The following is a 57671-nucleotide window of genomic DNA, read 5'->3' on the forward strand; positions in this document are numbered from 1 at the left end:
TTGCGGGGGAAGGAAAAAACCAGATTGCGGGGAAGGATTCTTCCGCACGCTGAATGTCGACTCCACCTAGGGGCGGTGCCGCGTTTCGTCGAAGAAGACGTCGCCCCCTGGGGGACGCGGGCGTCAGCGGGCGGCGTCGCGATACCGCGCCATCGCCGCGCGCAGGACGGCCTGCGCCTCGGCGGCGTCGCCATAGCCGGACAGGACGATCCGGCCGCCGTCGCCGGGCAGGTCCTTGTAGACGCGGAAGAACGCCTCGATGCGGCGCAGCTCCATCGCCGGCAGGTCGTCGAGTGCGCGCACCCCAGCGTAGGTGGGATCGACGTCGTCGGCCGGCACGCCGATCAGCTTCTCGTCGGCCTCGCCGCCGTCGCTCATGCGCAGCACGCCGAGCGGGCGAAAGCGCACCAGGGCGCCGGGCTGCAGCGGCGCGCGGGTCAGTACCAGCGCATCGAGCGGGTCGCCGTCGCCGCCCAGGGTGGACGGCAGCGCGCCGTAGTTGGCCGGGTACGCCACCGCCATCGAGAGGAAGCGGTCCACCCGCAGCAGGCCGTCGGCGCCGAACTCGTACTTGACCTGGCCGCCGGCCGGGATCTCCACCGCCAGCAGCGCCTCGGCCGGCGCCGCGCCCGGCTGCGCGACCCGCAGCGGATGCGCCGGCGGTTCGGCGGCGGCGATGCCGGTCAGCAGGGCCAGCGCGAGCGCGGCGGCGCGGATCATTCCCAGCACCGGTCGGTGCGGCCCTTCGGCGTGGCCTCGCGCGGGCAGTCGCGCTGCGGGATGCGGCCCTCGGTGTGCTCGATCAGCGCCACCGCGTCGCCGCGCCGCTGCAGGACGAAGGCGTCGTACAGCCGCCCGGTCGCGGTGCGCGCCTCGTAGGCGAGCCGGTCGCCGTCGATGCGCAGCACCTGGAACAGCTGCGTGTCCTCGGCCACCGGCGCCATGTCGCGGCGCGCCTGCGCCGACAGCCGGTACTGCTTGGCGCCGGCCACCGACACCACGTATTGCGGGGTCGGCCGCGCCTGCTCGCCGCCGCGGCGGCCGTAGACGTGGTCGTGGCCCTGCAGCACCAGGTCCACGGCATGGCGCTCCAGGACCGGCAGCACGTGCTCGCGCAGCAGCGCGTTGTCGCGGTCCTGCCGCGGCGAGTACATCGGCTGGTGGACCATCGCCACCGTCCAGCGGCGCGGATTGTCGGCTAGCACCCCGTCCAGCCAGCGCGCCTGCGCCTGCGCGGTGCCCAGGTCCAGCGCCGAGGTGCCGTCCAGGACCACGAAGCGCACGTCCTGGGCGTCGAACCAGTAGGTGCCGGCTTCGGCGCCCGGCGCGCCGTTGCCGGGCAGGGCGAAGGTCAGCGGCCAGTGCGCGCCCATGACCCGGCGCTCCTGCGGCGTGTCCTCGAATTCCTCGGCGTATTCGTGGTTGCCCATCGCGGGCGCCACCGTCATCGTCGCGGCGACCGGGGCGACGGCGTCGAACCACTCGCCCCACTCGTTGTCGTCCTCGCCGTCGCCGCCGCTGACCAGGTCGCCGGCGAACAGCGCCAGCCGCGCGTCCGGCGCGTGCCGCATCGCTTCCAGCATCACCCGCGAGACCAGGCTCGCGTTCTGGTTCTGGGTGTCGCCGAAGTACAGCAGGGTCATCGGCTGCGCGGGCGCGGGCGCGGTGCGCATCTGCCGCCACGGGCTCCAGGTGCCCTCGCCCTGCACCCGCCACGCGTACAGGGTGTCGGGCTCGAGGCCATCCAGCAGCGCCTTGTGGTGGTGCGCCGGGCCGTTCTCGGTCGTCAGCGGCGCGGTCCGTGCGCGCACGCGGCGCACCGGGCCGGGGTCCGGGGAATCTCCGGCCAGCGCGATCTCCACCCAGGGCGCATCGACGCCGGCGCCGGTGCGCCAGGCGACCGAGAAGCCGCGCGCGGCATCCTCGAGCGGCGTGGCGACGATGCGGTCGGGCAGCGCGCTGGCGGCGTAGTGGATCGTGCCGGCCGGCACCAGGGTGTTGGGCTCGGGCGCGCGCGCGCCGGCGTCGCGCGCGGCCAGCGGCGCGGCGAGGACGGCGCCGACCGCGATGGCGATCGCGGCCTGGGCGAGCCGGCGACGCGGGCTCATGCGCCGGCCCCGCAGGCGGGCAGATCCAGCGCGCGCGCGATGTCGCGCCAGTCGAACGCCACCATGCCCTGGTCGTCGTGGACCGCGTACAGGACGCCCTCGGGGAAGGCCCGGGTCGCGTCCTGCAGCCAGATGCCGTCGGTGTTGGCGACCTTCGCGCCGGCCACGCCGCCAACGTAGTCGAGCGTTTCGCGATCGAACAGGTGGAACACGGTGCGCCCGGTGCCCTGCTCGGTGGTCAGCCACCAGCCGCTGCCGTCGTCGCAGCTGCGCAGCGCGATGCCCTCGGCCTGGGCCTTGAACACGTCGCGGCCGAGCGTGCGCCCGGCATAGCGGCCGGACAGGTCGTAGACCTTGAGCTCGTTGGCGTAGGTCTCGTCCTCCTCGGCGATCAAGAGCCGGTCGTGCGCGGGATCGCCCCAGATCGACTCCACCACGCGCAGCGCGCCCTCCGGCGTGGTGTCGCCGAAGGCGCCCAGGTCGCGCGCGGCCACCCGGCCGTCGGCGAGGGTCACAGCGAAGCGGCGCACGCGGCGGTCGAGCTGGTCGAGCGGCGGCAGGATGTCCTCGCCCTCGGCGTCCTCGCCGGCCATGTAGGCGTCGGTGACGTAGACCACGATGCCCTCGTCGCCGCGATCGGCCCACACGCCGTAGGGCAGCGCCAGGCTGTCTTCACCGAAGCTGCCCAGCGGCGCCAGCTCCGGCAGCGAGAACGCCTGCACCCGGCGGTTGTCGCGCTCGACCACCAGCAGCACGTCGTCGACCACGGCCACGCCGTTGGGGCGCCGGAACTGGCCGGGGCCGGTGCCGCTCTCGCCGAGATGGCGCAGGGTGGCGCCGGTGTCGCCGTCGTAGACGATGACGCGGTCGGTGGACTTGGCGGTGGCGAACACCCAGGTCGCGCCGTCGGGCGCGGTCCAGGCCGCCGGCGAGTCGACGTTGTCGTCCGGGGTCATCTCGGTGAGGAAGGCTTCCTCGACGACCCGGGCGTCGGTCGCGGACGGCGCCCGCGCGGCCTCGCGGACGCGGTCCTGGCGATCCTCGGCGTCCTCGTCCGCCGCCGGCGCGGTCCCCGGCTGCGGCTGCGGCGCCGGGCTGCACGCGGCCAGGGCCACGGCCAGGCAGGCCAGCGCCGGCCAGCGTCGGATCGGATGAAGCTGATGCATGCGGTGGTTCCTCGGCTTGCAGATGGATCAGAAGTTGAAGCGCGCGCCGATCACGTAGGTGCGGCCGTACAGCTCGTTCTGGATGGTATGACTGCGCGAGCCCTGGTAGAGCTCGAGCGGCTCGTCGAGCAGGTTGGCGGCCTCGAAGTAGAGACCCCACAGGTCGCTGACGCGATAGTCGAGGGTGAGGTCGAGCTGGGTGTTGGGCGCGACCCAGATGTCGGATTCGGGACCGTCGCCGATCTCCTCCAGGTACTCGCTGCGGTGCACCGCGGCCAGCCGCGCGCTCAGGCCGCCGTGCTCGTAGCCCAGGTGCGCGCTGTACAGGCGCTCGGAGGACATCGGCAGGGAGAAGGTCTCGCCCGCGCGATCGGCCACCGCCGCGGTGAACTCGGTGTCCAGCCAGGTTCCGCTCAGGCCGACCAGCAAGCCGCCCCAGGCGCCGGGCAGGAAGTCCAGCCGCTGCTGCCAGTTGAATTCCACGCCCAGGACCTTGGCGTCGTCGCCATTGATCGCCTGGCTCACCTCGAAGCCGGGGTAGTCGGGATGCGAGTCGGTCACGGTATCGACGATGTAGCCGTCGATCGACTTGTGGAACGCGCCCAGCGAGACGATGCCGCTCTCGCCGATGTAGCGCTCGAACGACACGTCGAGGTTGGTGGACTTGTAGGGATCAAGATCCGGGTTGCCCAGATCGACCTCCTCGTCGCCGCGGTTGACGCTCACCCGCGGCGAGACCGCGCCGAAGCTCGGCCGGGCCAGGGTCTGGGTGACCGCGCCGCGCAGCACCCAGTCGCCGTCGGTGTCGTAGCGCAGGTGCAGGCCGGGCAGCACGTCGGTGTAGCGCTTGCCGGCGCTGCGCCGGGAGACCGAGGCGATGTCGCCCTCGTCGTCCAGCACGACCTCGTTGCCGACCGCGCTGAAATCGGTGCGCTCGGCGCGCGCGCCGGCGATCACCCGCAGGTTGCCGAAGTCCATCGTCGCCATCAGGTAGCCGGCCAGCACGTCCTCGCTGGCGGTGTAGTCCTCGACCAGCGAGATGAGCCGGTTCTCGGCCACGTCCTGCGGGCGCTCGGAGTAAGCACCGAGCATCCGCGCCAGGTAGTCGCGCATCGCCGCCGAGCCGATGCCGTCGCCCATGTCGGCCTGCCGGTGCGACGGCGATGCCGAGGTCCAGTTGCCCAGTCCCGGGTCCGGGCCGACCCGCAGCTCGGCCTCGTCGACGTTGACGTCGCGGTCGCGCCAGCGGCCCAGCAGGCCGGCCTTCCAGCGCACCCGGTCGGTGTCGTAGCGGAAGTCGAACTGCGCGCTGACGGCCTCGTCGTCGACCTGCTTGGGCGACAGCACCAGGCGATCGAACTCGTAGTTTTCGTTGCGCAGCCAGCCGCCGGCGGGATTGTCGGCGATCTCGTAGCGCGGGATGCGGCCGGTCTGGTCGAGCACCAGCGAGACGTCGTCCTCGGCGGCGTAGGAGAAGCGCGCCTCCACTTCGTCGTCGACGCGCTCGCGGGTCTTGGTGTAGCCGACCTTGTACTCGATGGCCGCCGCGCCGAAGCGGTTCTCGCCGCCGGCGCTGGCGGTGAAGGTGTCCTCTTCCTTGGTCCGCCAGCGCAGGCGGCGGTCGAAATCGCCCGGGTCGATGCCGTCGACCTGGTAGCGGCCGCCGCCGAGCGCCGAGATGTCGCCCTCGCCGACGGGCAGGACGCTGTTCTGCCGGGTCTCGGCGTCGGTGAAGTCGGTGTAGAGGGTGCGCAGGAAGTAGCGGTTGTCGTTGTCCGGCCGCCAGTCGAGGTTGAGGTTGAGGCCGGTGCGCTCGCGCTCGACGAAGTACTTGCGCTGCTGCACCTCCACCGCGACCGGCTCGTCCTCGAACGCGTCGTACTCGGCTTCGATGTTGTCCGACTCGTAGCGGCGGTCTTGGTGGCTGACGCCGAAGGCCACGCCGAAGGCGCCGCCGAAGACCTCGCTGTAGTTGAACGCGCCCTTCGGGCTGGTCTCGCCGCTCAGCGGCTGGTGGCTCAGCTCCGCCTTGGCGCGCACGCTGCGGCCGTCGCGGTCGAACGCGGAGGCCGATTCCACCAGGATGGTGCCGCCCAGCGAGTCGCCCGGCATGTCCGGCGTCGGCGCCTTGATGACGGTCAACCGCTCGGTCGAGTCCGAGGGAATCACGTCCATCGGCGCCGCGCGGCTGCTGTCCTCGGGCGTGCCGAGGGCGATGCCGTCCACCGCCACCGAGTTCTGCGCCGCGTCCAGGCCGCGCACGACCACGTAGCGGCCCTCGCCCTGGTCGCGGGTGACGCTGATGCCCGGCAGGCGCTGCAGGGACTCGCCGACGTTCTTGTCGGGGTACTGGCCCATCGAGTCGGAGGACACGGTGTCCTGGATCGCATCGGATGCGCGCTTGAAGTCGATGGCGCGCATCTGCGCCTCGTACTGGGCCTGGACCACCACGCGGTCGAGTTCGATGGCCTCGGTGCCCGGCGCGGGCGGGGCGAGCGACTGCGCGAGGGCGGCGGGCACGGCGGAGCATGCGGCCAGGGCGATGGCGATCGCGGCCGGAAGCGGATGTCTGGAAAGCACGGAAGATCCCCGGGAGTGGCGGGTGGACGATGGGTGAGGAGGCTATGTCCGCGCGATGACGGCGACATGACAGGCGGCCGGGGGACATGCGGCCGCGCTCTTGCCCGCCGCGCGATTTGCGCCACACTGCGTCGGTCGCGTTGTCCCGGAGCCGTCATGAAGATCGTCGAAGTCCGTCATCCCCTGGTGCAGCACAAGATCGGCCTGCTGCGCGACGCCGGCCTGCCGACCAAGGGCTTCCGCGAGCTGGTCACCGAGCTGGGTACGCTGCTCGCCTACGAGGCGACCGCCGACCTGGAGACCGAGGCGGCGCTACAGCGCGGCTGGGCCGGCGAAGTGCAGGTGCGCCGCATCGCCGGCGCCAAGATCACCCTGGTGCCGATCCTGCGCGCGGGGCTGGGCATGCTCGAGGGGGTGCTGTCGCTGATTCCGGCCGCCAAGGTCAGCGTGGTCGGCCTGCAGCGCGACGAACGCACGCTGCAGCCGGTGCCCTACTTCGAGCGCCTGACCGGGCGCCTGGACGAGCGCGACGCGCTGATCCTCGATCCCATGCTCGCCACCGGCGGCACCCTCATCGCCACCGTCGACATGCTCAAGCGCGCCGGCGCCCGGCGCATCAAGGGCATCTTCCTGGTCGCCGCGCCGGAAGGCCTGCGCGCGCTCGAGGCCGCGCACCCCGACGTCGAGGTCTACACCGCCGCCATCGACGAGCGGCTCGACGACAAGGGCTACATCCTGCCCGGCCTGGGCGACGCCGGCGACCGCATCTTCGGTACCCGGCTGGGCTGAGCGTCGGCCGCTCCCGGCTGCACCGGCGCGTCCACGCGAGCGCGAGCGCCGTGCCGGCGATTGCCGCCCGCGCCGGATCGACCCGGTCGATCGGGGCAAGGACCGCTCAACGCCGGCCGATCAGCTTGCCCAGCCACCCTCCGAAACCGCCCCTGCGCCTGCCGCGTCCGCGCCTCGCCCGAGCGCGTCGCCGAACTCGTCGCGGAAGGGGTGGTCGGCGACGAGGTCGCGCAATCGGCGCAAGCGCTCGATGCCCTCCTGGACCCGCACGCCGATGTTGGGGGTTCCGGCATCGCCGAAGACGCGTTGATCGGCGATGGCCCCCGTCGGCCGCGCCCCGGCCAGCAGCACCTGCCAGAGCGGCGGAAGCGCATGGGCCGCGGCGGCCACCTCGATCGATGGCGCGCCCTCGCTCGGCCCCGCTGTCAGGTAAAGGAAGATCCGATTGCTCATGAGCCCGATGCGGTCAGCGCCGCGAAACGAAGCCCCCGAGTCTAACCAGCCGACGACGATGGCGATTCCGACCGCCTTCTCGGCCACCGGCCGGGCCGAGCGGCGCGCTCGGTCCCGCGATCGCCTCCGGGCCCGACGCGTCCCGCCGCCATTCGAGCCGCGATCGACACGATGGCCGCGCATCTTGCGTTCGGACGCATGCCCGAAGACAATGAACAAGTAACGCGAATCGTTCGCATTATCAGTATTGCGAGTCGGACGCGCGGGCCGCGAGGCGGTCGCGCTGGTCGCCGTGCAGCTGTTTCCGGCCCCCGTTTTCGGAGTTCCCATGCCCTGTCCCCTTCCCGTCTTCCCGTCCGGGCGGCGCCCGCGCGTCCGCGCTGCGCGCCGCCCCCTCGCCCTCGCCCTGGCCGCCCTGCTCGCCCCCGGCGCGCTCCCGGCGTGGGCGCAGACCGCCGCCGGCGCGGATACCGCCCGGACGCTCGACACCCTGGTCGTCCAGGCGCAGCGCGACGCCGCCACCGAAGGTTCCGGCAACTACGGCGGCAAGGAGACCACGCTGTTCAAGGGCATCCGCAGCGTCCGCGAGACGCCGCAGCCGGTCACCGTGATCTCGCGCCAGCTGATCGACGACCGCGTGCTGCCCGACCTGCACGACGTGCTGCAGAACACGCCGGGCGTCACCGTCGACTACGTCGACAGCGAGCGCGTCAACTATTTCTCGCGCGGGTTCTCGATCGATTCGCTGCAGATCGACGGGCTGTCGATCGACCAGGCGGGCTCGACCTTCATCCAGCCGGACACCTCGGTGCTCGATCGCATCGAGATCCTGCGCGGCGCGGCCGGCCTGCTGCGCGGCGCCGGCAATCCCTCGGCGACCGTGAACCTAGTCCGCAAGCGGCCGACCAGCGAATTCCAGGGCGCCGCCGGCCTGACCCTGGGCACGTGGGACCGCCGCCGCCTGGAGGCGGACCTGTCCTCGCCGCTCAACGCCAGCGGCAGCGTACGCGGCCGCATCGTCGCCGCCTACGACGACAAGGACTTCTTCCAGGACGCGCGCGAGGAGGAGCGGCGCACGATCTACGGCGTGCTTGAAGCCGATCTGAGCGCCGGCACGCTGCTCACGTTCAGCCTGCAGCACACCGACCTGTACGCGACCGGGTCCTGGGGCGGCCTGCCGGCGGGCCTCGACGGCCGTCAGCTCGACCTGCCGCGCAGCACCTACCTGGGCGCCGACTGGAACACCTGGGACCGCTACAACCAGCAGGTCTTCCTGGGCCTGGAGCATCGCTTCGGCAACGGCTGGAACGTGCGCCTGAACGCCGCGCACACCCGCTTCGGCTACATCAACGACTTCAAGCAGACCTCGTTCTCGCGCCCAGCCGCCGCCACCGACCCCTACCGGGTCGACGTCTCGACGGCGATCTACGGCGCGGCCGGCAGCCACCAGAACGCGATCGGCATGGTCGCCGACGGCCCGTTCGAACTGCTCGGGCGCCGCCATCACCTGACCGTGGGCGCGGAGGGCCGCAACGTGGCGACCGCCAATTCCTCGGGCTACTGGAACATCGCGCCCATGACCGGCGTGGACATCCGCGAATGGAATCCGTGGACGAGCTATCCCGAGCCGTTCGACACCAGCGCCGCCACCTACTACCGGGGCATCGACAACGCGACCCGGCAGGAGGGCGCGTTCGCGCTCGCCAAGCTGTCGCTGACCGACCCGCTGACCGCCCTGGTCGGCGCGCGCGCGAACTGGTGGTCGTACAGCGTGCCGACCAATCGCGCCAGCGACTACTCGGTGGATCGCGAGATCACCCCGTACGCGGGCCTGGTGTACGACATCGACCGGCATTTCAGCCTGTACGCCAGCTACAGCGAGATCTTCGTGCCGCAGAACGCCTACGGCGCCGACGGCGACTTGATCGCGCCGGTCGTGGGCAAGGACTACGAGGCCGGGCTCAAGGGCGAGTTCCTGCGCGGTCGCCTCAACGCCGCGCTGTCGCTGTTCCGCATCGACAACGTCGGCCGCGCGGTCGACGACGCCGGATCGCCGGACCCGTGCCTGCCGTTCTACGCCAGCGGCCACTGCAAGGTCGCCGACGGCAAGGTCCGCAGCGAGGGCTGGGAGCTGGAGGTGGCCGGCGAGCCGCTGCCGGGCTGGCAGCTGATGGCCGGCTACACCCACACCCGCACCGAGACCCTGCGCGACAACAACGCCGCCAGCCTCGGCCAGCCGATCCGCAGCGCCGATCCGCGTCACCTGCTGCGCGTGTCCACCAGCTACCGGCTGCCCGGCGCGTGGCAGGCGCTGCGCGTCGGCGCCGGCGTGCAGGCGCAGAGCGACGCCTACGTGCGCAGCGGCAGCCTGGTCGCGCGCCAGGGCGGCTACGCGGTCTACAGCCTGATGGGCAGCTACGACCTCAGCGACGCGGTGCGCCTGCAGCTCAACGTCAACAACCTGTTCGACAAGGTCTACTACCGCAAGATCGGCGCCAGCGGCTTCAACACCTACTACGCCGAGCCGCGCAACGTGATGCTGACGGTGCGCACGCGCTTCTAGCCGAGGACACGCCCTCCCCTCCCGGACGACGCCGTTGCGCGCGCCGTCGCCGGCGCGGCCCGGCCCCGCCGACGGCTACGCGCGCGCGCGGCGCCGCCAGGCCAGGCCGGCGACGAGGGCCAGCAGCAGCACCGCCGCCAGCCCGTAGCGCCAGCGCACCGGGCCGGCGGGCGCTTCGGCGGATGCGGAGGGCGCTCGCGTCTCGATGGCGGCCTCCTGCGACACCGCGACCCAGCCACCGGGCCCGGGCACGAAGCCCGCCTCCGGCGGCAGCACCAGTTCGGCCCAGCGGATCCGCAGGTCGCCGGCCCGCGGCCGCTGCGGATCGGCGGCGGTGGTGAGCACGTCGCCGCTGACCTGGAAGGTCGCGGCGAGATTGGGCGGCAGCAGGTCCGGATCGGGATGCAGCAGCCGCCACTCGCCCGCGCGCTCCAGCAGTTCGGGGACGAGATCGCGGCCGTCCGGCATGCGCGCCGGGGTGCGCCACGCGGCGGCGGCGACGGGCAGGTCGGCCGGGTTGCGATGGCCCGCCTCCAGGCCGTCGGCGGGGACCGGCAGCTCGCGCCAGGCCAGCCGGTCGCCCTGCGCGCCCGGCACCCACTGCACCATCTGCACTTCGCGACGCAGCGCGTAGCCGTCGCTGGCGATGCCGAACTCCGGGTCCTGCAGCCGCTCCAGCGGCCGCGGCCGCGCCGGCGCCTCGCCGACCGGGCCTTGCGCCGGCGCCGGCAACGCGAGCGCCAGCAGCAAGGCCGCGAACGCCGCGCGCATCAGCCGCCCAGCGCCCGCGCGCGCAGCGCCGGGGTCTCGTGCACGGGCGCGTAGCGGCCGTTCTCGCCGCGCGTCACCCGCGCCAGTGCGATCTCGGGATCGTGGGTGAAGAACAGGGACACCTCGCGCGCCAGCGCGTCGGCCAGCAGCGCCGCCTTCTCGTCCACCAGCAGTTCCGGATTGCGGTCGTAGCCCATGCTGATCGGACCGTGCATCCAGGCCCGGCCGGGCACCAGGTCGGCGCAGAACACCACCCCGCCGTGCGGCCGGCCGTCGACCGTCGCCGGGCCGAGGATCTCGGCCAGCATCATGCCCGGCGTATGGCCGTCGCTGTAGCGGAAGCGCACCGCCTCGCCCAGCAGCGGCGAGCGGTCGCCCTCGACGAAGCGCAGCCGCCCGCTGGCCTCCAGCAGGCCCGGCAGCTCGGGGATGAAACTGGCGCGGTCGCGCGCATGGGGACGCGTCGCGCGCTCCCAGTGCGGGCGGCTGGTGAGGAACAGCGCGTTGGGGAACAGCAGCTCGGGCGCGGCGCCCTCGCGCCAGGCCGAGAGCAGGCCGCCGGCGTGGTCGAAGTGCAGGTGCGAGAGCACCACCACGTCGATGTCCTCGTGCGAGAAGCCGGCCTCGGCCAGCGAGTCGAGCAGCACGTGGCGATCCTCGACCACGCCGTAGCGGTCGCGCATCGCCGGATCGAAGAACGCGCCCACGCCGGTCTCGAACAGCACCGTGCGCCCGGCGATCGGCGTGGCCAGCAGCGCGCGCGTGGCCAGCGGAATGCGGTTGCGCTCGTCGGGCTGCGCCCAGCGCGTCCACAGCGCGCGCGGCGCGTTGCCGAACATCGCGCCGCCGTCGAGGCGCTGCGCGTTGCCTTGGATGGACCAGAGTTTCATCTGCAGGGGCCGGGGGTCAGGGGTCAGGGGTCAGGGAAAGGCAGGAACTCGATGTCTTGGCTTCTCCCTGGCCTCTGGCCCCTGGTCCCCGGCCCCTGCACTCTGGCCCCTGGCCCCTGGCCTCTGGCCCCCGGCTCCCGACAGCGCCACCGCGCCCTTGCCGACCGGGTTGCGGGGGTCGCTGCCGGCTTCCAGGGTGCCCTCGGCGCGGTTCCAGAGCACCGTCTGCAGGTTGCCCCAGACGTGGCTGGAGCCGCGGCCGCCTTCGGCCTCGTCGGGCGGCAGGTCCAGGGTGTGGCCCATCGCCCGCAACGCCTGCGCGGTGGCGGCATCGAACGTGCCGCGCTCGGCGGACACCACGTCGGGCAGCCACTGGTGGTGGAAGCGCGGCAGCGCCGCGACCGCCTGCGCGTCCAGGCCGTCGTCGTAGCCCAGCATGCCCAGCAGCACCATTGTGATGATGCGCGAGCCGCCGGGGGTGCCCAGCACGGCGATGCGGTCGGGCGCGACCATGAAGCTCGGCGTCATCGAGCTCAGCATGCGCTTGCCGGGCTTCGGCGCGTTGGCCTCGAAGCCCATCACCCCGAACGCGTTGGGCGTGCCGGGCCGCAGCGCGAAATCGTCCATCTCGTTGTTGAGCAGCACGCCGGTGCCGGGCGGGATCAGGCCGGAGCCGTACAGCAGGTTGACCGTCTGCGTGGCGGCGACACGGTTGCCTTCGGCGTCGATGATCGAGAAGTGGGTGGTCTCCTCGTCCTCCAGCGGGGTCGGCTCGCCGGACAGCAGTTCGCTGGGCGTGGCCTTCTGCGGATGGATGGTGGCGCGCAGGCCGGCGGCGTAGTCGCGGCTGGTCAGGGTGCGCACCGGCACCTCGACGAAGTCCGGATCGCCCAGGTAGAAGGTGCGGTCGCGGAAGGCGCGCCGCATCGCCTCGATGGTCAGGTGGGCGCGCTCGGCCGGGGCCAGCGCCTTCAGCGCGTAGGGCTCCAGGATCTGCAGCATCTGCGCGATCGCCACCCCGCCCGAGGACGGCGGCGGCGCGGTCACGATCTCCCACTCGCGGTATCGGAAACGGATCGGCTCGCGCTCGACCACGCGGTAGCCGGCCAGCTCCTGCGCGGTCCACTCGCCGCCCTCGGCGCGCACGCCCGCCAGCAGCAGGCGCGCGGTCTCGCCGCGGTAGAAGCCGTCGAAACCTTCTCGCGCCAGCCGCTCCAGGGTGCGCGCCAGATCGGGCTGGCGGAACAGGTCGCCTTCGCGCAGCGGGCGGCCGCCGGCCAGGAACACCTCGCGGGTGCCGGGATAGCGTTCCATCACCGAGCGCCGGCGCTCGTAGCCGCGGGTCATGCGCGCGTAGGCGGGAAAACCCTCCCTGGCGATGCGGATGGCCGGCGCCAGCGAGCGCCGCAACGGCAGCTTGCCGTAGCGCTCGGCCAGGTGCACGAAGGCCGCCGGCAGGCCCGGGATGCCGGCCGCCCAGGGACCGTTCTCGGCGCGGTCGCGGTCGAACTCGCCGTCCACGGTCAGGTAGCGCTCCGGTGTGGCCGCAGCCGGCGCGGTCTCGCGCGCGTCGACGAAGACGTCGCGTCCGCTGGCCGCGTCGTGCAGCAGGAAGAAGCCGCCGCCGCCGAGGCCGGAGCTGATCGGCTCCACCACCGCCAGCGCGGCCGAGACCGCGATCGCCGCGTCGAAGGCGTTGCCGCCCTGGCCCAGGATCTCGAAGCCGGCATCGGTGGCCAGCGCGTGCGCGGAGGCGATCGCTGCGCCGGGCGGGGCCTGCGCCGGGTCCGCGCGCGTGCCGTCGGCGGCATGCAGCGGCAGGTGGACGCACAGGGCCAGCAGCAGCCAGCCCGCCAAACGCAGGGCGCGGGTCATGCGGAATCCTCCAGCCGGCGCAGCTTGGCCAGCAGTTCCTCTTGGGTCTCGGGGAAGGCGGGGTCGGGGTCGATGCACTCGACCGGGCACACCATCACGCACTGCGGCTCGTCGTAGTGGCCCACGCATTCGGTGCACAGGGCCGGATCGATCACGTAGATCGCCTCGCCCATCGAGATCGCCTGGTTCGGGCACGCCGGCTCGCAGACGTCGCAGTTGACGCAGAGCGCGTTGATCTTCAGCGCCATGCCGGCGCCTCCGCGGACCCGCGGCCTCCGCGGGCCCGCCCGGCCGGGGCCGGACGGGTCGCGGGGGGCGCGGGGTAATCGCGAAGCCGTTCTTCGGTCACTTCGCCTCGACGAACACGTACTCGACGCCGGCCGGCTCGACCGCCGCCTTGACGCGCTCGTTCTCCGCGGCCGAGCCGATGTACAGCACGCGCACGCCCTGCATCGAGCCGGCCGGCACCTTCTCGAACGCGGTCGTCACCAGGTCCGCCACCCGGCTCGGGTTGGGGCCGGCATAGGCCAGCAGGTTGCCGCGGATGATGCCGCGCTGCAGGTCGGTGGTGGCCTTGTCCAGCAGGCGGTCGTAGTTGCCCTGGAAGTCGTCGGTGCTCTCGCCGGGGACCAGGTAGATGTAGGGCTGGTTGGTGATGCCCTCCATGTGCCGGGGCACCAGGTCCTGCAGGTAGGCGCGCCAGTCGGCGCTGGCCTCGGTGGTCGGCACCGCGACCGGCGCGCGCTCGACCTGCTGCGGGGCCTCGTCCTTCTGGCAGGCGGCGATCGGCAGGGCGAGGCAGGCGGCCAGCAGCAGGCGGTTGACGGTCTTCATGGTGGAGTTCCTCCCCGTGGATGGATGATTCGGCATGGTTGGTGTCTGTCTACTTCTCGTTGCGCCGCCATTCGGCCTGCAGCGCGTCGGCCACCGCCGCCGGCACGAAACCCGAGACGTCGCCGCCCAGGCGGGAGATCTCGCGGACCAGCGAAGAGGATATGAAGCCGTACTGTTCGGCCGGGGTCAGGAACAGGGTTTCCATCTCCGGGATCAGGTGGCGGTTCATGCTCGCCATCTGGAACTCGTACTCGAAGTCCGAAACCGCGCGCAGCCCGCGCAGCAGCACGCCGGCGCCGATCTCGCGCACGAAGTGCGCCAGCAGCGAATTGAAGCCGCGCACCTCCACGTTCGAAAACTGCGCCAGCGCCCGCCGCGCCAGGTCCACCCGCAGCGCCAGCGGCAGCGTCGGCCCCTTGGTCGGGCTCTCGGCCACGCCGACCACGATGCGCTCGAACAGCGGCGCCGCGCGGCTCACCAGATCGATATGGCCGTTGGTGACCGGGTCGAAGGTGCCGGGATAGACCGCGATGCGGCTGCGGTTCGCGCTCATGGTCGGGCTGCCGCCTCAGGCGGTCCGGAAACGGGCCGCAAGTGTATCAGCGTCGCCGCGACGGGCGCGCGCCGGTCAGGCCCCTTCGTGGCGGTACAGTGCGTGCCGCGCCTCGCGGCTGCGGCCCTCGCGATGCAGCCGCCAGCCCGGCCCCGGCGCCGGCCCGCCGGCGGCGGGCGCCTCCAGGTACAGCCAGGCCGCGTCGGCCAGCCACGGCGGCAGCCGCTCCAGCGCGCCGGCCCACAGGCCGGCATCGAACGGCGGATCGAGGAAGACCGCATCGAAGCGCCCCATGAGCGGCGCGCGCAGGAACTCGAGGGCGTCGGCGCGCACCACCCGCACCGCCTCGCCCGCGTCCAGGCGCCGGACGCTGGCCTCGATCGCCGCCGCCAGCGCCGGATCGCGCTCCACCAGCACCGCCTCGCGCGCCCCGCGCGACACCGCCTCCAGCCCCAGCGCGCCGGTGCCGGCGAACAGGTCCAGCACGCGGGCGCCGGGCAATTGCGTCTGCAGCCAGTTGAACAGCGTCTCGCGGGCGCGATCCGAGGTCGGCCGCAGGCCCGGCGCGTCGGCCACCGGCAGCCGCGTGCCGCGCCAGCGGCCGCCGACGATGCGCACGCTGCCGCCCGCGAGCGCTCGCGTCATCGCGCGCCCCCGGTGCGGCGCGCGGGCATCGGCCCGGCGACGGGCGGCGCGGTGGACGGGCGTGGCATCGTGCATGCGGGCATCGCGCAGATGATAGACGCAGCGCGCGCCGGCGGCGCCCGGCCGGTTGATTCGGGCCGGCGCGCCCACATCTGCCGCCCTGCCGCCGACGATGCCGGCGGCGGCGCCGACCTGACCGATCCGGAGACCGCACCGACGATGAGCACGGACACCCGCAAGGAGACCCTGGGCTTCCAGACCGAGGTGAAGCAGTTGCTGCACCTCATGATCCACTCGCTCTATTCCAACAAGGAGATCTTCCTGCGCGAGCTGGTCTCCAACGCCGCCGACGCCGCCGACAAGCTGCGCTTCGAGGCGATCGCCAATCCGGCCCTGCTGGAGGAAGACCCCAACTTGCGCATCCGCATCGGCTTCGACGCCGACGCGCGCACCGTGACCATCGACGACAACGGCATCGGCATGAGCCGCGACGAGGCGATCGCCCACCTCGGCACCATCGCCAAGTCGGGCACCGGCGACTTCCTCAAGGCGCTGTCGGGCGACCAGAAGAAGGACGCCAACCTGATCGGCCAGTTCGGCGTGGGCTTCTACAGCGCCTTCATCGTCGCCGACCGCGTGGACGTCTACAGCCGCCGCGCGGGCCTGCCCGCGGCCGAGGGCGTGCGCTGGTCGTCGGCGGGCGAAGGCGAGTTCGAGGTCGAGACCGTCGAGAAGCCCGATCGCGGCACCCGCATCGTGCTGCACCTGAAGGACGGCGAGGAAGGCTTCGCCGACGGCTGGCGCCTGCGCGGCATCGTCAAGAAATACTCCGACCACATCGGCCTGCCGATCGAGATGCCGCGCGAACGCGGCGGCGAGGACGACGCCGGCCCGGAGTGGGAGGCCGTCAACCAGGCCAGCGCGCTGTGGACCCGGCCCAAGACCGAACTGAAGGACGAGGACTACCGCGCCTTCTACCAGCACCTCACCCACGACTTCGCCGACCCGCTGGCCTGGAGCCACAACAAGGTCGAAGGCAAGCTGGAGTACACCTCCCTGCTCTACCTGCCCTCGCGCGCGCCGTTCGACCTGTACCACCGCGACGGCGCCAAGGGCCTGAAGCTGTACGTGCAGCGCGTCTTCATCATGGACCAGGCCGAGCAGTTCCTGCCGCTGTACCTGCGCTTCGTGCGCGGCGTGGTGGACTCGGCCGACCTGTCGCTCAACGTCTCGCGCGAGATCCTGCAGTCCGGCCCGGTGATCGACTCGATGAAGGCGGCGCTGACCAAGCGCACCCTCGACCTGCTGGAGAAGCTCGCCCGCGAGCGGCCCGAGGACTACGCGACCTTCTGGCGCGAGTTCGGCCAGGTGCTGAAGGAAGGCCCGGCCGAGGACCACGGCAACCGCGAGCGTATCGCCGGCCTGCTGCGCTTCGCCTCCACCCACGACGCCTCCGGCGCGCAGAGCGTCTCGCTGGCCGACTACGTCGGCCGGATGAAGGACGGCCAGGACAAGCTGTACTACCTCACCGGCGAGAGCTGGGCGCAGGTCAAGGACAGCCCGCACCTGGAGGTCTTCCGCAAGAAGGGCATCGAGGTGCTGCTGCTGACCGACCGCATCGACGAATGGCTGATGGGCTACCTGACCGAGTTCGACGGCAAGCCGTTCGTCGACGTGGCCCGCGGCGACCTCGACCTCGGCGCGCTCGACTCCGAGGAGGAGAAGCGCGCGATGGAGAGCGCCGCCAAGGACAAGCAGGCCCTGGCCGAACGTCTCAAGACCGCGCTGGGCGACGACGTGGCCGAAGTGCGCGTCTCGCACCGGCTCACCGACTCCCCCGCCATCCTCGCCATCGGCCCCGGCGACATCGGCCCGCAGATGCGCCAGATCCTGGAGGCCAGCGGCCAGAAGGTGCCCGAGAGCAAGCCGGTGTTCGAGTTCAATCCCGCCCACCCGCTGATCGCCAAGCTGGACGCGGAGACCGACGCCGCCCGCTTCGAGGATCTCGCGCGGGTGCTGTTCGACCAGGCCGCGCTGGCCGTGGGCGACGGACTGCGCGATCCCGCCGCTTACGTGAAGCGGCTCAACCGGCTGTTGCTGGAACTGGCGGGGTAAGGGCGAGCGCGCGCCTGGGCGCTACCGCCTGGGCCGGACCGGCGTTCGATCTCGGCGCCGAAGTCGCGCCGCGCCCATAGCGGGCCCATGCCGTCCCTTCTCCCGCAAGCGGGGGCATGTCGTCCCTTCTTCCGCAAGCGGGGGCATGTCGTCCCTTCTTCCGCAAGCGGGCGCATCTCGTCCCTTCTCCCGCAAGCCGCGCAGCGCCGGATGAGGGCTGCTTTTGCACGCCTGCGGCGTGCCCCCATCCGCCTTCGGCACCTTCCCCCGCTTGCGGGGGAAGGGAAAAAGAGCATGCTCCCCGCTTGCGGGGGAAGGAAAAAGAGAGCGTGGCCCCCGCTCGCGGAGGACGGAGGTGCTTCGCGCGCTACGGCGATGGGCCAGGTCGGTCGCGCGCGGTCAGGACACACCGCGAACGGACTCGGGCGAAACGGTCAGGGCCGCGCCTCGGGCGCGCGATCCCGGGCCCAGAACTCGACCAGGATCGTCATCATCGTCCACACCAGCAGGGTGGGACGGATCTGCCCGGGGACGAGGCCCTCCCCTTTCAGCATCATGTCGACGGCTTCCGGGAAGCAGGCGGCGTAGGCCAGGGCCAGGACCGCGTAGGCGACGCGATTGCGGCTCGAGGAGATGAAGAGGATGGTGATCACCGCGCCGGCCAGGAAGAACAGGACGAGCCCGAACTGAAGGCTGCTCAACCGCTCCGTGCCGGCCAGGACGAAGCCGAGGACGGCGCCGAAGAACATGTTCAGGCCGTTGAGATTGGCCCGGTACTCGCCGACGGACATCCGTCCGAGCCCGACCCTGCCCAACGCCGTCGCGAGCTTGCTCACCTGTCCTGCTCCCCTGTCGCAGCGCCCGCATCCGGCGCGCATGCGGCATCTTGTGGGCACGGCGAGGGTGCGTCAATCGGGACGTTCCGCCTCGCATGCGACGTGGCCGCCGGGTCGCGGCCGGCGGGCCTGGGTGGACCCGAAACCCGGTTGCGCGGGCGCGCCTACGGCAGCAGCCAGGCCCCGAACACGGGGCCGGCGGAATAGCCGTCCTCGGGCTCGATGCGGATGCGCAGGCCGTCGGGCCGCGGGGTGCGCAGGGCGTCGGGCAGCGGGTAGTCGACGTCGACGAAGTCGTCGCCGCGGCCGCCGTCGAGCGCCTCGTCGGCCAGCCGCTCGCCGTCGGCGAGGATGGCGAAGCGGCGACGGTGCTCCTCGCCCCAGTAGCGCAGCCGCAGCCGGGCGGGCGCGGCGGCGGGGCGCAGCACGAACTCGAAGGCGCCGCCGCTGCGCGCGTCGCGGCCGCGCAGGCGGCGGTAGACCACGGCATGCGAGGCGCCTTCGGTGCGCAGGTCGTGGGCGCGCTCGCTGTCCTCGTCGCCCGGGGCCAGCCGGTCCAGGCTCCGCCGCGCGAGCGCGTCGTCGCGCTCGCGCGCGGCGTCCAGCGCCGCCTGGTAGGCGCGCCGGCCGTCGGCGTCGAGGCGACGGAAATAGACGGCGTAGCGGCGCTCGTGCAGCGCGTGGAACGGGGCCAGGCGCAGGCCCTCGGGGTGCGAAGGCGGCCGCGCGCGGGCGCCGCCGCCGGCGTCCGGCTCGAACGCGGTATCCGGGTCCAGCAGCGGCTCTCGTCCGTCCCAGGGCGCATCCGCCGGGCCGAGGTCGGCGGCCAGCACGCAGGGCCCGCGCCGCAGCGAGACCAGGCTCGGGTCGTCGGCGCAGGGCTCCACGCGCACCGGCATGGCGAAGTCCGCCTCGATGCGGTCGCCCTCGGCCCAGTCGCGGGCCAGGCGCAGATAGCCGTCCTGCGGGCGCAGCTCGATCGCCGCGCCGTTGACCTTCAGCGCGTGGCCGCCGGCCCAGTCCGGCAGCCGCAGGGCGATCGTGCGCGGCGCGCCGGCGTCGGCGCGCAGCACGGTCGCGACTACGGTTCCGCGCGCGGGCAGTCCGCTCTCCAGACGCAGCGCGAGGCCGTGCGCGGGGTCGTCGAGGATGGACGGGATGTACAGGTTCACGTGCAGCGCGCCATCGCCGAAGCGGAAGATGGCGTCGGAGAACTGCGCGTGGCTTTCCATGCCGGTGCCCACGCAGCACCAGAACGGGCCTTCGGGCTCGGAATAGCGCCGCGCCTCGCCGGTCTGCAGCGGGGTCATGTAGGTGTAGCGGCCGCCGTCGGGGTGCTGCTGCGAGAGCACGTGGTTGTAGAGCGCGCGCTCGTGGAAGTCGAACTGCCGCGCCTCGCCGCTCCAGGCGTGCACGTGCTGGGTCAGGCGCAGCATGTTGAGCGTGTTGCAGTGCTCGCAGGTCTGTTCGGTGACGTAGCGCGACAGCGTGCCGGGGCGCTGGAAGTACTCGCGGTCGGAGTTGCCGCCGATGGCGTAGCTGTGCGCGCCGGTCACGCGCTCCCAGAAGAACAGCACGGCGGCCGCGTCGTCCTGCCGGCCGTCGAGCTCGAACTGGCGCGCGGCGCCCAGCAGCTTGGGGATCTGGGTGTTGGCGTGCAGCCGCGCCAGTTCGTCGCGCCCGGCCGCCAGCGGGTCGAGCACGCGGGCGTGGTGGAAGCGCCGCGACAGCGCCAGCCAGCGCGCATCGCCGCTGCGCGCCGACAGCTCGGCCAGCGACTCGGGCATGCCGCCGAACTCGCACTCCAGCAGTTCCTGCATCTGCGCCTCGTCCAGCGGCGCCAGCCGGCGCTCGACGTGCGCGGCCAGGGCCACGGCCACCTCCAGCGCGTCGTCGCGGCCGCGGTAGCGGTGCGCGTCGAGCAGGCCGGCGAAGAGCTTGTGCCAGGTGTAGAACGGCGCCCAGCTGCCGTTGAGGTCGAACGGCCGCGCGCGGATCTCGCCGCGCTCGATCTCGTCGAGCACGGCACGCCCGCCCTCGACGGTGCCGTCGTCGCGCTTGCGGGTGAAGCCGGCCACGTAGCCGTCGCCGCCGGCCGCCTGGCAGGCGCGCAGCTCGGCGACGATGTGGTCCACGCGCCGGCCGCAGTCGGCGTCGCCGCCGTGGCCGTGCAGCAGCGCCAGCGCGCTGAGGTAGTGGCCCAGGGTGTGGCCGGCGATGGTGTCGGCCTCCCAGCCGCCGTAGGGCTCGGCCCTGGGCGCCAGCCCGGCCTGCTGGCGGAAGTTGTGCAGCAGGCGGTCCGGCGACAGCCGCAGCAGGTAGCCGCGCGTGGCCGCCACCTGCTCGGCGAAGACCGAGGGCAAGAGGCGCACGCTGCCGTCGGCGGGGGCGATGCGGCGCGCCGGCGCGAGCGCGGCGGCGCGCGGCCCGAAGCCGGCGATGCCGGCCGCCGCGGCCAGCGCGCACCAGCCCAGGAAGCGGCGCCGGCCGGGATCGAGAGGAACGGGTTCGTGGGCGAACGGGCGTACGCGCATGGGGCCTCCGGGTTCGTCAGTGGTCGTCGGCCACCGGCATCGGGCCGTCCGGCAGGCCGCGCGCGGCCTTGGCCTCGCGCACCATCGCGCGCACGTCCTCGCGCAGCGCGCGTGCGTCGTAGACGATGCCGTCCTTGATGGTGTAGTCCACGCCGCCGACGCGGCGCACGCGGTCGCTGGCGTCGTCGAGCCGGATCGTGCCGGTGCCCGACAGCAGGCGGAGGTTCGCCAGCGGGTTGCCGCGCACCAGCACCAGGTCGGCCTTGCGCCCGACGCGCACGGTGCCGACCTCGTCGTCCACGCCGAGGATGCGCGCGCCGGCCCCGGTGGCGGCGTGGATCACCTCCAGCGGGCTGAAGCCGGCCTCGCGCAGCAGTTCCAGCTCCTGCACGTAGCCGAAGCCGTAGAGGTTGTAGATGTAGCCGCAGTCGCTGCCCACGCCGACCAGCCCGCCGCGGTTCTTGTACTCGTTGACGAAGGCCATCCACAGCCGGTAGTTCTCCTTCCAGTCGGTCTCCTGTTCGGTGGTCCAGTCGAACCAGTAGGAACCGTGGTGGCGGCGGCTCGGGCGGTAGAAGTCCCACAGCGCCGGCAGGGTGTACTCGGTATGCCAGGTCGCGTTGGTCATGCGCATCAGGTCGCGGCTGGCGAGGTAGGCGGTGAAGGTGGGGCTGAGCGCGAAGCCGCGCGCCAGCAGCGTGTCCATGACCTCGTTCCAGCGCGCGGAGCCGGGCTCGGCCGCCTGCCGCCACAGGCGGCCGGCCTGGGCGAAGCGCATCTGCTCGTCGGTGTTGACGAACTCCACCGGCCAGTCCTGCAGGCGGCGGCCGACGAACATCGCCTCCGGCAGGCCGTACCAGTGCTCCATCGTGTCCAGGCCGTGGGACGAGGTGCGCAGGACGTCGGCGTAGGCCACCACCTGCTGGGCGTGGTGCATGGTGGTGGGCATGCCCAGCCGCTCGGCCTCGTCGAGCGCGGCGTACAGCACGTCCTCGGGGATCGCGCCGATGAACTTGATGCCGTCGGCGCCGCGCCTGCGCGCCTGCGCCACCGCCTCGCGCGCGGCGTCCGCATCGTGGACGTCCTCGCCGATCGCGCCGAAGAAGGGGAACACCTGGATCCGCGGCGCGGCGATCTCGTTGCGCTCGCTGCGGCGCTTGACGTCGGCCAGCCATTCGATCGGCTTGCGGCTGCCGACCTCGCGCACGCTGGTCACGCCGTGCGCCAGCCACAGCTTGAGCACGTACTCCGGCGGCACGCCCTGCTCGTCCTGCAGCGTGTGCAGGTGGACGTGCGTATCGATGAAGCCGGGCATCACGGTGAAGCCGGTGGCGTCGATCTCGCGCTCGCCCGGGGCGGCGCGGCGGGATGCGTCGATCGCACCGGGCGCGCCGATCGCGCGCACCTCGGCGATGCGGTCGCCCTCGACCACGAGGTCGAAAGGGCCCTGCATCGGCGCGCCGGTGCCGTCGATCACCATGGCGTTGCGGATCACCAGGCGCGCGTAGGGGCCCTCGCCCTGGTCGCGCGCCGGGATGTCGGCCGCCGAGCCGGCCGCCCACGCCGCCGGCGCCAGCAGCGCCGCCGCGAGCCATGCCGCCGCGCGCCGGCGCACGCGGGCCCATGCCCTCCTCTGCGCGCCCACCTCAGAACCTCACCCGGGCGCCGAAGAAGTAGCGCCGCCCCAGCACGTCGTACAGCGAGACGTCGGTGTTGGCGTCGCCGGCCAGGGCGGTGCCCAGGATCGGCGGCTGGCGGTCGGCGATGTTGTCGACGCCGGCGAAGAGCTGCAGATGTTCGTTGAGGTCGTAGCTGGCGTTGGCGTCGAAGTACCAGACCCGCGGCGAGCGCTCCACCGCCGCGGTCACGCCCGGGGTCAGCTCGAACTCGCCGATCATCCGGCCCTGCAGGCGCAGCGCCAGCGGCCCCTTGCGGTAGCCGGCGGAGAGGTTGAACTTGAAGTCCGGGATCATGAAGTTGCCGGTGCCGCCGCCGCAGCCGCCGCCCATGGTGCCGGCGCAGTCCAGCTCGCCCTGGTCGGCGATCACCTGCATCGAGCGCTCGAACAGCCAGCTCGCCAGCGCGGTCAGCGAGACCTCGCCGCCGCCGCCGATCGCCCAGGCGTCGGGCAGCGCGAAGCGGTAGTCCGCCTGCAGGTCCAGGCCGCTGGCCTTGAGCAGGCCGATGTTCTGCAGGGTCGAGCGCACGTCGTCGATCTGGCCGTTGGGCAGGCGCACGATGGCCTGGCAGCTGGCTGAGTTCGGATCGAGCCGGGTGAAGCAGTCGGCCAGCATCTGGTTGGCGGTGATGCTGGTGATCGCGTCCTCCACCTCCACCTCGAAGTAGTCCACGGCGACATTCAGCCCTTCCACCGCCGGGACCGAGAACACCGCGCCCACGGTGAAGGTCTTGGACTGTTCCTCGGCCAGCTCCGGGTTGCCGCCGGTGGTGCGCTCGAAGCCTACCGAGCCCTGGGTGAAGTTGGGCAGGTCCGCCGCCGGCACGCCCTGCGCGACGCACAGCTGCTGCTGCGCCGGCGTGGGATTGGCCGCGGCGGTACAGGGATCGACGCCGGCGGTGAAGCCGCGGGTCTGCGGCGCGTAGAGCTCGTTGAGGCTGGGGGCGCGGATGGCGACGTTGTAGGCGCTGCGCAGGCGCAGCCAGTCGACCGGCGCCCACTCGGCGCCGAGCTTCCAGGTGTTGACCCCGCCGATGGTGGAGTAGTCGGAATAGCGCGCCGCGCCTTCCACCGCCAGTTCGTGGGCGAAGCGCGCGCCGGACAGCAGCGGCACCCGGAACTCGCCGAACAGCTCGCGCACGCTGTACTCGCCCGACATCGGCGACTGCGACACCGCGCCGTAGTCCCCGGACACGTCCATCGCGCTGGGCTGGAAGGCGTATTCGTCCTTGCGGTATTCCGCGCCGAAGGCCAGCGAGACCGAGCCTGCCGGCAGGTCGAACAGGGTGCCGCTCATCGAGGCGCCGCCGACGGTGCGGTCGAAGGTCTCGTAGCTGGCGCGCTGCGGGGTGAGGAAGGCGGCCGCGTCGGGACTGATGGCGCCCAGCCCGAAGATGCTGGCCGGCACGCAGCCGCTGCCCGGGTTGACGCAGACCAGCCGGCCGTTGGCGTCGATCGTGGCGTCCAGCGCCTGCGACAGCCGCGCCTGGTTGATCTGGTTGTTGTTGGCGGTGTCGGTGCGGGTGCGCTGCTCCTGGTAGAACGCGTCCCAGCGCCACCAGTGGCCGTCGCCGGCCTCGAACTCGCCGCGCAGGCCGCCGACCACGCTGTAGCTGGCGCGCTCGTAGGTGTAGAAGCGCGGCCCCAGCTCGTCGGCGCGGCGGCCGGCGCCGACGATCTCGGCCACGCCGTCGCCGTCGGGATCGAAGATCTGCGCGTTGTCGGCGAAGAACTGCCGCACCGCCGGCAGCAGCACCGGGTTGGTGGCGTAGTTGGGCACCAGCAGGGTCGAGGACGGCGCGCCCGGGGTGACCGGGGTGAACGAGTCCGGCGCCTGCTGGTAGCCGTTGCGGTTGTTGGCGTAGAAGGCCTCGCCGTAGGCCTCCACCGTGTCGGTCAGGCGGAAGCGGCCCAGCGCGGTCACCTGGGTGCGCTCCAGCGGCCGCTGCAGGTAGTTGAGGTCGGCGTAGTTGTAGGCGTCCTGCGGGCTGCAGTACGGCAGCGGCACCCCGCCCTCGCCGAAGCGCACGCCGGTGATCGCGCTGCACGCGCCGGCCGGCGCCAGGTCCACGCCGACCAGCGAGGCGAGCTGGGCGCCGCTCAGGCCGATGCGCGTGCCCGGCACCGAGCCCGAGCCGCCCGGCACCAGCTCGCCGGCGACGGTGTCCAGCGGCACCTGCGAGAAGCTGCGCTCGGCCTGCAGCACCGGGTCGCGTTCGGTGCGGCTGATCGACAGCACCGCGTTGCCGCGGCCGTCGGCGAAGTTGCCGCCGATGGTGACGTCGGCCTTGTCGTAGGCGCCGTCGCCCTCGGCGGTCGCGCCGTGGGTATAGGCCGCCTCCAGGCCCTCGAAGTCCTGGCGCAGGATGAAGTTCACCGCACCGGCGATCGCGTCCGAGCCGTAGACCGCCGAGGCGCCGCCGGTGATGATCTCGACGTTCTCGATCAGCGCGTCGGGAATGCTGGCCAGGTCGACCACGCCGTCGGAATTGGCGGGCATGAAGCGGCGGCCGTTGACCAGGGTCAGCGTGCGGCTGGCGCCCAGCCCGCGCAGGTTGGCGGTCAGCACGCCGGAGCCGCCGCCGTTGTTGACGCTGGAGGTGTTGCCGGCGGCGAGCTGCGGGAACTCGTTGAGGGTGTTCTCGATGGTGGCGCTGCCCGACATCTGGATGTCCTCGCGGGTCACCACCGTGGTCGGGCTGGGGGCGTTGAGATCGTTGCGGATCAGGCGCGAACCGGTCACGGTCAGGGTGTCGAGGGTGGCGGGCTCGGCGGCGGCCTGCGGCGCCTGCTGCCCCTGCTGCGCAGCCGCGGGCGCGGCGAATGCGGCGCCGAGCAGCGCGGCGGCGAGCGCGCTCGCCAGGCGGTGCGGGCGCGGAGGCGCCGCGGCCGGGCGACGGCGGGGGCGGGTCGTGACGGAACGCGAAGTGGCGGTCATGGAAATCCCCAGTGTCTGCTGCCCGGCGGCGCCGGGGCGTTGCGTTCAAGGACCGGCCCTGCTGCCTGCGGAACTCCCCGCGGCGGGGCGGATGACAATTCCCTTACATCCAGTCTCGACGCGGACCACGCCGGCGGTCTTGCGCCAATTGCCGGACTTCGATGCGGAAATATGCATACAACCGGCATTCATCACGGTTCGCGCGCGACGCCTCTTGCGGCCCGCGCCCACATCGCGCACCGTGCTTCTTGCCCGGATGCGGAGGTGGCTGGACGCCGCGACCGAAGGCGCCACCGGCATCCGCACCGGGGCCCGGCCGGCGCCTCCGGTTGTGGGCATTCGCCACGATCGGCGACGAAATCGGCACAACACATCGAACCCGGAGGATCCCAATGCGCGTGCTTCGATGGCTCGCCTGCACGCTGGCCGCAGCGCCGCCGCCCATGCCGAGACCCCGCCCGTGCGCGAAGCCGACGCGATACCGCGCGAGGTCGCCTTCGGCGACGGCGACCGCCTGCCGGAGGTACGCATCCACTACCGCGCCCTGGGCGCGCCCACGCGCGACGCGCAGGTCCGCATCGACAACGCGGTGATGATCCCCACACCTCCGCGGCGTTCTGGAAGCAGGCGCTGGTGGATCTGCTGGCGCGCAGCGAGGATGCGGGCACGGCCGCGCCGTAACGGCACCGGCGCGCTTCAGGGCCGGCAGTCGGTGGCGAGCAGCCGATCCTGCGGGTCCGGGGTATCGACGGACGAGACGTGGTTGAGCGCGATCGCCCAGCGTCCGCCGACCTTGCGCATCAGCCGGGTGTTGATGCCGTACTGCGGTTCGACCTCGCGCGCGAGGTGGTAGCGGCTGACCAGTTGCGCGGCGTCGTCGGCCAGGCGCTCGATGCGGATGTCGTAGAAGCACAAGGTGCCGCGCGCGCCCTCGGCGCTGCCGTAGTCGGCCACGTAGTGGTCGAGCGTGCCCTGCCAGTCGCGCTGGAAGCGCCCGCGCGAGACGAACACGACGCCCGGGTTCAGGAACCCGGCCATGTAGCCCTCGAAGTCGCCGCGGTTCCACGCCGCCTGCATGTCGGCGACGACCGCGCGGATCGCGCGATCGTCGTCCGTCCAGTCGCGGGCGCCGCCGGCCGCCGGCAGCGCGGCGGCCAGCAGCAGCGCGGCGATGCGGCCAGGCCGCTTCACCCGCCGGCGCCCTGCGCGGCCTTCTGCGCGGCGATGAACGCGCGCAGCTCCGACTCCAGCACCGGCAGCGGCACCGAGCCGAGGTTGAGCAGGGTGTCGTGGAACGGTCGCTGGTCGAAGCCGGCGCCCAGTTCGCGTTCTGCCTCGGCGCGCAGATCGAGGATGGTCTTGTAGCCGATGTAGTAGGCCAGCGCCTGTCCCGGCCAGGCGATGTAGCGATCCACCTCGTTGACGATGTCCTGGTGCGCCAGCGCGGTATGCGCGGCGAGGTAGTCGATCGCCTGCTGCCGGCTCCAGCCGTATTCGTGCAGGCCGGTGTCGATGACCAGCCGCGCGGCGCGCCACATCTCGAAGGTCAGGCGGCCGAACTCTTCGTAGGGCGTCTGGTAGATGCCCATCGAGGTGCCGAGCCATTCGGTGTACAGCCCCCAGCCCTCGCCGTAGCCGGAGAAGTAGGTCTGCTGGCGGAAGTCGGGGCGCGCCGGCGCCTCCAGCGCCAGCGCGGCCTGCAGGCTGTGGCCGGGCGCGCACTCGTGCACCACCAGCGCCGGCAGGTTGTACAGCGGCCGCGACGGCAGGTCGTAGGTGTTGAACAGGCACGAATCCAGCCCGCCGCGACCGGAGGTGTAGATCGGCGCGAGGTCGTCGGGCACCGGCAGGATGGTGAAGCGGTAGCGCGGCAGCGTGCCGAGCACGTGCTTGAGCTCGCCGTCCACCTTCTTGGCGATCCAGGCGGCGTTGGCCAGCAGTTCGTGCGGGGTCCTGGCGTAGAACTGCGGATCGGTGCGCAGGAAGTCGAGGAACTGCTCGAACGAGCCGTCGAAGCCGGCGCGCGCCATCGTCTCGCGCATCTGCTTGGAGATGCGCGAGACCTCCCGCAGGCCCAGGTCGTGGATCTCGCGCGGGCTCATGTCGAGGGTCACGAACTCCCGGATCTGGGTGCGGTAGAACGCCTCGCCGTCGGGCAGGTCGCGCGCGGCGGTGGTGGCGCGCGCGCGCGGCAGGTACTGCTCGCGCATGAAGGTCAGCAGCCGGGCGTAGGCCGGCACCGCGCGCTCCAGCACCGCGCGCCGCCCTGCCTCGCGCAGCTGCGTGCGCGCGGGCTCCGGGATCGAGGCCGGAATGCGCTCCAGCATGGCCAGGAACGGGTTGCCGGCGTCGGTACGCGTATAGGGCTCGATGGTCGCGTCGCGGCCCTCCACCGAGGACCGGGGCACGCTCCAGCCGCGCGCCAGGCCCGCCTCCATGTTGGCGATGTGCTCGTCGAAGTAGCGCGGCACGTCCGCCAGCCGGCCGATGAAGCGCCGCCAGTCGGCCTCGGTCTGGTAGGGCTGGCGCGGGTTGAGCCCGCCCCAGAAGAAGGTGTCGCTGTTGAACGGCGCCTCGTACGTGCGCCAGACGGCGCCGTTGTGCAGCGCCTCGACCGAGGCGCGGAACACCGCGGCGTTGATCCGCTCCTCCGCGCCCAGGGCATCGAACGCGATCGCGTCCAGCGCCTGGAGCGTGCGCTGCCAGTAGTCGGCGCGGCGCGCCCAGTCCTGCGCCGTCACCGCGGGCAGGCGGTCGCCGGCCTGCCAGCGGCCGTCGATCTTCTCGCGGACGAACTCCTGCTGCCGCCAGGCCCATTCGGCCTCGTAGAGCCGGCGCAGCGCGGCTTCGGCCGCGTTGGCCGGCGCGGCGAGCGGCGCCGCGGGCGCGTCCTGCGCCCGCGCCGCCAGCGGCGCGGCGGCGCCGAGGACGAGCGAGAGCGACACGGCGAGAACGGAACACATCGGGCGGAGCGTGGGACGGGTCATCGGAAGTCTCCTGCGCTGCGGGTCACGGGGCGTTGGCCGCCGCCCGGTTCCAGCGCGGAGGCTCCGCGCCTTGCAGGTGGCGGACGAAGAAATCGAACTGGCGGCGATGCGCGTAGTCGATCGGTCCTTCGGAGCGGCCGACCGCATGGCCGCCGCCGGGGATGGCGAGCAGGTCGAAGTCCTTGCCGGCGCGGATCAGCGCATCGGCCACCTGCATCGTCGAGGCCGGATCGACGTTGTCGTCCTGCTCGCCGAGGATCATCAGCAGTTCGCCTTGCAGGCGGTGCGCGTTGTCCACGCCGGAGGCGCGCGCGTAGTGGTCGCCCTCTCCTTCCGGCAGGCCCATCCACTGCTCGTTCCAGCTGATCTTGTCCATGCGGTTGTCGTAGCAGCCGTTCCAGGCCACGGCGACGGTGTAGAACGCCGGGTGGAACAGCAGCGCGCCGAGCGCGCTCTGGCCGCCGGCCGAGGCGCCGTAGATGCCGACCCCGCGCCCGATGTCGTAGGACGGGTCGCGCGCGGCCAGCGCGCGATGCCAGGCGATGCGATCGGGGAACCCCGAATCGCCCAGGTTCTTCCAGGCCACGTCGTGGAAGGCCTTGCCGCGGTGCGCGGTGCCCATGCCGTCGATCTGCACCACGATGAAGCCCAGGTCCGCCAGCGCCTGCATGCCGATCTGCTTGTCGCCGCCGGAGTGATGGCCGAACGGCCAGAAGGTCTTGGGCACGAAGGCGTCGTGCGGGCCGGCGTAGATGTTCTCGATCACCGGGTAGCGCTTGCCGGGGTCGTAGTCGCGCGGGCGCACCACCAGGCCCCAGATGTCGGTCGCGCCGTCGCGGCCCTTGGCCACGAACGGCTCGGGCGCGCGCCAGCCGGCAGCCTGCAGCGCGGCGATGTCGCCGCGCTCGATCTCGGCCACCAGTGCGCCGTCGGCACGGCGCAGTTCCATCACCGGTGGCAGGTCGACGCGCGAGTACACGTCCACGTAGTGCGCGCCGTCGGGCGAGATGGCGACGTCGTGGTCGGCATCGGCCTCGGTCAGGCGGATGGGCTCGCCGCCGTCGAAGCCGACCCGGAACAGGTGGCGGAAGTACGGATCGCGGCCGGCGTCCATGCCGCTGGCGGTGAACCACACCTGGCGCGCGGCCTCGTCCACGCGCAGCACCTCGCGCACGACCCACGCGCCGCGGGTGAGCTGCCGCTTCGCCGCGCCGCTGCGCCCGTCGAACAGGTACAGGTGGCGCCAGCCGTCGCGCTCGGACAGCCACAGGATCTCCTCGCCGCGGCCGCCGACGTCGTGGCGGAAGCCGCGCCAGGTATCGACGAAGGTCGCGCTCGGCTCGGCCACCGCGATCCGCGGCACCGCCGCGCCGCCCTCGCCGCGCGGCACGTCCACCGCGATCAGGTCCACGCGCTGGTGGCCGCGGTGCACGACCTCGAACGCGAAGCCGTCGCTGCCCTGCCGCCACTGGATCGGCGACAGCCGGTAGCGATCGGCGAACAGCGCGGTGTCGATCTCGAAGCGGCGGCCGCGCTCGACGTCGAACAGCAGCGGCCGCTCGACGTCCACCGCGTCGCCCGGCTTCGGGTACAGCTGCGTGCGCACGCGCGGCTGGCGCTGGTCGCGCGGCGCCGCCTCGACCCGCACCACCTCGCGGCGGTCGCCGGGCCGCACCCGGTACAGCGCCAGCCAGCGCGAGTCCGGCGACCAGGCCAGCGTCTCGGGATCGTCGAAATCGTTGGCTTGGCCGCCCGCGCCGCGCAGCACGACGGCGCCGTCGGCGACGCGGCGCACGACCACGTCGTGGCCCTCCACCGTCGCCTCGTGGCGGCCGTCGGGCGAGCGCCGCGGGCGGTCGTCGGCCGGCACCGCCAGGTCGCGCACCACGCCGAAGGCGCGCGGGCGCCCCGGCCGCGACGGCGCGAGGGCGCAATCGGCCGGCGCCAGCGTGCAGCGCCAGCGCGCATCGCCGACACGGAACGCGATCGCGCGGCCGTCGTCCTCGAAGGCGAAGGTCTCGAACGGCAGCCGCAGCGGATCGTGCGCGCCGCCGCCGGCCCGCGCCAGCGCATCGGCGATCGCGGCCTGGTCGAAGGCCGGCTCGCGCTCGCCGCGGGCGAGTTCGTAGCGCACGAAGGCGAAGCCGCCCTCCACCGTCTTGCGGTAGTGGAAGCCGCCGGCGTCGTGCCAGGTCGCCGGCCACGCCACGTCACGCGTGAGCCCGATCCAGCGCTCGCGCAAGCCGAGCGAACGGGCGTAATCCTCCGCCGACGGCGCCGCCTGCGCGACGCCGAGCCAGCCCAGCAACAGCCATGCCGCGACGATTCTCATGCCCGCCCCCTCGCTTCCCGCGGCGCGCCGCTACGCGCCATCGTCTTCCTCGAGTTCCAGTTCCCCGGCGCGCAGGCCGGAGCGCGCGGCCCACTGGTAGACGCCGAACGCGATCGCCGCCACCGCCAGCGTGTCCCACGGATGCGCGATCGCGCCGCTGCCGCCGAACGAGCCCAGGCAGGACACCGCCATGACCAGCAGGTAGAACACGATCAGCCACAGCGAGCACTGCACCTGCCGCCGCAGTCTCGCCCGCCCGGCCTTGTCCGGCCACCGGTAGAGCACGTAGGCGGCGAACATCGCCACCTGCAGCCCCAGCAGCCAGCACAGCGTCTGCCAGCGTGACCAGTACACGATCAGCGCGGCCACCACGAACGACAGCGGCCCCAGCACGGCGAGCGCGCGCACCCGGAACGGCCGCGCGAGATCCGGCGCGCTGCGGCGCAGCGCGGCCACCGTCACCGGCGCCGCCGCGTAGCTGAGCATCAGCGCGGCCGAGACCACCCCGATCAGCTTCTCCCAGGACGGGAACGGCAGCGTCCAGAACACCGACAGCGCGAAGCTCAGCCACAGCGCCGGGCGCGGGATGCCGGACTTCGCGTCCACCCGGGTCAGCGGTTCGATGCCGGCGCTGCGCGCCCAGCCGTAGATCACCCGCGGCGTGGCGCTCATGTAGATGTTGCCGGTGCCGCTGGGCGAGACCACCGCATCGGCCACCACCAGCCAGGCCAGCCAGCCCAGGCCCAGCACCAGCGCGATGTCGCGGTAGGGCAGCGCGTACAGCGTGTCGATGCCGGCCCAGCCGTTGGCGATCTGCCCGGGCGGGACCGCGCCCAGGAACGACAGCTGCAGCAGCACGTAGATCGCGGTCGACAGCAGGATCGACAGGATCAGCGCGATCGGGATCGTGCGCTGCGGGTCCTTGACCTCGCTGGCCACCGATACGATCGGCGTCAGCCCCAGGTAGGCGAAGATGATGCCGCCGGTCGAGATCGCCGCCTGCACGCCGGCCGCGCCATAGGGCGCGAAGCCCTGGGAACTCAGGTTCTCCGGCTGGAAGCTCGACAGCAGCAGCACGATCACCAGCACCGGCACCATGAACTTGAACACGCTGACGATGTTGTTGGAGATCGCGAAGCTCTTGACGCTGAAGTAGTTGAGCAGGAAGAACAGCACCAGCAGGCCGAACTGCACCGCCCAGCCGAGCGCGGTGGGGCTGGTGCCGTCGGGCCCGGTCAGGCCCGGGAACCAGGCCGCCGCGTACTGCCGGCTGGCCACCGCCTCGATCGCGATCAGGCTGGAGAACGCGATCAGGGTGACGAAGCCCATCAGCGAGCCGAGCAGCGGCCCGTGCGAATACTCCGGGTAGCGCACCACGCCGCCGGCGCGCGGCAGCGCCGCGCCCAGCTCGCAGTACACCAGCCCGAGCAGGAACACGGCGAAGCCGCCGCACAGCCACGACAGGATGCCGGCCGGGCCGGCCATCGCGGCCACGTGGCTGGCCGCGAACAGCCAGCCGGAGCCGAAGATCGAGCCGAGCCCGATGAAGGTCAGGTCGGTCAGGCTGAGCGTCTTGCGGAACTTGCCTTCTACGGTCATGGGTCCTCCCTCGGGTCCCCTCGTGGATCGCGCCGCGGCCTCCCCGCCGCGGCGCGCCCGGTCAGCGTTCCGTGCGCCGGCGCCTCATGCGCTGGCGCGGCCGGCGGGCGGCGCCGGCGATGGCCGTCGCGCCGGGCTCACCCGCCCGCGCCGAGATCGGCGGTGGTCCAGCGGCCGTCCACCAGGCGCCACACGCCGCCCGGGTTGCGGTCGCGCAGCAGCGGCGGCAGCAGCGCGTCGGGCACGTGGTCGTAGCTGTGCAGCGCGGCGAAGCGGCGGATCGCGCCCGGCATGCCGACCGCGGTGAAGCCCGGGTGGCTGGCGGCCGGGAACGGGCCGCCGTGGTTCATCGCCGGGCTGACCGCGACCCCGGTCGGCATGCGGTCCACGATCAACCGCCCCACCCGCGGCCGCAGCAGCGGCAGCAGCGCCGCCGCCTCGGCGTCGTCGCGGCCGTCGCCGGCGCGGTACACGGTGGCGGTGAGATTGCCCTCGAATGCCTGCGCGATCGCACGCGCCTGCGCCGCGTCGGCGCTGCGCACCAGCAGCGAGACCGGGCCGAAGGCTTCGCCCTGCAGCCGCGCGGCATCGGCCAGGAACGCCTCGCCGCCGACCGACAGCAGCGCCGGCGCGACCCGGAAACCCGGGCCCGACGGCGCTGGCGCGCCGGCGATGCGCTGCGCGCCGGCCTGCAGCAGCGCGTCCACCGCCGCGTGCAGCTGGCGGCGACCGTCCTCGGAGAACAGCGGCTGCGCCGGCGCGGCGTCGAAGCGCGCCGCGGCCGCGGCCACGAAGGCATCGCCCGCCGCGCCGCGCGGCACCACCACCACGCCGGGGTTGGTGCAGAACTGGCCGCTGCCCATCGTGCAGGAGGCGAAGAACTCCTGCGCCAGCGCCTCGCCGCGCTCGGCCAGCGCGCCGTCGAGCAGGAACACCGGGTTGACGCTGGACAGCTCCGCGTAGAACGGCACCCCGACCAGGTCGGCGGCGGCCTTCAGGCGCAGGCCGCCGGCGCGGCTGCCGGTGAAGGCGACCGCACCGATCGCGCGGTGCCCCACCAGGGCCAGCCCGGTCGCCGGCTCCAGGTGGTAGAGCATCTGCAGCGTTGCCGCCGGCAGCCCGGCGCCGTGCAGCGCCGCGTGCGCGATCCCCGCCAGCGCGCGGCTGGTCGCCGGGTGCAGCGGATGCGCCTTGGCGATCACCGGATTGCGCGCGGCGATCGCGGAGGCGAAGTCGCTGCCGGCCACCGCGTTGAAGGCGAACGGGAAGTTGTTCGGCCCGAACACCACCACCGGCTTGCCCAGGGGGCCGTAGGCCGCGCGCAGGCCACCGGCGGTGTCGATGACCGGGTGGGTCCAGCTCGCCTCGCGCACGGCGCGCGCGGCCTGCCGCAACTGGCCGCTGGTGCGCGGCAGCTCGACCTCGCGCAGCCGCGGCGAGGCCGGCAGCGCGGTTTCCGCGTGCGCCAGCGCCACCAGTTCGTCGGCCGCCGCCTCGATGCCGTCGGCATAGGCGTCCAGGAACGCGGCCACCCGCGCCGGGTCGGCCGCGGCCAGCGCCGGCGCCGCGGCTTCGGCCGCGGTCAGCGCGGCCTCGACCTCCTCCGCGCCGCTGACCGGGAACCACGGCCCGATCTCCTCGCCGGTGGCCGGGTCGCGCGCGCGCAAGCGCCCGGCCGGCGCCACCGGATCGCGCCAGCCGCCCGCCACCAGCACCTGTTGCAGGGCGTCCACGTCAGAGCCCCGGATGGGTCTTGATGGCGTGCTCGATGATGCGCAGCGCCTCGTCGCGCTCGGCGCCCTCGAGCGTCAGCCGCGGCGCGCGCACGCGCTCGCTGCCCCAGCCCACCGCCTGCTGGGTGAGCTTGATGAGCTGCACGAACTTGGGCACGGTGTCGAGCCGCAGCACCGGCAGGAACCAGTCGTAGAGCTCCTTGACCGCGGCGTAGCCGCCCGCGCGGGCGCGCTCGAACAGCGCCACCGATTCGGCCGGATAGGCGTTGACCTGGCCGGCGATCCAGCCGGTCGCGCCCATCGCGATGCCCTCCACGATCGCGTCGTCGATGCCGGTCATCAGCACCAGGCGGTCGCCCGACAGCGCCTGGATCGAGGCGAAGCGGCGCAGGTCGCCGGAAGACTCCTTGACCGCCTCGACCTGGGGGAACTCGTCGGCCAGCGCCACGATCTGCTCGGCGCTGAAGTCGGTCTTGTAGGCGATCGGGTTGTTGTACAGCAGCACCGGCAGCGAGGTCGCGGCGATCACCGCGCGCACGTGCGCGCCCATCTCGCGCCAGTCGGTGGAGTAGGCGTAGGGCGGCAGCACCATCAGCCCGCGCGCGCCCTCGGCCTCGCAGGCGCGCGCCAGGCGCACCGCCTCGTCGGTCGACAGCGCGGCGATGCCCGGGATCACCGGCGCGCGATCGCCCAGCGCCTCGACCAGGGTGCGCACGATCGCGATCTTCTCCTCGAACGACAGCGTGCTGCCCTCGCCCAGCGAGCCGAAGGGCACGATGCCGATGCAGCCGGCCTCGACCTGCCACAGCGCATGGCGGGCGAGGAACGCGTGGTCGACCTGGCCGTCCTCGGCGAAGGGGGTGGTGATGGCGGGGATGACCCCCTGCCACATGGATCGGCTCATGGCGTGACTCCTGAGGTTGTCGTCGTGGAAGGCCCCGCCGCGCCGAACGAAGCCAGCACCTCCAGCGGGACGGGAAAGACCGGCGGCCGGAAGCCGCCGCGTGGAAAACGTCCGAGTTCGGCCAGCGCGGCGCCGCACACGCGCCCCTGGCAGGCGCCCATCCCGAGCCGGGTGGCGAGCTTGGCCTCGCGCGCGTCGGCGAACGGCGCCAGCGCGCCCATCCGCACGTCCTCGCAGCGGCAGACCACGGTGTCGTCTGCGGCCAGCCGGTGCAGGCGCGGATCGAGCGCGAAGGCGCGGCGCAGCGCGGCGGCGAAGCGGCGCACGCTCGCGCGGCGCGGCGCCAGCGCGAGCGCGGCGGCCTCGTCGCCGGCGGCGGCGAGGCCGGCGATGCGGCCCTCGATGCGCGCGCAGTCCACGCCGCCGATGCCGCAGGCCTCGCCGGCGGCGTACACGCCCTCGACGCTGCTGCGCATCCGCGCGTCCACCCGCACGCCGGCCTGCGCGCCGTCGCCGTCCAGCGCGCAGCCGAGCGCATGCGCCAGTTCCAGGTTCGGCACCAGGCCGAAGCCGCAGGCGAGCAGGTCGCAGGGCACGGTGCGGCGGCCGCCGCCGGCCACCGCCAGCTCCACCGCCTCCAGCCGCGCACCGCCCAGCGCGCGCAGCACGTGGCTGCCGGCGAGATAGCGCGAGCGCCACAGCGCGGCGCGCAGGCGCGCGGCCTGCGCGGCCTTGCCGGGCCAGCGCCACAGGCCCAGCGCGAAGCCGGCCAGCGCCTCGCGCCCGGCCTGCTCGTGGATGCCGATCACGCGCGCGCCGTGCCGGCGCAGCGTGTGCGCGGCGGCCAGCAGCAGCGGCCCGCTGCCGGCCACCACCGCGCGCGCGCCGCGCAGCGGCCAGCCCTGCTTGGCCAGCGCCTGCGCGCCGCCGGCGCCGACCACGCCCGGCAGCGTCCAGCCGGGGAACGGCAGCAGCAGCTCGCGCGCGCCGGTGGCCAGCACCAGCGCGCCGTGGTCGATCGAAAGCGCGGCGGCGTCCTCGCGCACGAACAGCCGCCCGCCCGCGTGGCCGACCACCTCGGAGCGCGGCAGCAGGCGCACGCCGGCGGCGTCCGCGGCCTCCAGCGCGCGGCGCGCGGCCGGCGGCGCGCCGTGCGCGCTGTCGTGCCGCCACACCTGTCCGCCCGGCTGCGGCTGCGCATCGACCAGCAGCACGCGGGCGCCGCGGCGCGCGGCCGCGGTGGCGGCCGCCAGCCCGGCCGGCCCGGCGCCGACCACCGCCACGTCGCAGCGGAGCAGGCGCTCAGCCATGCGTGCGCACCCGCATGCCCTCGGCCACCGGCGTCAGGCAGGCGCGCCGCTGCGCGCCGCCGTCGATGCTCACCCGGCACTCGAAGCACACGCCCATGCCGCACAGCGGCGCGCGCGGCTCGCCGCCGACCGAGGTCCGGAAGCCGGCGCCGGCGATCGCGATGGCGGCGGCCACGCTGCTGCCGGCGCGCACCGCGACCTCGCGGCCATCGACCGCCAGCCGCACCGTCGTCGCCGGCGCGCGGCTCACGCCGCCACCCGCGCGGGGTCGTAGGGCGCCGGGTCGATCGCCGGCGGCTGCCCCAGCAGCAGGTCCAGCAGCAGCCGCGCGGTACCCGGCGCGGTGGTCACGCCCAGGCCCTCGTGGCCGGCGGCCACCCACACGCCCGGGCAACCCGGTACGCGGCCGATGTAGGGCCGGCCGTCCGGCGTGCACGGGCGCAGGCCGGTCCAGGCGCGGATCGCCTGCAGGCCGCGCAGCACCGGCAGGAATTCGAAGGCGCGTTCCAGCATGCGCCGCAGCATCGACGGGTCCACCTCGCGCTCGCGCCGGCCCTGCTCGCGCGAGGAGCCGATCAGCAGTTGTCCGCTGGGCCGCGGCTGCACGTTGAAGGCGACGCTGCTGTCGGCATCGCCGTGCGCGCTGTCGGCGTAGCCCAGCTCCAGCAGCTGGTGGCGGACCAGCCCGGGGTGGCGGTCGGTGATCACCAGGTGGCCGCGACGCACGCCGAGCGGCAGCGCCGGCAGCAGCTCCGGCAGCTCGCTGCCGGTGGCCACCAGCACCTGCCCGCGCAGCACGGTGCCGTCGTCCAGACGCACGCCGCCGGCCGCCAGCGCCAGCGCGCGGCGGCCGCGATGGACCGCCGCGCCGCCGGACTGCGCGCGCGCCAGCAGCCACGCGGCCACCCGCGGCGGGTACACCACCGCCTCGCCCGGCACCCGCATGCCGCCGGCCAGGCCCGGCGCCAGGTGCGGCTCGCAGGCGTACAGCGCGCGCGCGTCCAGCCGCTCGGCCTCGATGCCGGCCGCGGCCAGCCGCGCGATGCGCTCGGGGATGCGCTGCAGCTGGGTCGGCGTCTCCGCCAGCCACAGCGTGCCGCAGCGGCTGAATTCCGCCTCCGGCAGCCCGGCGAATTCCTCCCACAGCCGCTGCGAGAACCGCGCCAGCGCCAGCTCCGCGGGATCGTCGTCCATCGCCACCAGGTGCCCCATCGAGGCCGCGGTCACGCCGCCGCCGGGCACCCCCGACTCCACCACCGCCACCCGCAGCCCGCAGCGCACCGCCAGGTCCGCGCAGCTCGCGCCGACGATGCCGGCGCCGACGACGATGAGGTCGAATCCGCTCATGGCGACGCCGGCGGCCTCGCGCCGATGCCCCAGACGAAGGGATCGTCCGCCTCCAGCAGCAGCTCGCTGCGCCCGGTGATCCAGGCCTGGCCGACGATGCGCGGCAGCACGCCGCGCGCGCCCTTGCGGTAGCTGGCCTCGAAGGCGCTGCCGAGGATGCCCTGCTGCAGCCAGCGCTCGCCCTCGCCCAGGCGCCCGTCGGCGGCCAGGCAGGCGAGCTTGGCGCTGGTGCCGGTGCCGCAGGGCGAACGGTCGTAGGCGCCGCCCGGGCACAGCACGAAGTTGCGTGCGACGCCGGGGGCGTCGGGCGCGCTGCCGCTGATCTCGATGTGGTCGATGACGCCGCCGTCCTCGCCGGCGAGCCCGGCGGCGTCGACCGCGCGCTGGATGGCCTGGGTGTAGGCGGTCAGCGCGGGGATGTTGCCCACCTCCAGCGCCAGCGGCGACTGCGCGGTGATGAAGAACCAGTTGCCGCCCCAGGCGATGTCGCCGGCGACGGTGCCGTGTCCCGGCACCTCGACCTCGACGCCGGCGGCATGGCGGTAGCTCTCGACGTTGTCGATCGAGACCCGGCCGTCATCGTGCAGCTCCACCCCGACCACGCCCACCGGCGTTTCCACCCGGTGCGCGCCCGGGCCGATCCGGCCCAGGTACGCCAGCGTGCGCACCACGCCGATGGTGCCGTGCCCGCACATGCCCAGATACCCGACGTTGTTGAAGTAGATCACCCCGGTGCAGCAGGCCGGGTCGTCGGGCGGCAGCAACAGCGCGCCGACCATGGTGTCCGAGCCGCGCGGCTCGGCCGCGATCGCGCTGCGCCAATGGTCGAAGCCCTCGCGGAAGCGCCGGCGCCGCTCGGCGAGGCTGCCGCCGCCCAGGTCCGGGAATCCGTCCAGCACCACCCGGGTGGGCTCGCCGGCGGTGTGCGAATCGATGACGTTCATTTTCCGCATGGCCCATCTTCGGCCCGCCCCCTGGCAGCGGCTAGGACGCACTCCCCGTGCGCGGTGCGGAAATATGCATAATGCGGACGACCGGGCCGCGCCCGCGCATCCCCCGCCACGGGCCCTCGCCGGCCCCGAGCTCCAGGAGGCCGCCGCCATCGACGTGATGCTCGCCCCCGACGAACTGCAGACGATCTTCAACGCGCTGCCGGACGTGGTGTTCTTCGTCAAGGATCGCGAAGGCCGCTACACCCACGTCAACCACACCCTGGTGCGGCGCCTCGGCCTGAAGAACCGCGCCGAGGTCCTCGGCCGCAGCGTGCTGGAACTGTTCCCCCCGCGCCTGGGCGGCACCTACTTCGTGCAGGACAAGCGGGTGCTGTGCGGGGAAGTGATCGAGAACCAGCTCGAACTGCACCTCTACTCCAACCGCTCGCCCGGCTGGTGCCTGACGTTCAAGCGGCCGATCGTGGCCGGCGACGAGATCGTCGGGCTGATCGGCATCTCCCGCGACCTCGGCCAGCCCGACCACCGCCATTCCGCGTTCGGCCGTCTGCAGCGCGCGCTGCAGCACATGCAGGCGCACTACGGCGAGCCGCTGCGCGTGCAGACGCTGGCCGCCATCGCCGGCGTATCGGTGGCCCAGCTCGAACGCCTGTTCAAGCGGGTGTTCCAGCTCACCCCGCAGCAGCTCTTGACCAAGCTGCGCATCGAGGCGGCGATGCGGCTGCTGCACTCGCACGCCAGCATCGCCGAGATCGGGCAGGCCTGCGGCTTCTCCGACCAGAGCGCGTTCGCGCGCCAGTTCAAGGCCACCGTGGGCGTGCCGCCGCGCGACTACCGGGCCCTGGCCTGCCAGGCCCCGGATGCGGCGATCGGCACGATCCTGGACCTGCCGGGGCCCCGCCCCACGGCCGCCACCGTACCCGCCGACGGGGTCTGACCGCCGGCGGGCCCGCACGGGGGCCGGTGTTAGCATGACGCCCCCGCCCGCAGCCCCCGTGTTCGATGGCCAGCTTCTTCCGCCGCAAGCCACCCGCCGACCGCAAGGACACGACGACCAGCCGCGGCTACAGCATCGAGGAACTGGCCGCAGCCTTTCCCAGCGCGCCGGCCGGCCCCGCGGCGCCGGAAACGCCGGCGCCGGAGACCGACGCCCCCGTCGTAGCCGAAGCGCCCATCGCGGCCGAAGCCCCCATCGCCGCCGAACCGCCCGCCGCACCCGCACCCGCGCCCGCGCCCGCACCCGCGCCGGCACCGCCGCCCGCGCCCGCACCGGAACCCGCCACGCTCCCGGCGCCGTCCGCGCCCGCAGCGACGACGCCGACCGCACCGCCGCCCACCGTCGAGCCCGCCGCGGCCGGCGCCCCGCCGCCGGCCGCCGAGGGCCGCTCGGGCTGGCGCGAACGCCTGCGCGGCAGCGCCTTCGCGCGCAGCCTGGGCGGCCTGTTCTCGCGCAACCCGCGCCTGGACGACGACCTGCTCGACGAGATCGAGACCGCGCTGCTGATGGCCGACGTCGGCGTCGCCGCGACCACCTCGCTGGTGGACGCGATGCGCAAGCGCATGAAGGCGCGCGAGTTCGCCGACGCCAACGCGCTGCTCGCCGCGCTGCGCGCCGACCTGATCGCGCTGCTGCGCCCGGTCGCGCAGCCGCTGGCGATCGACGCCGGCGCCAGGCCCTTCGTGATCCTCACCGTCGGCGTCAACGGCGTCGGCAAGACCACCACCATCGGCAAGCTCGCCCGCCGCTACAAGGACGAGGGCCGCAGCCTGATGCTGGCCGCCGGCGACACCTTCCGTGCCGCCGCGGTCGCGCAGTTGCAGGCCTGGGGCGAGCGCAACGGCGTGGCGGTGATCGCCCAGGGCCAGGATGCCGATCCGGCCTCGGTCGCCTTCGACGCGCTGCAGGCCGCGCGCGCGCGCGGCACCGAGGTGCTGATCGCCGACACCGCCGGGCGCCTGCACACCCAGCAGGGGCTGATGGCCGAGCTGGGCAAGATCCGCCGCGTGCTGGGCAAGATCGACCCCGACGCGCCGCACGAGGTGCTGATGGTGGTCGATGGCACCACCGGCCAGAACGCCGTCTCGCAGCTGCGCCAGTTCCACGCCGCGGTGCGGGTGACCGGCCTGGTGGTGACCAAGCTCGACGGCACCGCCAAGGGCGGCGTGGTGTTCGCGCTGGCGCGCGAGTTCGGCATCCCGATCCGCTACGCCGGCATCGGCGAGCGGCCGGAGGATCTGCGCGTGTTCGACGCCGAGGCCTTCGTCGATGCCCTGCTGCCCGAATCGCTCGGGCGCGACGGGACGGCCGCCGCGCAGTGAGGCGCCGGCGCGCGATCGCGCTGGCCGTGATCGTGGCGCTGCTGGCGGTGGCGCTGGGCGCGCTGTACTGGGCGAGCCGCGCCGCCACCGTCGGCGCCTTCGCCCTGCGCATGGCCGGCGACGCGCTCGACCTCGACATCCGCGCCGGCGGCTTCGAATACCGCCTGCGCGGCACCCCGCAGTTGGTCGCGCGCGACGTGGTCGCCCGCCAGCCCGGCGCCGACGTCGCGCTGCTGACCGCCGGGCGCGTGTCGATTTCCGTGCCGTGGGCCACCCTGCGCGCGCGCGGCGCGTCGCTGGACGTGACCCGGCTCGAACTGGACGCCCCGGCGCTCGACCTGGCCGCCTTCCAGCGCTGGTGGGCCACCCGTCCGCCGGGCGAAGGCCGCACGCCCAGCTTCGCCGAGGGTATCGCGGCCGCCGACGGCCGCATCGTCGCCCCCGGGTGGCGGCTCGACGCGCTCGGCCTCGACCTGCCGCGCTTCGCGCCCGGCGCGCCGCTGCGCGCGCACGTGCGCGGCCGCTACGAGAGCGGCGGCCTGCGCGCGCCCTTCGACCTGCGCCTGGCGATGACCCGCGCTTCCGCCCGCGCCGGCGTCGGCCTGGCCGGCACCCTCGCGCCCGCGGCCGGCGACTGGCGGCTGCCGGCGCGGCTGCGCCTGGGCGCCGCGCTGGACGCCAGCCAGGGCCGCATCGAACTGCACCGCACCGCGCTGTCGCTGCGCGCGCGCCTGCGCGGCGACGGCAGCGACCTGCCGCTGGTCGCGGGGATCGCGGGCGAGATCGCGCTGGCCGGCGGCGGCGTGCGCGCCGAACCGCTGGCGCTGTCGCTGCGCGGGAGCGGCCCGGTGCCGCGGCTGCGTGCGCGCGGCCTCGCCGCGCTGCACGGCAGCCTCGCGGTGGCACTGGAGGGGGAACTGGCCGACTGGCCCGAGGCCTGGCCGCCGCTGCCGCCGCCGGTCGGCGCCTCCGACGCGCCGCTGCCGTTCGCGCTCGGCTACGACGGCCCGGCCGACCTGGGCGCGCCGGTCGCCCTGCGCCTGTCGCGCGACGGCGCGCGGATCGAGGGTCGCGCCCGGCCCGGCGAACTGCGCGCCTGGCTCGACGGCCTCGACCGCGGCACGCCGCTGCCGCCGCTCGACGGGCGGCTGCAGGCGCCGCGGCTCGAACTCGACGGCGCCACCCTGCACGGCGTGGACATCCGCGTCGTCGACGACGCCCCCACGCCATGAGCGCCGATCCCTTCGCCCGGCGGCTGCTCGACTGGTTCGACGGCCACGGCCGCCACGACCTGCCCTGGCAGCACCCGCGCACGCCCTACCGGGTCTGGCTGTCGGAGATCATGCTGCAGCAGACCCAGGTCTCGGTGGTGGTGCCCTACTTCGAGCGCTTCGTGGCCGCGTTGCCGGACGTGCCCGCGCTCGCCGCCGCGCCGCTCGACAGCGTGCTCGCGCTGTGGTCGGGGCTGGGCTACTACGCCCGCGCGCGCAACCTGCACGCCGCCGCGCAGGCCTGCGTCGCCCGCCACGGCGGCGACCTGCCGCGCGACTTCGACGCCCTGGTCGCCCTGCCCGGGATCGGCCGCAGCACCGCCGGGGCCATCCTCTCCCAGGCCTGGGGCGACCGCTTCGCGATCCTCGACGGCAACGTCAAGCGCGTGCTCGCGCGCTGGCACGGCGTGGACGGCTGGCCCGGCCTGCCGGCGGTGGAGAAACGCCTGTGGGCGCATGCGCAGTCGCACCTGCCCGACGCGCGCATGGCCGACTACACCCAGGCGCAGATGGACCTCGGCGCGACCCTGTGCACGCGCCGCGCCCCGCGCTGCCTGCTGTGCCCGGTCGCCGACGGCTGCATCGCGCGCATCGAAGGCCGCACCGAGGAACTGCCCACGCCCAAGCCCGGCAAGGCCCTGCCCGAGCGCGAGACCCACGTCGTCGCGCTGGTCGATGCCGAGGGCCGCGTGCTGCTGCAACGCCGCCCGCCGACCGGCGTGTGGGCCGCGCTGTGGTCGCTGCCCGAGGCCGCGTCGGCCGGGGACGCGCACGCCTGGGCCGCGCGGCACGCCGAACTGGCCGGCGACGGGGCGGTGCTCGACACCGTGCAGCACGGTTTCACCCACTTCCGCCTGCGCTTGCACCCGCTGCTGTGGCGCCCGGTGACCCCGCGGCTCGCGGTGCGCGACAATGACGACCTGCGCTGGGTCGCCGCAAGCGACCTCGACGCGCTCGGCATCCCCGCCCCCATCCGCCGGCTGCTGCGCCTCGCCGGCGCCTGACGCACCGAAACCCCGGAGACCACGCCCATGAGCCGCCAGGTGTTCTGCCAGTACGAGCAACGCGAGACCGACGGGCTCGATTTCGTGCCCTGGCCCGGCGAGCTGGGCAAGCGCGTGTTCGCCGGCATTGGCCGCAACGCCTGGGCGGCCTGGCTCGCGCACCAGACCATGCTGATCAACGAGAACCGGCTCTCCCCGCTCGACCCCAAGCACCGCGCCTTCCTGGAGGCGGAGATGGAGAAGTTCCTGTTCGGCGGCGGCGCCGAGCGGCCCGCCGGCTACGTGCCCGAACCGCCCTCCGCCGGCTGAGCCGCCGCGCCGTCGCGTACCTGGCGCTCGGCCTCGCGTACCGCCTTGACGTCGAGCGGGCGGATCGTGGCGATGTGGCACGGCACCTGGATCGAACCGGTGCCCAGCGCCATCACCTTGTCGAAGCGCGCATGCACCCGGTTCTGGGTGCTGGTCAGCGAGATCGCCTGCGCGAACTGCAGGTCCTGGCAGCGGCCGGTCAGCTCCAGCAGGTAGGCCTCGTTGGGCCGGGTCCACACCGCCACCGCGCTGTCGCCCAGCGGCGTCCAGCCGCTGAGGCTGCCGAAGAACTGGAAGCTCGGCACCGGCTCGCCGGCGTGGGCGCGGTGGATCGCGAGCTTCTGGTCGTCGGGAATGCGCCCGCTCGCGCAGGCGGCGAGCCCCAGCGCGAGCAGGCCGGCGGTGGCGGGAGCGAGCAAGGCGGATATGCGCATCGGCGGCCTCCAGGGAAGCATCGGGGAACGATGCCCCGCAACATGCTGTCGCGGCCCGCGCACCGCAAGACGGCGGCCGTCGCCGGTTCAGCACGCATCGCGCTTGCCGCCCGCGCCGCGGCCCCGTATGATGCCGCCCTCGCACACGGCTCGGCCGCGTCGCGTCACTTGGCCGGGTAGCTCAGTTGGTAGAGCAGGGGATTGAAAATCCCCGTGTCGGGGGTTCGATTCCCTCCCCGGCCACCAAGGTTCCCGGGCGGTTAGCTCAGCGGTAGAGCATTGCCTTCACACGGCAAGGGTCGCAGGTTCGATCCCTGCACCGCCCACCAGATCGTCGCATCCGAAAAGCCGGCCCCGTGCCGGCTTTTTCGTTTCGCGCCGCAGGCGACGGCTTTCCCGCCCCCACCTCCGTGCGGCCCTCCAAGGGAGCCGGCAGGATCCGTGTCAGGCGCAAGCCGCCGGAGTCCTGGTCCGCGCGCAGTCTTCGCCCGCCTGCCGGTCGTCCCGGCCATGTCCGCCGCGCTCGGCTCGAGCCCGGCGATCGTCCATGCCGACGCATGGCCCCCTGCGCGCTGCGGCGGCACCGCGCGCGGCCCTGAGCGCGCTCACCAGTACCCCAGCACCTTCCACCACAGCACGCCGAGGGTGCCGTAGATCGCCAGCTCCGCCACGCACATGACCAAGCCCACGCGCCACCACTCGCCCAGGCCGACGTAGCCGCTGCCGAAGATCACCGGCGAGGTGCCGGTGGCGTAGTGGGTCAGGGTCATCATGATGGTGGAGCCGGCGACCATCATCAGCACGAACGGGATCGCGTAGTCGGCGGGCACCAGTTGCAGGCCGACGGTCAGGAACGCCAGCATCATCGCGCTGATGTGCGCGGTGGTGCTGGCGAACAGGTAGTGCGAGAACACGAACAGCAGCACCAGCACCGCGCCGGCCGCCTGCCAGCCCATGCCGCTGCCGGCGATCGCGTCCTTGAGGCCCTGCGAGAACCAGGCGATCACCCCCAGGCGGTTGAGCTGCTCGGCCATCATCACCAGCGCGCCGAACCAGATCAGCGTGTCCCAGGCGCTCTTCTCCGAGAGCACGTCGTCCCAGTCGATGGTGCCGGTGACGATGAGCACGAACAGGCCGACGAAGGCGACCACGGTGGGGTCGAGCCGGAACGCCGGGCCGAACAGCAGCGCCGGCACGTTGGCCCACAGCGCCAGCAGCAACGCGAAGGTGGCCAGCATGACCTTCTCGCGCGCGCTCGGCGGGCCCAGGCGCTCCAGCTCCCGCCGCGCGTAGCCGGCCGCGTCCGGGGTCTCCTTCAGCTCCGGCGGCGAGAGCAGGTAGACCAGCAGCGGCATGGCGAGGATGCAGGCCAGGCCCGGCAGCAGCATGCACAGCGCCCAGGTGGTCCACGAGAGCTGGAAGCTCTGGCCGGTGGCGCGGGCCACGTAGTCCACCACCAGCGGGTTGGGCGCGGTGGCGGTGAGGAACATGCCCGAGGTGATGGTGTTGGCGTGCATGTTGACCAGCGCCAGGTAGGTGCCGACCTTGCGCTGGGTGCCCTGCGCGGGATCCGAACCGAACGCGTGGGCGATCGAGCGCATCACCGGATGCACCACGCCGCCGCCGCGGGCGGTGTTGCTGGGCGTGAACGGCGCCAGCAGCAGGTCGCAGGCGGCCAGCCCGTAGCCGATGCCGATCGCGCGCTTGCCCAGCAGCGCGATGAACAGCAGGCCGATGCGGCTGCCCAGGCCGGTCTTCTTGACCCCGCGCGAGATCAGGATCGCCACCACGATCAGCCAGATCAGCGGGCTGGCGAAGCTGGCCAGCGCATCGCGGATGGCGTCGGCGGACGAGGTGGCGGTGACCTGCGACAGGGCGACGATGACGATGGCCATCATCGCCATCACCCCGATCGGCATCACCTTGAGGATGATCGCGACGATGGTGGTGAGGAAGATCGCCACCAGCCCCCAGGCCTTGGGCGTCAGCCCCTCCGGCACCGGCAGCGCCAGCAGGATCACCAGCACGGCGGTGGCGATCGCCGCGGGCACGATGCGGAACGGCACCGCCTGCGCGAAATGCCCGAGCGCGCCGCGCAGGCCATCGATGAGCTTCGCCATGTCGTATCGCGGCAGCGCCGCCGGTCGCGGCGCACCTACCTTACTGCAGCGCAGCACGTCTTCCGATCGCCGGTTTTCGATGGCCTCACGATCCTGACTCCGCGCGTAGGATTTTTCCTACACGACGTCACGGCAAGCGCCTACTGCTTCGGCATGGCGGAAGGCGCATGCTGGCCTCGCCCCGGCAGCTTGGTCATGCGACGGCACGGATGCCGCTCCGCAATGGAACGCCGACCAAAGGCCTTGAGCAAGCCTTGGAGCTGGGCCGGGGACAAACCAGTTTTGGCGACAGGATGTTGCCCGCCAGCGAGCCCTCCGGGGCTCGTTGACGTTTCTGGCGTCCGGCGACGCGCCGGCGCCCGGCCAGGAACGCGCGTCGTGCAGGGATCGTGCTTTACGCAACGTCGCCCGGCATCGAGCGCGCGCGACGGACGGTCCCGGGACGAACGGCCCACGTCCGCGGCAACCGGCCCGCCCCGCCCGCATCGCCCGCCAGCGCCGGCGCGCCCCGTGGGCCTGGCCCTCCGCCCGGCTGCCCTCCCCGTCGCGATGCGCACGGGGGCCAGGCGGCGTGTCAGGGACAATCGGCGATGCGCTCGAACGCCAGGTCCTCGAAGTCGTAGCTGAAGTCGGCCTCGGGATCGACCTTGCGCAGGCCCAGCCGCACGCGGCCGGCGTCGCGCTCGAACGTCGCCCAGACCTCGACGTCGATGGCGTCGTCGTCCCAGTCGATCAGTACGCCCTCCCCCGCGCGCATCAGGCGGCCGGCGAGCTGGGGCGACTTGGCGGCGGCGAAGGCGACGCCGCCATCGGCGGCGCACACCCGCGCCTCGCCGAACCAGGGGTCGCGGTAGACGCCGAGCGGCACGTCCGCCTCGCCCGCGGCCACCGGCCGGCGCGCCGAGGTGTCGGGCACGCGGCGCTCGGCCGGAAGCGCGTCGCGCTCGCGCGCCAGCGCCCGCGCGTAGTCCGCGATGGGCCGGGCGCCATCGGGCCGGGCGAACAGGTCCGACAGCGCCTGCACCAGCACCGTGCGCGCGTCGCCGCCCTCGCCGTTGATCAGCACCACGAATCCCGCGCCCAGTTCCGGCAGCAGGGTCAGCGCCGAGTACATGCCGGCCAGGGTGCCGGTATGCGAGACCTTGAGCCGGCCGTGCGCGTCGTTGAGGCGCCAGCCGTAGCCGTAGGCGTAGAAGCGGCTGCCGTCCCACTCGCGCAGGCGCGCGCCCAGCGGCATCGGCGTGTGCGCGCTCCACAACGCGGCGCGTTGCGCCTCCGACAGCCAGGGCGCGCCGTCCACCGTGGCGAAGCGCCCGGGCTGCAGCCAGGCGCGGGCCCAGACCAGCATGTCGTCCAGGCTGCAGCGCACGCCGCCGGCGGCGGCCATCGGCACCGCCGGCACCTGCGGCGGGTCCTCGCGATAGACCCGGTTGCGGCCCGCGTCGCGGCGGTGCGGCTGCGCCACGTCGCCGGTGCGCGCCAGGTCGAAGCCGCCGGCGACGCAGCGCGACATCCCCAGCGGCGCGAACACCTCGCGCGCCATCAGCGCCTCGTAGGGCGCGCCGCCCGCGGCCGCGGCCACCTCGCCGGCGACGATGTACAACGTGTTGTCGTAGGCGTAGCGGGAACGGAAGCTGTGGATCGGCTTCAGGTGCGCGAGCCCGGCGATCACGTCCTCGCGGGTGAAGGCGTTGGGCTCGGGCCAGAGCATCAGGTCGCCGGCGCCCGGGCCCAGGCCGCTGTTGTGGATCAGCAGGTCGCGCACCTGGATCTCGCGCGTCACCCACGGGTCGTGCATGCGGAAGCCGGGCAGGTGCCGGACCACCGGATCGTCCCAGGCCAGCCGGCCCTGGTCGACCAGCCGCGCCAGCAGCGCGGTGGTCATGGCCTTGCTGTTGGAGGCGATCTTGAACAGCGTGCGCGGGGTGATCGGCTCGCCCTGCCCCGCCCGCAGTTCGCCGGCGGTGCGGCGATAGGCGATTTCGCCATCGACGACGATGCCGACCGCGATGCCCGGCAGGTCGTAGCGCCGGACGGTGTCCTCCACGGCGCGGTCGATCGCCTCGACCGGCAACGCCGGCCGCGCGGCCGCGTGCGTCGGCCACGCGCATCCGGCGACGCAGAGCGCCAGGATCAGTTTCATGCCTTGCATTTCATGCCTTCCGTCATCGCCCCCACTCCAGCCGCGCCCGCCCAGGCCGGCGCATGAACGCGGCACCGCCGCCGACCGCAAGGCCGCCGCTCGGCCGCGCTCAGAAGTTCCAGGTCACCACCAGTTGCGCGTAGCGGGGCGACTGCCAGCGGGTCCCGGTGCCGTGCAGGCCGCGCACCACGCCCGGGCCGAGCTCATAGCGCTGGCGCACGTTGATCACCTCCTGGTCGTTGAGCAGGTTGAACACCGCCAAACGCGCCTTGAGATCGATCCCGTCCACCGGCAGCGTCCAGGTCACGTTGGCGCCGATGTTGTAGGTCCACGGCAGGCGCCCGCCTGCGCCGCGGCCGGCGTATTCGTAGACCCGGCCCGCGACCGGGCCGGCGCAGTTCTGCACGCAGTGCCAGAACGACCCGCCGCCCGAACCCTCGGTGACGAAGCTGCCCGCGCCGGTGGTGTCGTCGGGCCAGGTCACCCCAAGCTGGTTGATCGGGCCGCCCGACAGCGCGGTGAAGGTCGCGCCGAAGCTCCAGATGTGGTTGAGCGCATAGCTGCCGCGCAGCTTGATCTGGTGGCGCCGGTCGTTGAACAGCGGGCCGTAATCCTGGTTGTTGGCCGGATGGTCCCAGTGCTGGACCATGCCGGTGTCGCCGTAGTTGGTGTCGGAGTTGACCGGGCCTTCGTGGTTGCCGTGCGACTTCGACCAGATGTAGGAGGCGTTGAACGCCCACTTGCCGTCCCAGGCGCGGTCGATCTGCAACTCCACCGAGCGGTAGGTCCGCTTGGGCTCCGAATAGCCGACGACCTCGCCGCTGCCGCCCTTCATGTAGCCGTCGCGCGAGGTATCGATGGTGATCCAGCCCTCGGTCTCGCAGCCGATGCTCGCATCGCCCCAGATCGTCAGCGGCTTGCCCGGGTTGGCGATCGGCCACAGGTTGCCGCCGACCGGCCCGCAGGGGGTGTGGTTGATGCGCACGTCGTCCAGCGCGTTCTTCATCCGGCGGTAGGTCGCATTGACGCCCCACGACCAGGCCGGGCTGAGCATCGCCTGGTAGCCGAGGATCGCCTCGTCCTGGTAGACGGCGTCGAGGTCGGCATCGACGCTCTGCCGCAGGTCGTTCACCGTCACGTTGTAGCTGGTGTCGACCGGCCCGATCTGGCTGCCGACGATCGGCTCCATGTAGGCGCCGCCGGTGACCGGGTTGGTGGCCTGCCGCCAGCCTTCGAGCACGTAGAAGGTACGTTCGTCGGTCAGTCCGCCCGCGAAGGTGTAGTTGATGTTGTTGGTGACCGGCAGGTAGTAACGGCCGAGGTTGCCGAACAGCTTGGTGCTGCCGTCGCCTCGCATGTCCCAGGAGAAGCCGGCGCGCGGCGAGACCAGGTCGTCCATCTCGATGAAGCTGCCGCCGGCGGCGGTCTTGTTCTCGAAACCGTCCACGCGCACGCCCAGGTTGAGCAGGAAGTTCGGGGTGATGCTCCAGGTGTCCTCGATGTAGTACGCGCTGGCCTCGGTCTCGAACACGCCGCCGTCCACGCGCCGGCGCGCCATCAGGATCGCGTCCACACCCGGCGGCACCACGGCGCCGTTGTCCAGCTCGGCGCCCGGCGCCGCGGCGTAGGCGGTATAGCGCATGCCGGTCGGGCCCGGATAGAAGCTGGTGCGGTCGGTGGTCATCACCTCGCGATCGATGCCGAACCGCAGCTGGTGGTTGCCCAGCGTCCACTCGAAGTCCAGCCGCGCGGCCTCGCGCTCGTCCTCGTGCGCCACGATCATGGCCGACGTCGGGTGGCAGCCCAGCGTCGGGGAGCCCATCGCCTCGTAGGCGGCACGGTAGCTGGCGTCGAAGGACACCTGCTCGCAGGGGCCGTCGGCCGGCGAGGACGAGAACGCCCTGCTGCGGTTGATGCCGTACATGGCCTTGGCGACGAAGTGCTCGCCGAAGTAGCCGGTGTAGGTCAGCGAGCCGCTCTTGCCGCCGCCTTCCTCGGTGTTGCTGCCGATGGCCTCGCCGACGTCCTTGGTGTCCCAGTCGTAGGCGTAGGTGGTGGTGTCGGTTTCGGTCTCGTCGGAAAACGCCAGCAGTTCCAGCAGGTGGTTGTCGGTGATGCGCCAGTCCATCTTCGCGCCCCAGAATCCGTCGCCGGCCTCGCCCCGGAACCACTCGCCGCCGCCGGTGCCGCTGTACTTCGAATCGCGGTCGCGGGCTTCGTACATGGCGAACAGGAACAGCCGGTCGCGCACGATCGGGCCGGACGCCCACACGTTGGCCTTGGTGAAGCTGCTGCGGTCGCGGCTGGCGCGGTAGATCGCGGTGGACGTGGTGCCGTCGGAGTTCGTGGCCGCGAATTCGTGGTCGTCCGCGCTCGCCTTCCACGCCGCCGGCTCGAAGGTCAGCTCGACGCCGCCCGCGAACTCGTTGCTGCCCGAGCGCGTCACCGCGTTGATGACGCCGCCGGTGGCGCGGCCGAACTCCACGGAATACCCGCCGGTCTTGACCTGGTACTCCTGGAAGAAGGCGAACGGCGCGGAGGAGTAGCTCTGCCGTCGATAGAAATCGGTGACGTTGAGGCCGTTGATGAAGACCGAGTTCTCGGCCACCGACGAACCTCCGAAGGAAATTCCGCCGAACGAGGCGTTGCCGCCGACCACGCCCGGGGCCAGCAAGGCCACCGCATCCAGGCTCTGCCCGACCGGCAGCCGCGCCCATTCCTCGCGGGTGATGCTGGTGGCCGATTCGGTGGACCGCACGTCGACGCGGTTGACCACCCGCGACCCGACGACCTGGACCGCGGCGAGGTTGGCGATGCCGCCTTCGCTGCCGAGGTTGACGGTGGTGGTGCCGCCGAGCGCGACGTTGACGCTCAGCGGCTCCCCCAGGCGCCGGCCCCCGCGCGTGACCGCGAGCGTGTAATCGCCCACCGGCAGCTGGCCGAGGCGGTAGGTCCCGTCCGCGCCCACGGTGGCCGAGCGGGTCAGCCCGGTCGCCTCGTGGGTCACCACCACCTGGTCGCCGGCGGTCGCCCGGCCCGCCACGGCGCCGGTCACGCTCTGCGCCTGGACCTGCGGCGCCATCGCCCCCAGGCATGCCCCCAATGCCATGCACAATGCCGCCCTGCGAATCGTCTTGCCTCTCATCACGCCTTCTCCCCAGCGCAAGTGGTGGATGCGATGCGGTCGCCCGCGGGTTCATTCCTCGATGGGCAACATCGTCCAGTCGAACGCGTAGTCCCATCGATCGAAGTACAGGTTGCCGCCGTCCCATTCCGCCTCGCCGCGCTGCGAGTCCACGGTCTCCGAGCGGAAGTGGGTCTTGGCCGGCACGAACGCGCGGCCGAAGTCGTCGTTGAAGGCGATGCGGTAGGCGTCCAGCCCGCCGAGGTAGAACCAGCGCAGGTCCTCGTCGTCGGCCTCCAGCCGTCCGGTGGTGACGTCCATCGGCACCCAGCCGTACGGGGCGAGGTACAGCCAGCCCCAGTCGTGCATGTTGTCGTGGCCCTCGGCGGCGTCGGAGTAGGTCCAGCCGGACTGCCAGCGCGCGGGGATGCCGTTCATGCGCAGCAGGGTCATCAGCAGCAGGGTGACCTGGCCGCAGTCGGCGTGGCCGGCATGCAGCGCGTGTTCGCCGAGGTTGCCGATGGTGGAGTATTCGCGCGCGCCGCCCCACGGGATCTCGTCCACCGCGGCGAAGAGCCTGCGCGCGATCAGGTAGGGGTTGCGCTCGTCGCCGACGACCCGCTCGGAGAAGGCGCGCATCGCCGGCGAGAACACGATGTGCGGGGCGCGCTCTGCCACGAACGGCGCCAGCTCGGGATCGGCGGCGGCGTCGATGCGCCGCACTCGCGCCGGATCGATGGCGAAGCGGCGCGCGTACACCGTCAGTTCGTAGGTGATGGCAAAGCGCGTGGGCGTGGCGGCCGCCGCCGGGCGTTCGAGGTAGACGGTGCGCTGCAGCGCATCCTCCGGCGCCACGACATGCGCGGCCGGCTCGCTGGCGACGAACACGATGTCCTCCTGCTGCCCGGCGATCGCGCGCGGATACGGGATCCACGCCCGCACCGTCTCGCCGGCGGGCACGGCGTCGGCATGCACGTCGAGCGACTGGGTCACCCGCAGCCGGCGCGGCGCGAAGCTGCTGCCCTTGCCCGCGCGCGCCGCCTCCAGCACCTCGCGGTGGTGCGGGTGCAGGCGTTCGTAAGGCCCGGAGGCGAACGCGCGCACCGGCGGCGCGCGCCGCGCCGCCACCTGCGGGTGCAGGCGGAACATGTTGGAGACGGCGCGCTTGAAATAGCGGACCTCGCCGTCGATGCGCATCTTTTCGAGCAGGCCGGCCGCGTCCCAGGCGGCGAACTCGTCCTCGCTCAGATCGGGCACCTGGCGGCGGACCTGGGCCTGCACGGCGGCGCGGTCGAGCGGGAAGTCCAGCGCGATGCGACGCATCCGCTCGCGCTGGAACGCCAGGGCGCGTTGCGCGCGCGCCGGCAGCGCCGGGTCGGCCAGCAGCGCGGCGATGCGCGCCTCGGCGGCGGCGAACTCGCCCGCTTCCACCTGCGCGACCACGTCGTCCGGAGCCGGCGGCGGCAGATCGTCGGCGCCGGCGGCGGCGGCGGCGACCAGCAGCAAGCACAGCAGCCCGCCGCGCCAGCCGACGCGCCCCCGCCTGCCCAGGCACTCTCCGAGCCGCCCCATGCGCTTCTCCACGGTCCCCTGTCGCCGGCTTGTAACATGGGCGTTGCACCCGGTCAATAATTTATTCTGAGGCTATTGATCTTAAGAAAAATCTATTCCATAACGGGGCGAACAGGTGCGCACCGGGCGCGCCGGGGGAACATGCCGATGACATTCCGACCGATGCCGATGCGCCTGCTGTGCGCGGCGCTGCTCCTGGCCGCGGCCGGCCTCGCCGGCGCGCGCGAGGCGGCGCCTGCCCCGCTGCCGGTCCCCGAGCACGGCCTCGTCGGCGTCGAGCAACGCCACCTCGCGCCCGCGTACTGGATCGAGCTGCTCGGCGCTGCCGCCGATACCGTCTACCTCGACGCCGGGCAGGTCGCCGCGCACAACGCGCGCCTCGTCGCCGAGGACGCCTCGGTGCGCGACATGGCCGCGTTCGCCCAGGTGCTCGACGGCCGGCAGGTGCGCGCCTGGATCGAGGCCGTGTCGGCGCGCCCCGACGCCGAACGCTACGACGCGCAGGGCCGCCCCCTGGGGCCGGACTTCTTCGACGCGCTGGAGCGGACGCTGGCGCTGGAGGCCATCCCCGCGCGAGTGACGCCACGCTTCGGCCTGGCGGTGGCGCGCGCCGACCTGCGCGCGTTTCCGACCGCGCAGCGGATCTTCTCCAGCGCCGGCGACATCGACATCGACCGCCTGCAGGAAAGCGCGCTGTTCCCGGGCGATGCACTGGCGGTGCTGCACACCACCGCCGACGGCGCGTGGTCGTTCGTCGCCAGCGACCGCTACCTCGCCTGGATGGAAAGCGAGCGCCTGGCCACCGGCACCCGCGAGCAGGTCGCCGCCTACCGCGGCCGGACGCCGTCGCTGGTGGTCACCGGCGCCACCGCGCGCACGGTGTTCAACCCCGAACGCGCCGACATCTCCGAACTGCAGCTCGACATGGGCGTGCGCGTGCCGCGGCTCGACGACTGGCCGGCGCGGCAGCCGGTGCACGGCCAGCACCCGGCGTTCGGGCACGTCGTCGAATTGCCCGCGCGGCGCGCCGACGGCGCGCTCGAGCTCGTGCCCGCGCTGCTGCCGCGCAGCGCCGACGTGGCCGACGCGCCGCTGCCGCTCACCCCCGCCAACATCATCCGGCAGGCGTTCAAGTTCCTCGGCGAGCGCTACGGCTGGGGCCACAGCTTCAACGCCCGCGACTGCAGCGGCTTCGTGTCGGAGGTCTACCGCAGCATGGGCCTGCAGATGCCGCGCAACACGCGCGAACAGAGCGTCAGCCCGGCCTTCGACAAGACCGTGCTCCAGGCCGGCGACGCGCGCGCCGCGCGCGCGGCCGCGGTGGCCGAGCTGCAGGTGGGCGATCTGGTCTACATCCCCGGCCACGTGATGATGATGATCGGGCGCGAGAACGGGCTGACCTACGTCATCCACGATACCGCCGGCACGGGATACCTGGACGCCGACGGCCAGTATCTGCGGATGCCGCTCCACGGCGTGGCGGTCACCGCGCTGGAGCCGATGATGTCGGGGCAGGACACGCCCACCATCGACCGCATCACCAGCATCGTCCGCCTGCGCCTGAGCCCCGGGGGAACGCCATGAAAATCGAACGGATCGAGCTCGGCCTGCTGCGGGTGCCGTTGAAGACGCCCTTCAAGACCGCCCTGCGCACCATCGACGCGATCGAGGACGTGGTGGTCCGCGTGCACACCGACAGCGGCCACGTCGGCCACGGCGAGGCCGCGCCCACCGCGGTCATCACCGGCGATACCCGCGGCTCGATCGTCGCGGCGATCACCGAGCTGATCGCCCCGCGCATCGCCGGCATGGAGATCGCCGACCTCAACCGCATCCTGCAGGCCATCCATGCCTCGGCCGAGCGCAACACCAGCGCCAAGGCCGCGGTGGAGATCGCGGTCTACGACCTGTGGGCGCAGCGCTACGGCGCGCCGCTGTACCGCATGCTGGGCGGCGGCGACCCGGTCATCGCCACCGACATCACCATCAGCGTCGACTACATCGACAAGATGGTCGCCGATTCGCTGGATGCGCTGGAACGCGGCTTCGAGTCGCTGAAGATCAAGGTCGGCAAGGAGATCGGCCTGGACATCGAGCGGGTCAAGGCGATCTACGCCGCGGTCGAGGGCCGCGCGCGCCTGCGCCTGGACGCCAACCAGGGCTGGACCGCCAAGCAGGCGGTGTGGGCGATCCGCACCCTGGAGGACGCCGGCGTCGAACTGGAACTGGTCGAGCAGCCGGTGCGCGCGCGCGACCTGGAGGGCATGCGCTACGTCACCGAGCGCGTGCACACGCCGATCATGGCCGACGAGAGCGTGTTCGGCCCGGCCGAGGTCATCGACCTGCTGCGCATGCGCGCGGCCGACATCGTCAACATCAAGCTGATGAAGACCGGCGGCATCTCCAACGCCGTGCGCATCGCCGACATCGCCGCCCTGCACGGGGTGGAGTGCATGATCGGCTGCATGATCGAGTCGAGCATCAGCGTCGCCGCCGCGGTGCACGTGGCGGTCGCCCGGGCCGATGTCATCCGCAAGGTCGATCTCGACGGCCCGTCGCTGGCGCGGTTCGACCCGGTGGTCGGCGGGGTGCGCTTCGACGGGCCCGAGATCTCGATCGGCGACGCGCCCGGCCTGGGCATCCGCGAGATCCGCGGCCTCGAGCCGCTGGCCGCCGGCTAGGCGCGGCGCGCATGTCGGCCATGCTCAAGATCCGCTCCGAGCGCGACCGGATGTCGGCGATCGAGCGCCGCATCGCCGATTTCGTCCTCGACAACGCCCACCTGCTGCGCGACTACTCCTCGCAGCAGCTGGCCAACGCGCTGGAGATCAGCCAGTCGAGCGTGGTGAAGTTCGGCCAGAAGCTCGGCTATCGTGGCTGGCCGGACCTGAAGTTCGCCATCGGCGAGGACGTGGCGCGCGGCGCCGGCCCCGCGCCCGCCGCGGTGCCGGCCCGGGATGGCCATGCGGCGCTGTCGGAGACGCTGTGGCGGGCCAAGGCCGCCGCCGAGCAGGAGACCCGGCTGTTGAACCCGCCGGAGGCGCTGGACGCGATCGCCGCGGCGATCCGCGGAGCGCGCACCGTGTTCGCCATCGGCCTGGGCCAGGACGGGATCGGCGCGCGCGCGCTCGCGCTGCGGCTGGCGCAGGCCGGCGTGCTGGCGGTGCACCTGTCCGATCCCGCGCTGCTGCCCACCGGGCTGGCCAACGCGCGGCGCGAGGACGTGCTGATCGCGGTCTCCGAGCACGGCCGCCGCAGCGCCCTGCACGAACTGGGACGGATGTTCCGCGAGCGGGTCGGCACCGTGGTCAGCGTGACCCGCCACACCCCCAACCCGCTGCGCGCGCTGGCCGACCATGCGCTGCTGGTCAGCGCCCACGACGATCGCGCCCACGTCGAATCGCTGCTCTACCAGTCCGCGCAACAGCATCTGCTCGACCTGCTGTTCCTGCTGCTGTGCCAGGACGACAGCGAGCGCGCGCTGCGGCTCGACCGCCAGGCCGCGCGGATGCGACAGTTGCTGGAAACCTGAGGACGCCCATGCCCGAGATGGCCCGAGACCCCGCCCCGATGCATTCCCCGCGCGCGCAGCCGTTCGCGCTGCTGCTGTGCGCGGCCCTGGCCGCAACGCTGGCCGCGTGCGCCGGCCGCGACGGCCCCGCGAACGCCGGGCGCGACGGCCCGCTCGCCGACGCCGGCCAGCTGGTGCTGGTGGTCACCCCCGGCTGGGACGCGCCCGCCGGCACGCTGCGCAGCTACGCGCGCGACGCCGACGGCGCCTGGCGCGAGGTCGGCGAGGCCGCCGCGGTGACCGTGGGCCGCAACGGCGCGGCCTGGGGCCTGGGCCTGCACCCGCCGCAGCCCGGCGCGGCCAAGCGCGAGGGCGACGGCCGCGCGCCGGCGGGCGCGTTCGGCATCGGCATCGCCTTCGGCTACGCCGAGCGGTTGCGCACCGCGCTCGACTACCGCGGCATGCAGGTCTCCGACTACTGCATCGACGTGCCCGCCTCGCCGCTCTACAATCGCATCGTCGACGCCCGCGAAGCGGGCGCGGACGCGGTGGCCGGCTCGACCGAGCCGATGCGCCGCGACCTGCACGCCGACGGCGACCCGCGCTACCGCCTCGGCTTCGTGATCGAGCACAACGCGCAGGCCGAGCCCGGCGCCGGCAGCTGCATCTTCGCCCATCTCTGGAACGGGCCCGAGGTGCCGACCGCCGGCTGCACCGCGATGGACGAGGCGCGCATGCGCGCGCTGCTGGACTGGCTGGCCCCGGCGCGCAGGCCGGCGTTCGTGCTGCTGCCGCGCGAGGAATACGCGCGCCTGCGAACCGCCTGGGACCTTCCGGCCGGGGCCGCGCCATGAACGCGCGCGAGGCCGGCTTCGTGCTGTACCACAACCCACGCTGCTCGAAATCGCGGCAGGCGCTGGCGCTGCTGCGCGAGCGCGGGATCGAGCCGCGCATCGTGCATTACCTGGAAACGCCGCCGGACGCCGCCGCGCTGCGCCGGCTGCTCGCCGCGCTCGGCATTCCCGCCCGCGACCTGCTGCGCAAGGGCGAGCCGGAATACGCGGCGCTCGGCCTCGCGGACCCGGCGCTCGACGACAACGCGCTGTTGGAGGCGATGGCCGCGCACCCGCGGCTGATCGAACGGCCGATCCTGCTGCACGGCGAGCGCGCCGTGATCGGCCGCCCGCCGGAGCGCGTGCTGGAACTCGCCGCGCACCGGTAGCGCGGGCGGCAAACGCAGCCGAGGGCAACCGCTCGCCGCCCGAAGCCGGTCGCCCTCGGCCGCCGCGGCGCGGACGGCCTCCGCCGCACGCGCCGCCGGGCGCCGGCACCGGCCCCGCCCGCGCGCCCCGGCGGCGCAGCGGGCACAATGCG

The 57671-nt window shown here is 73.2% G+C and carries 42 protein-coding genes, 2 tRNA genes and 2 pseudogenes; 15 read left to right on the forward strand and 31 right to left on the reverse strand.

Annotated elements, in window-relative coordinates; translation table 11 throughout:
- Nucleotides 1-123: 123 nt before the first annotated feature.
- From Z164_RS0115525 to Z164_RS0115540, 4 genes are read right to left on the reverse strand one after another with little or no spacing between them, the layout of a single operon-like run.
- Nucleotides 124-720 (reverse strand): inorganic diphosphatase, encoded by a 597-nt coding sequence (locus tag Z164_RS0115525; RefSeq protein WP_024891602.1) that lies wholly within the window; start codon nucleotides 718-720, stop codon nucleotides 124-126.
- Nucleotides 717-2108, reverse strand: coding sequence for a purple acid phosphatase family protein (locus Z164_RS0115530; protein WP_024891603.1), 1392 nt, complete (start codon nucleotides 2106-2108; stop codon nucleotides 717-719). Before Z164_RS0115530 ends, Z164_RS0115525 begins: the two co-directional genes overlap by 4 nt.
- Complete coding sequence (locus tag Z164_RS0115535) at nucleotides 2105-3274, reverse strand: NHL repeat-containing protein (protein ID WP_043690393.1); 1170 nt, start codon at nucleotides 3272-3274, stop codon at nucleotides 2105-2107. The genes Z164_RS0115530 and Z164_RS0115535 overlap by 4 nt, the downstream gene beginning before the upstream one ends.
- A gap of 27 nt (nucleotides 3275-3301) precedes the next feature.
- Nucleotides 3302-5854 (reverse strand): TonB-dependent receptor, encoded by a 2553-nt coding sequence (locus Z164_RS0115540; RefSeq protein ID WP_024891605.1) that lies wholly within the window; start codon nucleotides 5852-5854, stop codon nucleotides 3302-3304.
- A 156-nt stretch (nucleotides 5855-6010) separates the two neighbouring features.
- Between Z164_RS0115540 and upp the strand changes: the two genes are divergently transcribed.
- A complete protein-coding gene (gene upp / locus Z164_RS0115545) occupies nucleotides 6011-6643 on the forward strand; it encodes a uracil phosphoribosyltransferase (protein ID WP_024891606.1) in 633 nt (210 codons plus the stop codon).
- Between the two features lie 120 nt (nucleotides 6644-6763).
- Here upp and Z164_RS0115550 read toward each other — a convergent pair whose 3' ends face one another.
- Nucleotides 6764-7315: a hypothetical protein gene (locus Z164_RS0115550; RefSeq protein ID WP_152540965.1), complete on the reverse strand. Its 552-nt coding sequence runs from the start codon at nucleotides 7313-7315 to the stop codon at nucleotides 6764-6766.
- Nucleotides 7316-7424: 109 nt separating this feature from the next.
- Here Z164_RS0115550 and Z164_RS0115555 point away from each other — a divergent pair, with 109 nt between their 5' ends.
- A complete protein-coding gene (locus Z164_RS0115555) occupies nucleotides 7425-9659 on the forward strand; it encodes a TonB-dependent siderophore receptor (protein WP_024891608.1) in 2235 nt (744 codons plus the stop codon).
- 75 nt (nucleotides 9660-9734) lie between these two features.
- Here Z164_RS0115555 and Z164_RS0115560 read toward each other — a convergent pair whose 3' ends face one another.
- The 7 genes and pseudogenes from Z164_RS0115560 to rsmD form a co-directional block, all read right to left on the reverse strand.
- Nucleotides 9735-10430: a hypothetical protein gene (locus Z164_RS0115560; protein WP_024891609.1), complete on the reverse strand. Its 696-nt coding sequence runs from the start codon at nucleotides 10428-10430 to the stop codon at nucleotides 9735-9737.
- Nucleotides 10430-11320 (reverse strand): MBL fold metallo-hydrolase, encoded by an 891-nt coding sequence (locus Z164_RS0115565; RefSeq protein WP_024891610.1) that lies wholly within the window; start codon nucleotides 11318-11320, stop codon nucleotides 10430-10432. Before Z164_RS0115565 ends, Z164_RS0115560 begins: the two co-directional genes overlap by 1 nt.
- Before the next feature lie 141 nt (nucleotides 11321-11461).
- Nucleotides 11462-13195 (reverse strand): annotated as a pseudogene (gene ggt / locus Z164_RS0115570) (gamma-glutamyltransferase); the annotation flags it as partial.
- On the reverse strand, nucleotides 13192-13443 hold the full coding sequence (locus Z164_RS0115575) for a YfhL family 4Fe-4S dicluster ferredoxin (protein ID WP_024891612.1): 252 nt from the start codon (nucleotides 13441-13443) through the stop codon (nucleotides 13192-13194). The pseudogene ggt and the gene Z164_RS0115575, both read right to left, overlap by 4 nt.
- Before the next feature lie 97 nt (nucleotides 13444-13540).
- On the reverse strand, nucleotides 13541-14029 hold the full coding sequence (locus Z164_RS0115580) for a hypothetical protein (protein WP_024891613.1): 489 nt from the start codon (nucleotides 14027-14029) through the stop codon (nucleotides 13541-13543).
- Between the two features lie 49 nt (nucleotides 14030-14078).
- Nucleotides 14079-14582: a pantetheine-phosphate adenylyltransferase gene (gene coaD, locus Z164_RS0115585; RefSeq protein ID WP_024891614.1), complete on the reverse strand. Its 504-nt coding sequence runs from the start codon at nucleotides 14580-14582 to the stop codon at nucleotides 14079-14081.
- A 75-nt stretch (nucleotides 14583-14657) separates the two neighbouring features.
- Nucleotides 14658-15227, reverse strand: a complete 570-nt coding sequence (gene rsmD / locus Z164_RS0115590) for a 16S rRNA (guanine(966)-N(2))-methyltransferase RsmD (protein WP_024891615.1) — start codon at nucleotides 15225-15227, stop codon at nucleotides 14658-14660.
- Nucleotides 15228-15446: 219 nt separating this feature from the next.
- Between rsmD and htpG the strand changes: the two genes are divergently transcribed.
- A complete protein-coding gene (gene htpG, locus Z164_RS0115595; RefSeq protein ID WP_024891616.1) occupies nucleotides 15447-17342 on the forward strand; it encodes a molecular chaperone HtpG in 1896 nt (631 codons plus the stop codon).
- Between the two features lie 434 nt (nucleotides 17343-17776).
- Here htpG and Z164_RS0115600 read toward each other — a convergent pair whose 3' ends face one another.
- From Z164_RS0115600 to Z164_RS0115665, 14 genes are all read right to left on the reverse strand, one after another.
- Nucleotides 17777-18178: a hypothetical protein gene (locus Z164_RS0115600; protein ID WP_024891617.1), complete on the reverse strand. Its 402-nt coding sequence runs from the start codon at nucleotides 18176-18178 to the stop codon at nucleotides 17777-17779.
- Nucleotides 18179-18342: 164 nt separating this feature from the next.
- A complete protein-coding gene (locus tag Z164_RS0115605; RefSeq protein WP_024891618.1) occupies nucleotides 18343-20712 on the reverse strand; it encodes a glycoside hydrolase family 127 protein in 2370 nt (789 codons plus the stop codon).
- 16 nt (nucleotides 20713-20728) lie between these two features.
- Nucleotides 20729-22327, reverse strand: coding sequence for an amidohydrolase family protein (locus tag Z164_RS0115610; RefSeq protein WP_024891619.1), 1599 nt, complete (start codon nucleotides 22325-22327; stop codon nucleotides 20729-20731).
- A 31-nt stretch (nucleotides 22328-22358) separates the two neighbouring features.
- Nucleotides 22359-25328 carry a TonB-dependent receptor domain-containing protein gene (locus Z164_RS0115615; protein ID WP_024891620.1) on the reverse strand — a complete coding sequence of 990 codons (2970 nt, stop codon included), beginning with the start codon at nucleotides 25326-25328 and terminating at the stop codon, nucleotides 22359-22361.
- Nucleotides 25329-26024: 696 nt separating this feature from the next.
- On the reverse strand, nucleotides 26025-26519 hold the full coding sequence (locus Z164_RS22560) for a YybH family protein (protein ID WP_024891621.1): 495 nt from the start codon (nucleotides 26517-26519) through the stop codon (nucleotides 26025-26027).
- A complete protein-coding gene (locus tag Z164_RS22565) occupies nucleotides 26516-28291 on the reverse strand; it encodes a DUF885 domain-containing protein (RefSeq protein ID WP_024891622.1) in 1776 nt (591 codons plus the stop codon). Before Z164_RS22565 ends, Z164_RS22560 begins: the two co-directional genes overlap by 4 nt.
- A 46-nt stretch (nucleotides 28292-28337) precedes the next feature.
- On the reverse strand, nucleotides 28338-30647 hold the full coding sequence (locus Z164_RS0115630) for a DPP IV N-terminal domain-containing protein (RefSeq protein ID WP_024891623.1): 2310 nt from the start codon (nucleotides 30645-30647) through the stop codon (nucleotides 28338-28340).
- A gap of 30 nt (nucleotides 30648-30677) precedes the next feature.
- Nucleotides 30678-32246, reverse strand: coding sequence for an APC family permease (locus Z164_RS0115635; RefSeq protein ID WP_024891624.1), 1569 nt, complete (start codon nucleotides 32244-32246; stop codon nucleotides 30678-30680).
- Between the two features lie 137 nt (nucleotides 32247-32383).
- A complete protein-coding gene (locus Z164_RS0115640) occupies nucleotides 32384-33979 on the reverse strand; it encodes an aldehyde dehydrogenase family protein (protein ID WP_024891625.1) in 1596 nt (531 codons plus the stop codon).
- Between the two features lies 1 nt (nucleotide 33980).
- Complete coding sequence (locus Z164_RS0115645; RefSeq protein WP_024891626.1) at nucleotides 33981-34883, reverse strand: dihydrodipicolinate synthase family protein; 903 nt, start codon at nucleotides 34881-34883, stop codon at nucleotides 33981-33983.
- Nucleotides 34880-36193: an NAD(P)/FAD-dependent oxidoreductase gene (locus tag Z164_RS0115650; protein WP_024891627.1), complete on the reverse strand. Its 1314-nt coding sequence runs from the start codon at nucleotides 36191-36193 to the stop codon at nucleotides 34880-34882. The genes Z164_RS0115645 and Z164_RS0115650 overlap by 4 nt, the downstream gene beginning before the upstream one ends.
- Nucleotides 36186-36443, reverse strand: a complete 258-nt coding sequence (locus tag Z164_RS0115655; protein ID WP_043690399.1) for a (2Fe-2S)-binding protein — start codon at nucleotides 36441-36443, stop codon at nucleotides 36186-36188. The genes Z164_RS0115650 and Z164_RS0115655 overlap by 8 nt, the downstream gene beginning before the upstream one ends.
- On the reverse strand, nucleotides 36440-37540 hold the full coding sequence (locus Z164_RS0115660; protein ID WP_024891629.1) for an NAD(P)/FAD-dependent oxidoreductase: 1101 nt from the start codon (nucleotides 37538-37540) through the stop codon (nucleotides 36440-36442). The genes Z164_RS0115655 and Z164_RS0115660 overlap by 4 nt, the downstream gene beginning before the upstream one ends.
- Complete coding sequence (locus tag Z164_RS0115665) at nucleotides 37537-38493, reverse strand: proline racemase family protein (protein WP_024891630.1); 957 nt, start codon at nucleotides 38491-38493, stop codon at nucleotides 37537-37539. The genes Z164_RS0115660 and Z164_RS0115665 overlap by 4 nt, the downstream gene beginning before the upstream one ends.
- A 157-nt stretch (nucleotides 38494-38650) precedes the next feature.
- Between Z164_RS0115665 and Z164_RS0115670 the strand changes: the two are divergent.
- The 5 genes and pseudogenes from Z164_RS0115670 to Z164_RS0115690 form a co-directional block, all read left to right on the forward strand.
- Nucleotides 38651-39343: pseudogene (locus Z164_RS0115670) on the forward strand (PAS domain-containing protein); the annotation flags it as partial.
- A 149-nt stretch (nucleotides 39344-39492) separates the two neighbouring features.
- Nucleotides 39493-40809 carry a signal recognition particle-docking protein FtsY gene (gene ftsY, locus Z164_RS0115675; protein WP_024891632.1) on the forward strand — a complete coding sequence of 439 codons (1317 nt, stop codon included), beginning with the start codon at nucleotides 39493-39495 and terminating at the stop codon, nucleotides 40807-40809.
- Nucleotides 40806-42041 carry a hypothetical protein gene (locus Z164_RS0115680; protein WP_024891633.1) on the forward strand — a complete coding sequence of 412 codons (1236 nt, stop codon included), beginning with the start codon at nucleotides 40806-40808 and terminating at the stop codon, nucleotides 42039-42041. Before ftsY ends, Z164_RS0115680 begins: the two co-directional genes overlap by 4 nt.
- Nucleotides 42038-43084, forward strand: coding sequence for an A/G-specific adenine glycosylase (gene mutY / locus Z164_RS0115685; RefSeq protein WP_024891634.1), 1047 nt, complete (start codon nucleotides 42038-42040; stop codon nucleotides 43082-43084). Before Z164_RS0115680 ends, mutY begins: the two co-directional genes overlap by 4 nt.
- A 27-nt stretch (nucleotides 43085-43111) precedes the next feature.
- Nucleotides 43112-43393: an oxidative damage protection protein gene (locus Z164_RS0115690; RefSeq protein WP_024891635.1), complete on the forward strand. Its 282-nt coding sequence runs from the start codon at nucleotides 43112-43114 to the stop codon at nucleotides 43391-43393.
- On the opposite strand, the gene Z164_RS0115695 is transcribed toward Z164_RS0115690, so the two are convergent.
- Nucleotides 43363-43827, reverse strand: a complete 465-nt coding sequence (locus Z164_RS0115695) for a DUF6491 family protein (RefSeq protein WP_024891636.1) — start codon at nucleotides 43825-43827, stop codon at nucleotides 43363-43365. The two genes, Z164_RS0115690 and Z164_RS0115695, sit on opposite strands and share 31 nt — an antisense overlap.
- 170 nt (nucleotides 43828-43997) lie before the next feature.
- On the opposite strand from Z164_RS0115695, the gene Z164_RS0115700 reads away from it, so the two are divergent.
- Together Z164_RS0115700 and Z164_RS0115705 are read left to right on the forward strand one after the other, a co-directional pair.
- Nucleotides 43998-44073: transfer RNA gene (locus tag Z164_RS0115700), tRNA-Phe, on the forward strand.
- Between the two features lie 8 nt (nucleotides 44074-44081).
- Nucleotides 44082-44156, forward strand: a tRNA-Val gene (locus tag Z164_RS0115705).
- 276 nt (nucleotides 44157-44432) lie between these two features.
- Here the strand turns inward: Z164_RS0115705 and Z164_RS0115710 are convergent.
- From Z164_RS0115710 to Z164_RS0115725, 4 genes are all read right to left on the reverse strand, one after another.
- A complete protein-coding gene (locus tag Z164_RS0115710; RefSeq protein ID WP_024891637.1) occupies nucleotides 44433-45947 on the reverse strand; it encodes a DASS family sodium-coupled anion symporter in 1515 nt (504 codons plus the stop codon).
- A 574-nt stretch (nucleotides 45948-46521) separates the two neighbouring features.
- The gene (locus Z164_RS0115715) at nucleotides 46522-48090 is read right to left on the reverse strand and encodes a serine hydrolase (protein WP_024891638.1); all 1569 of its coding nucleotides are present in this window, start codon (nucleotides 48088-48090) and stop codon (nucleotides 46522-46524) included.
- 109 nt (nucleotides 48091-48199) lie between these two features.
- Complete coding sequence (locus Z164_RS0115720; protein ID WP_024891639.1) at nucleotides 48200-51235, reverse strand: TonB-dependent receptor; 3036 nt, start codon at nucleotides 51233-51235, stop codon at nucleotides 48200-48202.
- Nucleotides 51236-51286: 51 nt separating this feature from the next.
- Nucleotides 51287-52786: a transglutaminase-like domain-containing protein gene (locus Z164_RS0115725; RefSeq protein ID WP_024891640.1), complete on the reverse strand. Its 1500-nt coding sequence runs from the start codon at nucleotides 52784-52786 to the stop codon at nucleotides 51287-51289.
- 147 nt (nucleotides 52787-52933) lie between these two features.
- On the opposite strand from Z164_RS0115725, the gene Z164_RS0115730 reads away from it, so the two are divergent.
- From Z164_RS0115730 to arsC, 5 genes are read left to right on the forward strand one after another with little or no spacing between them, the layout of a single operon-like run.
- Nucleotides 52934-54370, forward strand: coding sequence for an SH3 domain-containing protein (locus Z164_RS0115730; RefSeq protein ID WP_043690403.1), 1437 nt, complete (start codon nucleotides 52934-52936; stop codon nucleotides 54368-54370).
- Nucleotides 54367-55467 (forward strand): dipeptide epimerase, encoded by a 1101-nt coding sequence (locus Z164_RS0115735; RefSeq protein ID WP_024891642.1) that lies wholly within the window; start codon nucleotides 54367-54369, stop codon nucleotides 55465-55467. The genes Z164_RS0115730 and Z164_RS0115735 overlap by 4 nt, the downstream gene beginning before the upstream one ends.
- Nucleotides 55468-55478: 11 nt before the next feature.
- The gene (locus tag Z164_RS0115740; RefSeq protein ID WP_024891643.1) at nucleotides 55479-56318 is read left to right on the forward strand and encodes a MurR/RpiR family transcriptional regulator; all 840 of its coding nucleotides are present in this window, start codon (nucleotides 55479-55481) and stop codon (nucleotides 56316-56318) included.
- A 38-nt stretch (nucleotides 56319-56356) separates the two neighbouring features.
- Nucleotides 56357-57151 carry a L,D-transpeptidase family protein gene (locus Z164_RS0115745; protein WP_024891644.1) on the forward strand — a complete coding sequence of 265 codons (795 nt, stop codon included), beginning with the start codon at nucleotides 56357-56359 and terminating at the stop codon, nucleotides 57149-57151.
- Nucleotides 57148-57519, forward strand: a complete 372-nt coding sequence (arsC, locus tag Z164_RS0115750; RefSeq protein ID WP_024891645.1) for an arsenate reductase (glutaredoxin) — start codon at nucleotides 57148-57150, stop codon at nucleotides 57517-57519. Before Z164_RS0115745 ends, arsC begins: the two co-directional genes overlap by 4 nt.
- The last annotated feature ends 152 nt before the right edge of the window (nucleotides 57520-57671 follow it).

The sequence above is a fragment of the Luteimonas huabeiensis HB2 genome, assembly GCF_000559025.1.
Classification (GTDB): domain Bacteria; phylum Pseudomonadota; class Gammaproteobacteria; order Xanthomonadales; family Xanthomonadaceae; genus Luteimonas; species Luteimonas huabeiensis.

Coding starts and splice junctions, on each gene's coding strand:
- Z164_RS0115740 (WP_024891643.1), top strand. CDS start 55,479: ATGTCGGCCATGCTCAAGATCCGCTCCGAGCGCGACCGGATGTCGGCG.
- Z164_RS0115650 (WP_024891627.1), bottom strand. CDS start 36,193: ATGGCTGAGCGCCTGCTCCGCTGCGACGTGGCGGTGGTCGGCGCCGGG.
- Z164_RS0115645 (WP_024891626.1), bottom strand. CDS start 34,883: ATGAGCCGATCCATGTGGCAGGGGGTCATCCCCGCCATCACCACCCCC.
- Z164_RS0115580 (WP_024891613.1), bottom strand. CDS start 14,029: ATGAAGACCGTCAACCGCCTGCTGCTGGCCGCCTGCCTCGCCCTGCCG.
- rsmD (WP_024891615.1), bottom strand. CDS start 15,227: ATGACGCGAGCGCTCGCGGGCGGCAGCGTGCGCATCGTCGGCGGCCGC.
- Z164_RS0115615 (WP_024891620.1), bottom strand. CDS start 25,328: ATGACCGCCACTTCGCGTTCCGTCACGACCCGCCCCCGCCGTCGCCCG.
- Z164_RS0115535 (WP_043690393.1), bottom strand. CDS start 3,274: ATGCATCAGCTTCATCCGATCCGACGCTGGCCGGCGCTGGCCTGCCTG.
- Z164_RS0115555 (WP_024891608.1), top strand. CDS start 7,425: ATGCCCTGTCCCCTTCCCGTCTTCCCGTCCGGGCGGCGCCCGCGCGTC.
- Z164_RS0115565 (WP_024891610.1), bottom strand. CDS start 11,320: ATGAAACTCTGGTCCATCCAAGGCAACGCGCAGCGCCTCGACGGCGGC.
- Z164_RS0115605 (WP_024891618.1), bottom strand. CDS start 20,712: ATGCGCGTACGCCCGTTCGCCCACGAACCCGTTCCTCTCGATCCCGGC.
- Z164_RS0115715 (WP_024891638.1), bottom strand. CDS start 48,090: ATGAAACTGATCCTGGCGCTCTGCGTCGCCGGATGCGCGTGGCCGACG.
- htpG (WP_024891616.1), top strand. CDS start 15,447: ATGAGCACGGACACCCGCAAGGAGACCCTGGGCTTCCAGACCGAGGTG.
- mutY (WP_024891634.1), top strand. CDS start 42,038: ATGAGCGCCGATCCCTTCGCCCGGCGGCTGCTCGACTGGTTCGACGGC.
- Z164_RS0115730 (WP_043690403.1), top strand. CDS start 52,934: ATGACATTCCGACCGATGCCGATGCGCCTGCTGTGCGCGGCGCTGCTC.
- Z164_RS0115710 (WP_024891637.1), bottom strand. CDS start 45,947: ATGGCGAAGCTCATCGATGGCCTGCGCGGCGCGCTCGGGCATTTCGCG.
- ftsY (WP_024891632.1), top strand. CDS start 39,493: ATGGCCAGCTTCTTCCGCCGCAAGCCACCCGCCGACCGCAAGGACACG.
- Z164_RS0115725 (WP_024891640.1), bottom strand. CDS start 52,786: ATGGGGCGGCTCGGAGAGTGCCTGGGCAGGCGGGGGCGCGTCGGCTGG.
- Z164_RS0115665 (WP_024891630.1), bottom strand. CDS start 38,493: ATGCGGAAAATGAACGTCATCGATTCGCACACCGCCGGCGAGCCCACC.
- Z164_RS0115690 (WP_024891635.1), top strand. CDS start 43,112: ATGAGCCGCCAGGTGTTCTGCCAGTACGAGCAACGCGAGACCGACGGG.
- Z164_RS0115575 (WP_024891612.1), bottom strand. CDS start 13,443: ATGGCGCTGAAGATCAACGCGCTCTGCGTCAACTGCGACGTCTGCGAG.
- upp (WP_024891606.1), top strand. CDS start 6,011: ATGAAGATCGTCGAAGTCCGTCATCCCCTGGTGCAGCACAAGATCGGC.
- coaD (WP_024891614.1), bottom strand. CDS start 14,582: ATGAGCGCGAACCGCAGCCGCATCGCGGTCTATCCCGGCACCTTCGAC.
- Z164_RS0115525 (WP_024891602.1), bottom strand. CDS start 720: ATGATCCGCGCCGCCGCGCTCGCGCTGGCCCTGCTGACCGGCATCGCC.
- arsC (WP_024891645.1), top strand. CDS start 57,148: ATGAACGCGCGCGAGGCCGGCTTCGTGCTGTACCACAACCCACGCTGC.
- Z164_RS0115720 (WP_024891639.1), bottom strand. CDS start 51,235: ATGAGAGGCAAGACGATTCGCAGGGCGGCATTGTGCATGGCATTGGGG.
- Z164_RS0115560 (WP_024891609.1), bottom strand. CDS start 10,430: ATGCGCGCGGCGTTCGCGGCCTTGCTGCTGGCGCTCGCGTTGCCGGCG.
- Z164_RS22565 (WP_024891622.1), bottom strand. CDS start 28,291: ATGTGTTCCGTTCTCGCCGTGTCGCTCTCGCTCGTCCTCGGCGCCGCC.
- Z164_RS0115630 (WP_024891623.1), bottom strand. CDS start 30,647: ATGAGAATCGTCGCGGCATGGCTGTTGCTGGGCTGGCTCGGCGTCGCG.
- Z164_RS0115635 (WP_024891624.1), bottom strand. CDS start 32,246: ATGACCGTAGAAGGCAAGTTCCGCAAGACGCTCAGCCTGACCGACCTG.
- Z164_RS0115530 (WP_024891603.1), bottom strand. CDS start 2,108: ATGAGCCCGCGTCGCCGGCTCGCCCAGGCCGCGATCGCCATCGCGGTC.
- Z164_RS0115695 (WP_024891636.1), bottom strand. CDS start 43,827: ATGCGCATATCCGCCTTGCTCGCTCCCGCCACCGCCGGCCTGCTCGCG.
- Z164_RS0115735 (WP_024891642.1), top strand. CDS start 54,367: ATGAAAATCGAACGGATCGAGCTCGGCCTGCTGCGGGTGCCGTTGAAG.
- Z164_RS0115660 (WP_024891629.1), bottom strand. CDS start 37,540: ATGAGCGGATTCGACCTCATCGTCGTCGGCGCCGGCATCGTCGGCGCG.
- Z164_RS0115745 (WP_024891644.1), top strand. CDS start 56,357: ATGCATTCCCCGCGCGCGCAGCCGTTCGCGCTGCTGCTGTGCGCGGCC.